46 protein-coding genes and 1 pseudogene are annotated in these 48,300 nt (G+C 63.6%); 31 read left to right on the top strand and 16 right to left on the bottom strand.

What is annotated here, in order from left to right:
* The coding region (locus tag F6X37_RS38090) for a transposase (RefSeq protein ID WP_222944990.1) at window positions 1-296 on the top strand (296 nt) is incomplete at its 5' end.
* Here the strand turns inward: F6X37_RS38090 and F6X37_RS38085 are convergent.
* The 7 genes from F6X37_RS38085 to F6X37_RS30595 form a co-directional block, all read right to left on the bottom strand.
* Window positions 278-511 carry an NYN domain-containing protein gene (locus tag F6X37_RS38085; protein ID WP_187613898.1) on the bottom strand — a complete coding sequence of 78 codons (234 nt, stop codon included), beginning with the start codon at window positions 509-511 and terminating at the stop codon, window positions 278-280. The two genes, F6X37_RS38090 and F6X37_RS38085, sit on opposite strands and share 19 nt — an antisense overlap.
* The gene (locus tag F6X37_RS30615; protein ID WP_187613901.1) at window positions 462-761 is read right to left on the bottom strand and encodes a hypothetical protein; all 300 of its coding nucleotides are present in this window, start codon (window positions 759-761) and stop codon (window positions 462-464) included. The genes F6X37_RS38085 and F6X37_RS30615 overlap by 50 nt, the downstream gene beginning before the upstream one ends.
* A gap of 337 nt (window positions 762-1,098) precedes the next feature.
* Entirely contained in the window at window positions 1,099-1,908 is an 810-nt protein-coding gene (locus F6X37_RS30610) for a hypothetical protein (protein ID WP_187613897.1), read from the bottom strand.
* Between the two features lie 7 nt (window positions 1,909-1,915).
* On the bottom strand, window positions 1,916-2,986 hold the full coding sequence (locus F6X37_RS30605) for a ComEC/Rec2 family competence protein (RefSeq protein WP_187613896.1): 1,071 nt from the start codon (window positions 2,984-2,986) through the stop codon (window positions 1,916-1,918).
* A gap of 222 nt (window positions 2,987-3,208) precedes the next feature.
* Complete coding sequence (locus tag F6X37_RS37275) at window positions 3,209-3,337, bottom strand: hypothetical protein (protein WP_262420088.1); 129 nt, start codon at window positions 3,335-3,337, stop codon at window positions 3,209-3,211.
* Between the two features lie 136 nt (window positions 3,338-3,473).
* Window positions 3,474-4,028, bottom strand: a complete 555-nt coding sequence (locus tag F6X37_RS30600; protein WP_187613895.1) for an ImmA/IrrE family metallo-endopeptidase — start codon at window positions 4,026-4,028, stop codon at window positions 3,474-3,476.
* A gap of 11 nt (window positions 4,029-4,039) precedes the next feature.
* A complete protein-coding gene (locus F6X37_RS30595; protein WP_187613894.1) occupies window positions 4,040-4,432 on the bottom strand; it encodes a helix-turn-helix domain-containing protein in 393 nt (130 codons plus the stop codon).
* Window positions 4,433-4,861: 429 nt separating this feature from the next.
* Here F6X37_RS30595 and F6X37_RS30590 point away from each other — a divergent pair, with 429 nt between their 5' ends.
* Complete coding sequence (locus tag F6X37_RS30590; RefSeq protein WP_187613893.1) at window positions 4,862-5,161, top strand: hypothetical protein; 300 nt, start codon at window positions 4,862-4,864, stop codon at window positions 5,159-5,161.
* Between the two features lie 30 nt (window positions 5,162-5,191).
* Here F6X37_RS30590 and F6X37_RS30585 read toward each other — a convergent pair whose 3' ends face one another.
* Window positions 5,192-7,324, bottom strand: a complete 2,133-nt coding sequence (locus F6X37_RS30585) for a tetratricopeptide repeat protein (protein ID WP_316252012.1) — start codon at window positions 7,322-7,324, stop codon at window positions 5,192-5,194.
* Between the two features lie 413 nt (window positions 7,325-7,737).
* Here F6X37_RS30585 and F6X37_RS30580 point away from each other — a divergent pair, with 413 nt between their 5' ends.
* From F6X37_RS30580 to rpsU, 6 genes are all read left to right on the top strand, one after another.
* A complete protein-coding gene (locus F6X37_RS30580) occupies window positions 7,738-9,120 on the top strand; it encodes a flagellin (RefSeq protein WP_187613891.1) in 1,383 nt (460 codons plus the stop codon).
* Window positions 9,121-9,268: 148 nt separating this feature from the next.
* Complete coding sequence (gene fliD / locus F6X37_RS30575) at window positions 9,269-10,897, top strand: flagellar filament capping protein FliD (protein WP_187613890.1); 1,629 nt, start codon at window positions 9,269-9,271, stop codon at window positions 10,895-10,897.
* A gap of 19 nt (window positions 10,898-10,916) precedes the next feature.
* Window positions 10,917-11,216, top strand: coding sequence for a flagellar protein FliT (locus F6X37_RS30570; RefSeq protein WP_184051749.1), 300 nt, complete (start codon window positions 10,917-10,919; stop codon window positions 11,214-11,216).
* 211 nt (window positions 11,217-11,427) lie between these two features.
* Window positions 11,428-14,871 carry a tetratricopeptide repeat protein gene (locus F6X37_RS30565; protein WP_187613889.1) on the top strand — a complete coding sequence of 1,148 codons (3,444 nt, stop codon included), beginning with the start codon at window positions 11,428-11,430 and terminating at the stop codon, window positions 14,869-14,871.
* A 442-nt stretch (window positions 14,872-15,313) separates the two neighbouring features.
* The gene (locus tag F6X37_RS30560) at window positions 15,314-16,255 is read left to right on the top strand and encodes an aldo/keto reductase (protein ID WP_187613888.1); all 942 of its coding nucleotides are present in this window, start codon (window positions 15,314-15,316) and stop codon (window positions 16,253-16,255) included.
* 418 nt (window positions 16,256-16,673) lie between these two features.
* Window positions 16,674-16,886 carry a 30S ribosomal protein S21 gene (gene rpsU / locus F6X37_RS30555; protein ID WP_006050883.1) on the top strand — a complete coding sequence of 71 codons (213 nt, stop codon included), beginning with the start codon at window positions 16,674-16,676 and terminating at the stop codon, window positions 16,884-16,886.
* A 100-nt stretch (window positions 16,887-16,986) separates the two neighbouring features.
* Here the strand turns inward: rpsU and F6X37_RS30550 are convergent.
* Together F6X37_RS30550 and F6X37_RS30545 are read right to left on the bottom strand one after the other, a co-directional pair.
* Window positions 16,987-17,336 (bottom strand): annotated as a pseudogene (locus F6X37_RS30550) (hypothetical protein).
* Window positions 17,337-17,498: 162 nt separating this feature from the next.
* A complete protein-coding gene (locus F6X37_RS30545; RefSeq protein ID WP_187613887.1) occupies window positions 17,499-18,095 on the bottom strand; it encodes a DNA-3-methyladenine glycosylase I in 597 nt (198 codons plus the stop codon).
* Between the two features lie 140 nt (window positions 18,096-18,235).
* Between F6X37_RS30545 and F6X37_RS30540 the strand changes: the two genes are divergently transcribed.
* Window positions 18,236-19,126: a BadF/BadG/BcrA/BcrD ATPase family protein gene (locus tag F6X37_RS30540; protein ID WP_187613886.1), complete on the top strand. Its 891-nt coding sequence runs from the start codon at window positions 18,236-18,238 to the stop codon at window positions 19,124-19,126.
* Window positions 19,127-19,173: 47 nt separating this feature from the next.
* The gene (locus F6X37_RS30535) at window positions 19,174-19,995 is read left to right on the top strand and encodes a Cof-type HAD-IIB family hydrolase (RefSeq protein ID WP_090802464.1); all 822 of its coding nucleotides are present in this window, start codon (window positions 19,174-19,176) and stop codon (window positions 19,993-19,995) included.
* Window positions 19,996-20,096: 101 nt separating this feature from the next.
* Here F6X37_RS30535 and F6X37_RS30530 read toward each other — a convergent pair whose 3' ends face one another.
* From F6X37_RS30530 to aqpZ, 3 genes are all read right to left on the bottom strand, one after another.
* Window positions 20,097-20,390 (bottom strand): PXPV repeat protein, encoded by a 294-nt coding sequence (locus F6X37_RS30530; protein ID WP_018418797.1) that lies wholly within the window; start codon window positions 20,388-20,390, stop codon window positions 20,097-20,099.
* Between the two features lie 287 nt (window positions 20,391-20,677).
* Window positions 20,678-21,445, bottom strand: coding sequence for a histidine phosphatase family protein (locus tag F6X37_RS30525; RefSeq protein WP_184035016.1), 768 nt, complete (start codon window positions 21,443-21,445; stop codon window positions 20,678-20,680).
* A gap of 173 nt (window positions 21,446-21,618) precedes the next feature.
* Entirely contained in the window at window positions 21,619-22,359 is a 741-nt protein-coding gene (gene aqpZ, locus F6X37_RS30520) for an aquaporin Z (protein WP_187613885.1), read from the bottom strand.
* A gap of 287 nt (window positions 22,360-22,646) precedes the next feature.
* On the opposite strand from aqpZ, the gene F6X37_RS30515 reads away from it, so the two are divergent.
* Complete coding sequence (locus F6X37_RS30515; protein ID WP_013090908.1) at window positions 22,647-22,949, top strand: H-NS family nucleoid-associated regulatory protein; 303 nt, start codon at window positions 22,647-22,649, stop codon at window positions 22,947-22,949.
* Between the two features lie 299 nt (window positions 22,950-23,248).
* On the opposite strand, the gene F6X37_RS30510 is transcribed toward F6X37_RS30515, so the two are convergent.
* Window positions 23,249-24,313, bottom strand: a complete 1,065-nt coding sequence (locus tag F6X37_RS30510) for a glycosyltransferase family 4 protein (RefSeq protein ID WP_090802471.1) — start codon at window positions 24,311-24,313, stop codon at window positions 23,249-23,251.
* A 798-nt stretch (window positions 24,314-25,111) separates the two neighbouring features.
* On the opposite strand from F6X37_RS30510, the gene flhD reads away from it, so the two are divergent.
* The 20 genes from flhD to F6X37_RS30410 all read left to right on the top strand — a co-directional run bounded on the left by flhD (window position 25,112) and on the right by F6X37_RS30410 (window position 47,278).
* A complete protein-coding gene (gene flhD / locus F6X37_RS30505) occupies window positions 25,112-25,432 on the top strand; it encodes a flagellar transcriptional regulator FlhD (protein WP_090802472.1) in 321 nt (106 codons plus the stop codon).
* Complete coding sequence (gene flhC, locus F6X37_RS30500) at window positions 25,432-26,082, top strand: flagellar transcriptional regulator FlhC (protein WP_187613884.1); 651 nt, start codon at window positions 25,432-25,434, stop codon at window positions 26,080-26,082. Before flhD ends, flhC begins: the two co-directional genes overlap by 1 nt.
* A gap of 136 nt (window positions 26,083-26,218) precedes the next feature.
* On the top strand, window positions 26,219-27,079 hold the full coding sequence (motA, locus tag F6X37_RS30495; RefSeq protein WP_090802475.1) for a flagellar motor stator protein MotA: 861 nt from the start codon (window positions 26,219-26,221) through the stop codon (window positions 27,077-27,079).
* 22 nt (window positions 27,080-27,101) lie between these two features.
* Complete coding sequence (motB, locus tag F6X37_RS30490) at window positions 27,102-28,112, top strand: flagellar motor protein MotB (protein WP_090802477.1); 1,011 nt, start codon at window positions 27,102-27,104, stop codon at window positions 28,110-28,112.
* 83 nt (window positions 28,113-28,195) lie between these two features.
* Window positions 28,196-28,573, top strand: coding sequence for a response regulator (locus tag F6X37_RS30485; RefSeq protein ID WP_027199211.1), 378 nt, complete (start codon window positions 28,196-28,198; stop codon window positions 28,571-28,573).
* A 96-nt stretch (window positions 28,574-28,669) separates the two neighbouring features.
* Window positions 28,670-31,030, top strand: a complete 2,361-nt coding sequence (gene cheA, locus F6X37_RS30480) for a chemotaxis protein CheA (RefSeq protein ID WP_187613883.1) — start codon at window positions 28,670-28,672, stop codon at window positions 31,028-31,030.
* Window positions 31,031-31,108: 78 nt separating this feature from the next.
* Complete coding sequence (locus F6X37_RS30475) at window positions 31,109-31,642, top strand: chemotaxis protein CheW (protein ID WP_090802480.1); 534 nt, start codon at window positions 31,109-31,111, stop codon at window positions 31,640-31,642.
* Window positions 31,643-31,681: 39 nt separating this feature from the next.
* Window positions 31,682-33,478 carry a methyl-accepting chemotaxis protein gene (locus F6X37_RS30470; protein ID WP_187613882.1) on the top strand — a complete coding sequence of 599 codons (1,797 nt, stop codon included), beginning with the start codon at window positions 31,682-31,684 and terminating at the stop codon, window positions 33,476-33,478.
* Window positions 33,479-33,682: 204 nt separating this feature from the next.
* Window positions 33,683-34,645, top strand: coding sequence for a CheR family methyltransferase (locus F6X37_RS30465; RefSeq protein WP_187613881.1), 963 nt, complete (start codon window positions 33,683-33,685; stop codon window positions 34,643-34,645).
* Complete coding sequence (cheD, locus tag F6X37_RS30460; protein ID WP_018418784.1) at window positions 34,642-35,361, top strand: chemoreceptor glutamine deamidase CheD; 720 nt, start codon at window positions 34,642-34,644, stop codon at window positions 35,359-35,361. The genes F6X37_RS30465 and cheD overlap by 4 nt, the downstream gene beginning before the upstream one ends.
* A gap of 5 nt (window positions 35,362-35,366) precedes the next feature.
* The gene (locus tag F6X37_RS30455) at window positions 35,367-36,455 is read left to right on the top strand and encodes a chemotaxis response regulator protein-glutamate methylesterase (RefSeq protein WP_187613900.1); all 1,089 of its coding nucleotides are present in this window, start codon (window positions 35,367-35,369) and stop codon (window positions 36,453-36,455) included.
* 61 nt (window positions 36,456-36,516) lie between these two features.
* Window positions 36,517-36,912, top strand: coding sequence for a chemotaxis response regulator CheY (gene cheY / locus F6X37_RS30450; protein WP_018418782.1), 396 nt, complete (start codon window positions 36,517-36,519; stop codon window positions 36,910-36,912).
* 1 nt (window position 36,913) lies between these two features.
* Window positions 36,914-37,624, top strand: coding sequence for a protein phosphatase CheZ (gene cheZ / locus F6X37_RS30445; protein ID WP_187613880.1), 711 nt, complete (start codon window positions 36,914-36,916; stop codon window positions 37,622-37,624).
* A 336-nt stretch (window positions 37,625-37,960) separates the two neighbouring features.
* On the top strand, window positions 37,961-38,506 hold the full coding sequence (locus F6X37_RS30440) for a DUF2844 domain-containing protein (RefSeq protein ID WP_184065972.1): 546 nt from the start codon (window positions 37,961-37,963) through the stop codon (window positions 38,504-38,506).
* Window positions 38,507-38,520: 14 nt separating this feature from the next.
* Window positions 38,521-39,843: a DUF3443 domain-containing protein gene (locus tag F6X37_RS30435; RefSeq protein WP_187613879.1), complete on the top strand. Its 1,323-nt coding sequence runs from the start codon at window positions 38,521-38,523 to the stop codon at window positions 39,841-39,843.
* A gap of 175 nt (window positions 39,844-40,018) precedes the next feature.
* Window positions 40,019-41,254, top strand: a complete 1,236-nt coding sequence (flhB, locus tag F6X37_RS30430) for a flagellar biosynthesis protein FlhB (RefSeq protein WP_187613878.1) — start codon at window positions 40,019-40,021, stop codon at window positions 41,252-41,254.
* Window positions 41,251-43,353, top strand: a complete 2,103-nt coding sequence (flhA, locus tag F6X37_RS30425) for a flagellar biosynthesis protein FlhA (RefSeq protein WP_184065964.1) — start codon at window positions 41,251-41,253, stop codon at window positions 43,351-43,353. The genes flhB and flhA overlap by 4 nt, the downstream gene beginning before the upstream one ends.
* A 246-nt stretch (window positions 43,354-43,599) precedes the next feature.
* Window positions 43,600-45,651: a flagellar biosynthesis protein FlhF gene (gene flhF, locus F6X37_RS30420; protein WP_187613877.1), complete on the top strand. Its 2,052-nt coding sequence runs from the start codon at window positions 43,600-43,602 to the stop codon at window positions 45,649-45,651.
* A complete protein-coding gene (locus F6X37_RS30415; protein WP_187613876.1) occupies window positions 45,644-46,513 on the top strand; it encodes a MinD/ParA family protein in 870 nt (289 codons plus the stop codon). The genes flhF and F6X37_RS30415 overlap by 8 nt, the downstream gene beginning before the upstream one ends.
* Window positions 46,514-46,543: 30 nt before the next feature.
* Window positions 46,544-47,278, top strand: a complete 735-nt coding sequence (locus tag F6X37_RS30410; protein ID WP_090802497.1) for an RNA polymerase sigma factor FliA — start codon at window positions 46,544-46,546, stop codon at window positions 47,276-47,278.
* Between the two features lie 93 nt (window positions 47,279-47,371).
* On the opposite strand, the gene F6X37_RS30405 is transcribed toward F6X37_RS30410, so the two are convergent.
* Complete coding sequence (locus F6X37_RS30405; protein WP_187613875.1) at window positions 47,372-47,782, bottom strand: type II toxin-antitoxin system HicB family antitoxin; 411 nt, start codon at window positions 47,780-47,782, stop codon at window positions 47,372-47,374.
* Window positions 47,779-47,961 (bottom strand): type II toxin-antitoxin system HicA family toxin, encoded by a 183-nt coding sequence (locus F6X37_RS30400; protein ID WP_013090886.1) that lies wholly within the window; start codon window positions 47,959-47,961, stop codon window positions 47,779-47,781. The genes F6X37_RS30405 and F6X37_RS30400 overlap by 4 nt, the downstream gene beginning before the upstream one ends.
* Between the last annotated feature and the right edge of the window lie 339 nt (window positions 47,962-48,300).

The raw sequence follows: 48,300 nt of genomic DNA, 5'->3' as shown, positions 1-48,300 counted from the left end.
TTGAGCAGATCGCGCGGAAAAGCGCGCCCGGTCTGACGACGGTAGTGGTGCTCGACAACGCCTCGATCCATCACAACATCGATCAGGAAACAATCGACCGATGGTTTCTCGAACATCGCATGGTGCTGTTCTATCTGCCGCCCTACAGCCCTGAACTGAATCTCATCGAAATCCTCTGGAAGCACGCCAAGTATCACTGGCGCCGCTTCGTCACCTGGACCAAGGAAACCATCGATGCCGAGGTCAAAAAACTGCTCGACGGATTCGGCTCAGATTTTCAAATCAGATTTTCGTGAACACTTACTGCCTCAATAAGCGGTACGAAGTCACCGTCGCCAGATACCAAAACTGCGATGTCGTAGTGCTTCCTAGATGCGTGCAACAACATATCCGTGCAAAGCGTGATATCGACCCCTTTGCTTCTCTGTTCTTTGGATGGCTTCTTGAAAACTCGTGGTGCCTCAAGGCCAAGATCCTTCAAGCTTTCTTGAATTTTGGATGCGCAGATCATCTCCTGTAACAGAGGTGTAGAAATACTTCCTCATCACAGTCGGCATTCCCGTCGTGAGATTGCCCCATGCCTTCCGCCAAACGAAAACATCCTGTTCGTACTGGACGTCTGGGTGAGAAGCGATGCCATTGGCCTTCAGCATGCACCCGTACCGGATGGCGAAATTCTCACCGTCGACGAAGACCATTGCGCGCGGCAGATTGAACGTATTCTGGATGAGCAAATTGGGAAGCGGAGCGCTTGCTGCCATAGGTTTTCTCCTCTTGGCCTTCCAGTCGACACCGTAGATACCCCACGATCCCATTATAGTGAGCTGGAGGGACACCACCAGCGTCGCCTGGTGGCTGACCTCGGCCCGACAACGGGCGGAGGGGGCGTAACTTGAGTGGCGTGTTGCCTCGCTTCCAGCGGAGGTCGACTCGAACCGCTGAAAACGCAGTCCCCTCCCCGCCTGCGACCTTTGCTTAAGTGGGCAGTTTTTGTGCACCCAGAGCTCGCGCGCTCCGGGTCCTGCGACAACGGTTTCCGGGTATTTTCGAGCTCGCGATTATGATGCGTATTGTTGTGTGCTGTGGCAGCTCGCTCACTCACTGCTTGGGTTGGTTCTCCGCTGGCTTCGCAGGCACCCTTGCTCGTGACCGCTGCGCCTTTATACCAGTGCCTGATTCAAACAGCCTTTCGGCGTACGCGTATCCGATGCGTTTGAGGTGCGCCTCAGAGAAGTACGCCCAGGAAATAAGCATGACCGCAGCGGTAAAGAGAGTAATACCACCTGAGGTGCCAGGGGATAGAAGTTTGGCGACTTGGAAGTGGAAGGGCGAGAATTGGACAACCTGACTTTGTACGAGCCCAAACACGATGCCCGCGAAACTGGTAGCTAGGCCCAGTGGTTTCATAGCCAGCATATTCCTATGAAAGCCATACGCAATGTTTTCTTTTAGCAGCAGCGTGTGCTCCTTGCCGCGGGTAAGTTCTCGCAAATGCCGCGTGACCCCGTTATAGACTTGATCGGCTGCGGCAGGATTTCTTGTCTCATCTTCGGCAGAAGGGAGTTCGACCCCGAGCTTTGCGGCAATCGCCGCGCGATAGCGCGTCTTGCTGTAGCTGTCGAGAAACGTATCGCGGTGCCGCAAGATAATAGTGGTTGGCATACCTCCCCATTGAGCCAGCATCTTCTCCTCAAGCCTTTTTCCTAATCCGCGCGCCACGCTCGCGAGGCCATATATTGCGCCGCAACTTGTTACTAAGGTCAGCATTGCCGTTAGGAGGGGATTGCGAGGGCCAAGTATCCATAGCAGTGGTACAAGCAACGGGAGCGCTGTTAGCAGGCCCGGAAAAACACGGGCCGTGCGCTGATACGGATCTCGCAGGTATTCGACCAACACATCAAGTGCCATTGCGTGGTCACTCCTCCAGTTCAGTCGGATACATAGTTTGAGGAAGCCAATTCCACCCCGGCCGCGTATAGCTACTCGTGAGGCAAATAGAGCTACCTTCCGTAGCACCAAACCATGCACCACGGTGAATCATGGCTCGCACTACCGCTTTTCTCGGGTGATGCTCGTCTGCTTTGGCCGAACTGCACACGGCCCGCCAAGTCGTTTGTGCCGGTGAACCCGACAATCGCGGTCCAAGCCAGCGGTCGAGCACTTCGGTGTTCACATTGTGTCTGCCGCCGTGGTGCGGAACCTGAAAATCGTGGATTCCAGGGAGCTGGAGGCCGACGTAGGGCGCGTAGTTCGCCGCTTCAGTCAATGCCTCTCGTCCAGCGTCTCCCGTCAGCAGAACGCGTCTCCTATCCAACAGCGCGTATTGCACGACGCTCATCTCGTTCTCGTTGCTTGTTCCCTCTTCGGGAAACACCTCGAAGCCCCAAGCGCCTTTGATGAAGTTGGTGACTGATTTCGCTGCTTTGAAAAGGCCATTGAGGATGCCGGCGAGTGCGACTTCTTGGACGGCTTCTGGAGTCTTGTTCGAAGTAACTACGAGGTCCAAATATCTTGAAAGGGACGGTGCGAGCACATGGAACGGTCCTATTTGAGCACCTTGGAGAGGTTCTCGAATTGGAATACCCTTTTCGACCGCAAGCTCTTCTAGCGCTGCTGTAGCAGCATATGCGGAGCGCAGCTTGTTTCTGAGTGCATCAACGGAGTTGTAGGTCCCGAATTTAGGAAGCAAAAGGTCTGCATATATCCATGGACGGTTGATCCACAGAGTCCCGACCGAAAATTCCTCCAGTATTTTCCGAAGTCCGTTAGCGTGATCTTGGTCAGGATGGGTCAGGACCACGTGATCGACGTGCGCTACGCCGTAGTGTTCTTTGATGTGCGCGACCAATTGATCGCCGGTGTCGAGATATCCGCCATCAATGACGTGCACGCCAGTGGTTCCATTGATCGTGTAGCGGATTGCGATTGCGTCGCCGCTTTTGTCCGTTTCAACGGCCAAAAAGTCCAGTTCGTAGCTATCAGCCATGACGCCCCTTTCTCCGTAGAGTGGTTCGTTTGCAGTTGCAACGCGGTGCAGCGCGCATAATCAGGCAAACCTTTGCCACAGGCGCGTCGTTCGAGCGTCGCTCAAGTGTGTAGCGCGGAGTTGCTGCAAGTGGCGCAAACCGTGTGCGCAACCCCGCGACTTCAACGTTTTATCCAGCGGACAGAACGGTTAGCACGGTCCGCGGTTTGTCGACATCATCACCTAGCGTTTTCGACGCACCTTGATCGGCCACGCGGCTTTGCCATACTTTCTGGCATCGAGCAACGCACCCGACTTGGTGCGGCGGAAACGGCGGAAAATGATGACGTATTCGTCATCTTTCGGCGTCATTTCACACCTCAATCGAGGTGCCGGGATCAACAACTTGTGCTTGCAAGCGTATTATTTTTTACCTACACTTCGCTCGCAGCTCGTAACTGCACAAGAACGGTCCGACCGGCAGTTCCGGAACGTTTTTAGATATGACTTATATGGTCCCTCTATGGGGCCATTTTTTTGCTGTGGCCCACTGAATTTCCGCCACCTTGCTCGATACGCAAAAATGCGCAGCAAGTTCGGCCGGGATACGGAATTGCGACGCAACCCGGATGTCGGCCAGAAACTCCCGGGCAAAGCTATTTGCCTGCCACTCGCTGTCGCAGTACACCTTTGCGCCGGTCGACTTTCGGGGGAAAGACATTCCTTCACCCCTGTGAAGAAGAAGGTGGCCGAGTTCGTGGGCCGCAGTGAACCGGTCTCGACCACTTCCAGAGCACGCGCCAACGTACACGTCTGTTCGTAAGACGATTTTGTTCGTCGAGTGAACCGTCATGCCATCGGCATGCATTCTGAAGTACTGGACCATTTCGTCGGCGTCCATCACTTCGAACGAGAAAGTCTCGTCCACGGCCGGTAACACGCTTTCCAACACCTGCATAATGGGCACTTGTCGGCCCCTCATATCCAAGGCATCGAGCATTCGATGTGCAACGCTTCGAATGAATTCGGTGCTCCGTGGCTGGACGAGATATCCACGTTCCATACTCCATCCTCCTAGTCCTTAAGTAAGATGCGAAGGATGCTCTCCCGCTGATTGTCGTCGAGTGAGTCGAATTTCCGTGCGAACGCTGCCACGAGGGTTTGATCGGCCTCCCTCTGAGGCGTGATACGAAACTCGCTGATGCTATTTTCAGCAAATTGCCGCAGGCGATCAGCCGTCAAGCTCGATAGCTGATATACCTTCACAATGTCATCGACGAGTTGCATCGGAACCGGCTTACGTCCAGTTTCAACAGCAGACAGGAATGAGGGCGATTTATTCACCTTTTCACTCATGTCGAGCATCTTTTCACCCCGCTCGATCCTTATTTTTCTAATTTCCTTACCAAAATCCGTCAAGTTCGCCATCATTGCCTCCGGGTCAGGGGTTGGATTGGGTTGCTGCATCTCACGCGCAACATACCGGTCTCTTCGTACTAACGTCCTAAAACCTTGTAGGCAAAAATCTTTTTACCCGTAGGTGCAATGATAGTTCGTATGGGGAAAATTGCAAGACCCATAGGTGATATGGTGGCGGGGCGAGGGGCGATGTGGTGGCGCGCTGTGCAGCTAAATTGCAGCTTGGACGCCGTACGTTGGCACGGATTGAAGTGGTTTAGCCTTGGTTTTGCAGTTTTCGAGTTGCGCAAGGCATTGATTTATAAAGGATCGTGATACGGGAGTAAAACTGCCGAAGGCAGGGGTTGCTGGTTCGATCCCAGCCGGGCGCACCAGGATTAGTCATGAAGCCGGGTTCGCAGAAAACCCGATAAAACAAGGCCCTTTGGCGAAAGCCTGGGGCCTTTAGTTTTTTGTCGTGGCGTCAGAACCAACGTCTTGCGCTCCAACATGGCGTGCTTCCAGCATCAGTTGCCGGTCTCATCACGCCCCAGCAACGCCGACGACCGGAAAACTTTCTGCGCGAACCCGGAAGCCGCTTCAAGCCACCCTGAAAGCCGAGGCCTGCTGAACCAGTTGACCGGCATGGTCGTGCAACGAACTGGCCGCCGCCGCGTTCCGCTGCGTCATCTGGCCCATCTGCGACACCGCCTGGTTCGCCTGCTCGATGCCTTGGTGCTGCTCGTGCTCTGCGCGCCTATGATCGCTGCCGTGGTGTTGCGCAGCATGTGTGACTAGCCTCACTTCAGCGCAAGCGCAGCGTTGATGTCACGCCCCGAACCACGCAGCGCATGCCTGTCGCACGCGCTCCGCGACTGCGGGCCACGGTTCATCCAGCCCTCGCCTGAACAGGCGAACCGTATTGGGATACCACGGCGAGTCGTCACGGCCGTGCATCCACCGCCAGTCCACGTCGCGTGCCGGCAAGAGCACCCAGCATGGTTTGCCGAGCGAGGCTGCCAGATGTGCTGTCGAAGTGTCCACACAGATCAGCAGATCGAGTTGCGAGATGACCGCAGCCGTGTCGGTGAAGTCTTCGAGATCCGCGCCGAGAGGCAGGATCGGGAGGCTCGCAGGGAATGACAGCGCTTCGTCTTCCCCCGCGCCCTTTTGCAGGCTCACGAACTTCACGCCCGGCAGGCTCCAGAGCGGCGCCAGTGTGTTGAGCAACGGTAGCGAACGGTGCACGTCGTTGTGGTGTTTCGGGTTGCCCTTCCAGACGAGACCCACCCGGTGTCCCGCGCCCAGCACGGCAAGGCGCGCGCGCCAATGCTCGACGCGCGACGGGGCCAGGGTGATGCACAGGGGAGGCGGAATCGTGTCGAGCGTCGTGCCCAGATACAGCGGTGCGCTGAGGGCGCTGATCCAGCAATCGAAATCGCCGGCGCGCGCCGAGGCTTCGTCATGACTGAGCACCGTGTCGACTCCATCGACATCGGCGAACAGGCGTTGTAGCGGTGCCATACAGGCAAACGCGACGTGCGCGGCGCCCTGAGCCTTCAACAGGCGCAGATAACGCCCGAACTGCAGCATGTCGCCGAGTCCATCCTCCTGCCAAACGAGGAGTGATTTGCCGCCGAGCGGCTCGCCTCGCCAGCGCGGACACCTCAGCATCGACTGCGTGGCGTGATGCGCGAACCCAGCCATCTCGTAGCGGCATTCGTAGAGGAGAAAGCCTTCTTCGAAGCGGCCCATGCCGATGAGCAGCGTGGCGAGACGGAACTTCGCGTCGCCGTAGTCGGGGCGCAGCGCGAGCGCGCGGCGGTAGGCGGCTTCGGCTTGCTCCGGGTCGCCGAGCTCTTTCACGATGCTGCCGATGTTGAAGTGTGTTTCGGCGATGTCGGCGCGCAACGTGAGCGCGTGGCGAAACGCCGCGAGTGCCTCGGGCAGGCGCGCTTGCGCAAGCAGCGTGCAACCCAGGTTATTGGCTGCTTCGACGCGGTTCGGCGCGAGCCGAAGCGCCTCGCGATACGCGCATTCGGCATCGACCAGTTTGTCCAGTGCGTGCAGGACGCAGCCGAGGTTGTAGTGCGCCTCGGCGAAGGCGGGGCGCAACGCGAGCGTCTGCCGGTAGGCGCTCTCCGCCTCGGGCAGGCGCTTGAGTTCGGTGAGCACACAGCCGAGATTGTTGAGCGCGTCCGCGTAGGCGGGGCGGATCTGAAGCGCGAGGCGGCAAGCCAGCTCGGCTTCCCGGAGCCGGCCGAGCGCCCTGTAAAGCGCCCCCAGGTTGTTCAGTGCCTCGGGATATTGCGGGTGCGCGAGCAGCGCCTGCCGATACGCTTCTTCAGCCTCTTCGATCCGGCCGCGATCGCGCAACAGATTGCCGAGGTTGTTGTTCGCCTTGGCAAATTGCGGATTCACGGCGAGCGCTGTGCGATAGGCCGCCTCCGCTTCGTCGAGGCGGCGCTGTTCATGAAGCACGATGCCGAGGTTGTAGTTCGCGTCGACGTGGTCCGGGCGAAGTGCGAGCGCCACCCGGTACGCGGCCTGGGCCGCGTCGTGTCGTCCGAGACGGTGCAGCACGATCCCGCGATTGCTGTGGACATCGGCGTCATCGGGGCGTATCGCGGCAAGCCGCCCGTAAACCGCTTCCGCTTCGGCAAGCTGATTGAGGGTCGCGAGCATCGCTCCGAGCCCCAGATACGCGTCGGCGAAATCCGGCTTCGCTTGAATGCAGCGCAACCATAGAGCTTGCGCCTGCGCGGGCTGGCCCACACCCGTGGCGCACATGGCCGCGAGGTTGAGCGCATCGGCGTGCTCCGCGTCCTCCGGCGTGGCCTTCGCGCCGACGAGCGGTGCAAGCAGCGCCAGTGCGTCGGCGAACTGCCCGGTGGCGCCGAGGGCAGTGGCTTCGCTCAGAATGTGCTGGCGCGTGGGGACAAGTGGGCTCGTAGCGGTCACGGTCGTCGTAGAGGGGCTGTGGATTCGCAGCTTAAGGCATGCGCACGCGCGGTGGCGGCCCGAATTGAGCTGGCAGCTCGGTTCAATTCGACCGATGACGTGCTGCGCGGGCTTTGTCTTTCGAAGCCGTAAGGCCGGGTGCAGATCAAGGGCGATCGGATGCTCAATCAGCATTGCGACGCGAAGTGGCTTCGACGCCTGCGAGCCTTAAGCCGCCGAAGGACGAAGCCTGCCGTCCCCCATCTTGAAAAGCGCCTCCCCACTGCACGCGGGCGAGGCAAGGGCGTCAGCCCAGAGGGTCGCATCAACAAGGCAGCTAAAGTTTTTCCAGGCGGGGTCGTAATCACAAACAAGGCGGCAGGCCAACGAACCGCTGCCGTTACTGGGCCGATAGCCCCATTAGGAGAATCTCAATGCTCGGAATCAACACCAACACCAACTCGCTCGTCGCGCAACAAAACCTGACCGGCTCGGGTAGCGCACTGTCGCAAGCGATCACGCGCCTGTCGTCGGGCAAGCGCATCAACAGCGCAGCAGACGACGCAGCAGGTCTTGCGATCTCGAACATCATGCAGACCCAGATCAACGGTCTGAACCAGGGTGTGTCGAACTCGAACGATGGTACGTCGATGGTGCAAACGGCATCGTCGGGTCTGTCGTCGCTGACTTCGTCGCTTCAGCGTATCCGCCAGCTTGCTACGCAAGCAGCTAACGGTTCGATGACCGACAACGACCGTGCTGCACTTCAACAGGAAGTGAACCAGCAAGTCTCGGAAATCAACCGTATCGCGTCGCAAACGACGTACAACGGCATGAACGTCCTCGACGGCTCGTTGGGCAACGTGTCGTTCCAGGTCGGCGCAAACGTCGGTCAGTCGATCTCGCTGAATCTCTCGCAGTCGATGTCCGCCGCTTCGATTGGCGGCGGCGTTCCGGCAGCGGGCAACACGCTCGGCTCGTTCTCGGTCTCGCTGGATAACGCGGGCGCTGCTGCGGCGGCTCCGGGCATCACGTCGATCACGGCTTCGTGGGATACCACCAAGAACGCGGTTTCGTACACGGATCAAAACGGTAACGCTATCACCGACGCATCCACGATTTCCTACTACACGGCAACTACGGCGGGCACGATCCCGGCTGCAGCGGGCGATGCTTCGGATACGCTCGCGGTTGCTGCCAACGCCAACGCTACTATCACGCAGATCAACGTGATTGCCGACGGTAAGGGCGGCTTCACGCTCACGGACCAGAACGGTCAGGCCTTGAATGTCGCTGCTGCTACCACCATCTTCCAGAGCGCAGCTACTGCTCCTGCTACGGACGCCAACGGCAATACCACGCTGACTGGCGAAACCGGTGCGCAGATGGTGACCGACATCGAAGCGATCACGGACGCTGGCGTCACGGCTGACGCGAATGTCGTGGCTGCGGACAAGGTTACAGCCGCAGTGGGCACGACCATCGACAAGCTGAGCCAGTCGAACACGGTTTCGCAGATCGACATCTCGACCAAGGACGGCGCTTCGGCAGCAATGCTGACCATCGACAACGCGCTGAGCGCTGTCAACAACCTGCAAGCAACGCTCGGCGCGGCACAAAACCGCTTCAGCGCAATCGGCACGACGCAGCAAGCTCAGTCGACCGACCTGTCGACCGCACAATCGTCGATCCAGGACGCCGACTTCGCACAAGAAACGGCTAACCTGAGCAAAGCACAGGTTCTGCAACAAGCCGGTATCTCGGTGCTGGCACAAGCGAACTCGCAGCCGCAGCAGATCCTGAAGCTCCTCCAGTAAGGCGCTTCCCGCTGCAGGCAGCCGGCGCGCGGCTCGATGCGCGCCGGACGCAAACCCGTCGGGAGGCTCGCCTCCCGATTGTCTTTTCCCGCGTTACCCCGCTTGTTAAATCGCTTTAACCGGCATTGCCGACGCACGGAGCCTCCTCATGTCCACCGTAACCGGATCGACCTCCACCGTAACCGGATCCACCACCAGCGCGATCGCGAGTGCAGTCGCCACCACGACAGCCGACGCCAACGCCACGGTGCAGGCAGCCGCCCAGTCGATCATTAGCGGCTCGACCAATTCGTCGATGGACACAAGTTCGCTCGTTACCGCGCTCGTCAACTCGAAGTCTGCCGGCCAGGCCGCGACCATCGCTGCCGAGCAGACTGCGGACAACACGCTGATCTCGGCCTACGGCACGCTCTCCGCGGCACTGTCCGCGTTGCAGGCCGCCGCCGAGCCGCTCAGCGACGGTGCGACGCTCAACTCGTTCTCGTCCACCTTGAGCGGCAGCGGCGTTACCGCCACGGCCAGCACGGGCGCGGTGGCAGGTTCGTACTCGCTCAATGTGGCGCAGGTCGCCACGTCGCAAGTGCTCACCTCGGCGGGCTACAGCTCGACCCAAAACCTGGCTTCCGGCGCGGCCACGATGGCCCTGACGGTCAACGGCAAGACCAGCACGATTTCCCTGAATAGCTCGAACAGCACGATTGCCGGCATTGCATCGGCGATCAATTCGGCCAACGACAATCCCGGCGTGGTCGCGACCGTCGTGACCGGCGCGGACGGCGCGCATCTCGTGCTGCAATCGACTTCGACCGGCGCGTCGAGCGGCATCAGCATCGCGATCAACGATTCGAGCTCGACCGACGGCCTGAACAAGCTCGCGGTGACGACCACCAACGGCAAGGCGATCTCCAGCGCGAGCGACCTCACCGCTCAAGTTTTGGATAGCAGTGGCAACCCGGTTCTCGATAGCAACGGCAACCCGGAGACCTACAACCCCAGCCAGTCAACCATTACCGGCACAGGCTGGACCCAGACGCAGGCCGCCCAGGATGCGTACTTCACGCTCGGCGGCGTGGGCGTAACCAGCTCCTCGAACTCCGTGACGACGGCCGTGTCCGGCGTGACGCTGAACCTCACGGCAGCGGCGGTCGGCACCACGCAGACGCTCACGATCGCGCAGAACACCAGCGCGGAGTCCTCGGCGATCAACAATTTCGTCAGCCTCTACAACACGCTCGTCACGACGATGGGGGCGCTGACGGCGTACAACGCGAACTCGACGTCGCAGGGCGTGCTAATCGGCGATTCCACGTTGAGCACGATCCAGAACCAGCTCGCCAAGATCGTGAGCGGCGGCGTGGGCACCGGCACCTCGCAGACGACGCTTGCCGCGATCGGCATTACGCTCCAGGCGGACGGCACGCTGTCGGTGGACGACACGACGCTCAGCAATGCGTTGCAGAACAACCAGTCGGTTGTAGCCTCGCTGTTCAATTCGACCAACGGCATCGCCGCGCAACTGGACGACAGCATCACAAACTACACCTCGTCCGGCGGCATCATTCAAAACCGTACGGACGCGATCAACGCCGACCTGACTAGCCTCTCGAACCAGCAGACGACGCTTACAGCGTGGCAGGCTCAGCTCACCAGTATGTATACCGCGCAGTTCACAGCGCTCAACACACTGATGGCAACGATGAACAACAACTCGCAATACCTCACGCAACTGTTCGGTGGCACCAACAGCGCAGGCGCGCTCGCCACGAACAAGAGCTGAGCGCGACGAGGAGCGAGCCATGCAGAACGTCGCCCCGATCGAGCGCATCTGGCAGATAACGAAAGACCTCGAACTGGCGGTCGCTGTTGGCGAGTGGGAGCGGGCCGCGCAGCTCGCGGACGAGCGCTCGCCCCTCCTGACGGCGCTCGGCGCGCCCCAGCCGCAGGAGGTCATCGTGCGGCTCAAGGAGATCCACGAGATAGACAGCCGCATCGTCGAGGCCGCGCAGGCCGCGCAGCAGGTGCTGGGCGCCGAGTATCAGGCGAGCATGCAAGCGAGCCGCAACGCCGGGCAGTATTTGAGCATGGCGCGGTACTGAAGCAGGAGCAACGGTTCATTGCGTCCTTCGCGGCGCAAGCGCGTACCCTGGCCCGCCTTGCGCGGGCTTTTTCTTTTCCGTTTCTTTGCCCTGAGAGTTCATCGAAGGCAAATTGGCGGCCGTTTTGGCGCTAGCTCGGACGATCGGCGTAATTGGCCGCCGCCCATAATTCGAACGTTCCGAGTTCTTGACGCGTACGCGCGCCTTCGTCATGACCGCCTTCCTCTCTCCGGGCTGCACCGCCACACCTGCTGCCAAATTGCAGCAGAATCACGACATCGCGCTCACCATGCAGAGCGCGATCGAACATCATCGCCAGCAGGAATATGACGAGGCGGCCGCGCGCTATGCCTCCGTCCTGGAGGCCGCGAGCGATCACCCCGACGCGCACTACCACCTCGGCGTGCTGCTCATGCAAACGGGGCGGCCCTCCGAAGCAGTGCCGCATTTCGAGGCGGCGCTTGGGCAGATGCCGAAAAATGGGCAGATCTGGGTCTACTACATCAACGCCCTCGTCGCCAGCCAGCAGACCGAGGCGGCGCGCGTCGTGCTTGACCTCGCGCGGCATCAAGGCCTGCCCGAGGCGGCCGTCCAGATGCTGCACGCGCGCATCAATGGGGAAGAAGCGCCGCTCCCGGCCACGCCGGAGCCCGAGGCTGCGACCGCTCCCGCTCCCCAGGCTGATGCGAGCGGGAGCGACTCGCGCCCCCCTGCGGCATCCGATACGGACGAGCGCGTGAAGCTCGATACGCGCCGCGCAAGCCTCAAGGAGATGCGCCAGCTCCAGCATCTCTTCAACAGTGGGAAATTCGAAGCGGCGCTGAATGTGTCCCGCCGCCTGACGCATCAATATCCGTCGCATGGCGAATGCTGGTACGAACTTGGGCGTGTCCTGCAACGCACGGGCCGCTACAACGAGTCCGTCGAGGCAGCCGAGCACGCCGCCCGCCTGCTGCCCAACTTGATTGCCGCCCGGACGATGCTGACTGACGGGCTGATTACCACCCGCCAGTATCAGCAAGCCGAAGCGCATTGCCGGCAGGCGCTGGAAAAATATCCCGAAAGCGCCGCGCTACATCGCAACCTGGGTACCGCCTTAGAGGAGATGGGCCGGTACGCCGAGGGGATCGTCCATCTCCGCCGTGCCGTGGAACTGGCGCCGAACGACGCCCTCGAGTGCGACGCGCTTGCCCTCTCGCTACTCAAGCATGGTCTGTACGACGAAGCCGAAACCGCCTTCCGCCGTGCGCTCGAACTGGCACCGATGCAGGCGATAACCCACAGCAACCTGCTGTTCAACCTGATGCACAAGCCGGACCTCGATGCGCTCAGCGCATTCGCGGAGTTCCGCGAGTTTGCAGCGCGCCACGAAGCGCCGCTGCGTGCGCGTCGGCCCCGGCACACCAATGACCGCGATCCGTCGCGGCGCCTGCGAGTCGGTTTTGTTTCCGGCGATCTGCTCGGTCACCCGGTTGCGTATTTCTTCCTGTCGGTGCTAGAGCATCTGGCGCTCGATTCGAGTCTGTCACTGCACATCTATTCGAACTACGCGGTGACCGACGGCTTCACCGAGCAGATTCGTGCGCATGCGCAGACGTGGAGCGAAATCTTCGGCATGAGCGACGACGCAGTCGTGCAGAAGATCCGCGACGACGGCATCGATATCCTCATCGACCTGTCCGGCCATACCGGCCGCAACCGGCTCGTGGCCTTCGCGCACAAGCCGGCGCCGGTCCAGGCGAGCTGGATCGGCAATCCGGCCACGACGGGCCTGGATGCCGTCGACTATTACCTGTCGGACCGTTTTGTCACGCCGCTCGAACAATTCGAGCGCCAGTTCTCGGAAAAGCTCGTGTTCCTGCCGGCGCTCGCGCCGTTCAAGCCGCACCCGCAAGCGCCGGACGTCAACGAGTTACCTGCCCTGAAAAAAGGCTTCATCACGTTCGGCAGCTTCAGCCGCATCGTCAAGATCGGGCCTGAAGTCGTGGCGCTCTGGGCACGCGTGCTGCGCGAGATACCGGATTCGCGCATGGTCATCGGCGCGATTACGGCACGGGAGCAGATGGACAAGCTGACCGGGCTGTTCGCGAGCGAAGGGATCGACTTGAGCCGTATCAGTTTTCTGCAGCGCGGGAATGTCTCGACTTACCTGCAGCAGCACAATCTGATCGACGTCTGTCTCGACACGTTGCCCTTCGGCAATTCGACCACGACCATGCAAGCGTTGTGGATGGGCGTGCCCACCATGACCCTGCCCGGCGTTTCGATGGCGAGCCGCGGCAGCACAGGGTGGCTCTCGCACCTCGGGCTCGACTCAGCCTTCGTTGCGCAGGACAAGGACGACTTCGTGCGCAAGTGCGCCGCGCTGGCCGCCGACCCCGAAGCGCTCGCGGTAGTGCGCGGCGAGCTGCGCGAGTACTGCAGACAGTCGGTCCTGATCGACGCCGGCGCGATCTCCAACGCCGCCTCGCGCGCGTTTCGCACCATGTGGCAGCGGTGGTGCGACGGACTGGAGCCTGAGCATTTCGAGGTTCTGGCCCATGTCAGCAATGCGCACACCGCCGGGGACAGCCCAGCAGGCCTGTCGCCCGAGCAGCGCGCCGCGCTGGCCGGTGAATTCGTCGATACGCTCACGCTCCTGCTCGACAAGCAGCAGTTTGCCGAGGCCGAAGCTGTAGCCCGCCAGTTCACCACGCTCTTGCCAGAAATCGGCAAGGCATGGCACATGCTGGCGACGTCGCTACGGCAGCAAGGGAAATCCTTTGAGGCACTGGAGCCTTTGCGCAAGGCCAATACCCTGCTGCCGAACGACAGGAACATCCGCCAGGAACTGAGCCGAGTCTCACAATACGTGAGCGATCTTGAGCGCATCGCGCCGGTCAACCGGGCTAAGCCAGCGAGCGAGCTGGCAGCGCTCAGGGCGGATAGCCGGCAATACCGGCATCCAGTCGGCGCCCTGATCGCCAACGTGCCGGTTCTGATCCCGACCTTTAACAACGTCACCTATCTGCGCCGGATGGTGTCGCAGCTCCAAGGCAGAGGATTGCGCAATCTCATCGTCGTGGACAACGCATCGAGCGCCCCCGGTATGCTCGACTACCTCGCCAGCATCCAGGATACGGTGAGCGTCGCACGGCTCGACCACAATGTCGGGCCGCGCGCGTTCACGCTTTCAGACGTCATCTATCACCGGCTGCCGGACATTTTCTGCATTACCGATCCCGATCTCGAACTGAATCCCGAGTTGCCCGATACTTTCCTGTTCGACCTGATAGACGCCACGGAAGCTTTGAAAATCGGCAAGGCCGGCTTTGCTCTCGACATCTCGCAACCCGCGCTGATGGACGAGAAAGCACTCTCCATCATGCAGTCGGACGGCGTGAAGAACTATGGGCTGATCGACTGGGAAGCACGCTTCTGGCAACAGCAGATCGCGGCGAGCGCCAACGGTGACCCGATCTTTCGCGCGCCGATCGATACGACCTTTGCGGTCTACAACAAGCGGTACTTCCGCCGCGAAACTCATCTGGCTGCGGTGCGTTTCGGTGGACGGTACACGTGCAGGCATCTGCCCTGGTACAAGGACAACGGACTGGATGCTGCGGAGGATCAGTACTACCGCGAACACCAGGCATGGTCGACGTTCCTGAAGTGACCATTGCGCCTGGTCGGTCAACTAAAGCTTTGTTGCGGGCACGTGGGGTAGAGCGATAGTTCAGGCGACAGACTATCGGCGGGCGTCACGCTGAACGCGTCGCCGTCCTTCGGGCGTACTCGAGATCGGGACGCTCAAGACGGAGCCGGCCACAATTACCGAGACGTCTGTGTACGTGCCGGTCGTTTGCGTCGTCGTATTGGCCGAGTTGTCCTGACCCTATAGATCATCGCGCCGGTGGTTGTTCTGAATAAACTTGAGACGCGCGCAAACTATTGCGCCATCTTTTGCGCCACGCATCGACCGCGTTCAAGCGCGAGGCGTGCGGCGTAGCCTTCGTGCCCGGGGCTGCAACGTAGTGCGAGGCGGCGTATGCTCAACGGTCCCGGGTTTGCCCGGCCATTTCCCGCATTGCGTTCGCCCACTCATACCTGGAGCCATCATGGAACTACGCAGGATCGGCACTTCCTCGTTGCAAGTCGCCCCGCTCATGTTCGGCGGCAACGTATTCGGCTGGACGGCCGATGAAGCCACCTCTTTCTCGATCCTCGACGCGTTCGTTGAAGCCGGACTCAATTTCATCGACACCGCCGATGTCTACTCGGCCTGGGTGCCCGGCAACCAGGGCGGCGAGTCGGAGACGATCCTCGGCAAGTGGTTCCATCAGAGCGGCAAGCGCGAGCGGATCGTGCTTGCGACCAAGGTGTCGAAGCATCCGCAGCGCAAGGGGCTATCGGCCGCAAATATCCAGGCGGCGGTCGAAGACTCGCTGCGCCGCCTGCAAACCGATTACATCGACGTCTATTTCTCCCACGACGACGACACCGCGACGCCGCTCGCCGAAACGCTCGGTGCGTATCAGAAGCTGATCGAGGCGGGCAAGGTGCGCGTGATCGGCGCGTCTAACTATAGTGGCGCGCGCGTCGAGGAAGCGCTCGCGGTATCGCGCGAGCACGGGCTGCCCGGGTATCAGTTGCTGCAGCCCGAATACAACCTGTACGACCGCGCGCAATACGAGAGCGACAGCGAGCCGGTGGCTCTCGCGAATCATCTCGGCGTGGTCGTGTATTACAGCCTCGCGAGCGGGTTCCTGTCAGGCAAATACCGCAGCGAGGCCGATCTGGCCGGCAAGGCGCGCGGGAGCCGGGTCGAAAAATACCTGAACGGGCGCGGCTTGCGGATTCTCGGCGCGCTCGACCGCGTCGCGCAACGGCACGGCAGCACGCCGGCCGCGATCGCGCTTGCGTGGCTGATCGCGCGCCCGAGTGTTACGGCCCCTATTGCGAGCGCAACCTCGGTCCAGCAGTTGAAGAGCCTGGTCGCGGCCGTCCAGCTGTCCCTCGCCGCCGACGATATTCGTGAGCTGGACGAAGCGAGCGCCTGATAAGGCGAACACCTCGGCCGCCAACGCGGGGGCGATCCGCGCCAGGGAATAGCCTGGCGCAATCGGTAAACCCCTGGTAGGAGGGAGCGTTTCCTGATATGATCGGGAGTGAATTGAGATCTTTGCCTGTTTCGTCAGTGTTCTTGGTTGATGAAAGGTTGGCAAAACGGCAACAGACGCGGCTTTTGCATTACGTCTGTCCGCGTTCCGCGGTGAACTCCCCACCTCTCTTTTCCGGCCTCCGTGGCCGCTTTGCCTCTCGCTTCATTCGTGGTTTGGCCGGGGTTGTTTATCAGCCTCGCGTTTGCCTGTTACTGGCCATGAATCGGAGCGACCGGAGGGCCGGCGCGTGAGTGGTGACCTGAGCGGTTACCGCCATGCAATTAAACCCGTATCTAGTGATTGAGTTAGGAATTACATGACGACGATTCTTCTGAAGGAAAACGAGCCGTTCGAAGTGGCAATTCGCCGCTTTCGTCGCGCAATCGAAAAGAATGGCCTGATCGCTGAACTGCGTGAACGCCAGTCGTACGAAAAGCCGACCACGGCTCGCAAGCGCAAGAAGGCAGCAGCTGTTAAGCGCCTGCACAAGCGTCTGCGCAGCCAGATGCTGCCGAAAAAGCTGCACTAAGCACGCTTTTTACATACGCCGAACGGCGGTGTGAGCTTCGAAAGAAGCCACATCGCCGTTTTGCTTTTGTGGCGTCGGATTTTGCCCCTGCGTGCAGCCGTTACGCCGCGCTCCTCAGCCGCTCGGCCGACAGCCTGAACTCGCGCGCGATCGAGCCCAGCCGGTCGTGCCACTCCCATGTGCCGAACACGTCGTGGACGTTTTGCAGGCAACTGAGCAAAGCGATGGTCACCGGGTCGTATACGTTGATGCGGGCGCGAAGCAGCGCTTTTTTCAGCGCGGCCAAGCCGACATCCATGTAAGCGGGAGGTTGCCGACCGGGCAGCCGCCGCAATAGCCGCGGTAGGCGCCGCCGCCCCTCGGTAGCAATGCAGCGCGTTTCTATACGAACAGATGCGTGACGGACTGATCGTAGATGTCCTGGTGGGTCAGGAAGCTAAGTGTTTTCATGGTTGGTCTCCCGCGTCCGAGGCGGTAGTTATTTGTTGTTGAGCGCGCATCGCGTGAGCGCATGGCGACGAGTATCCGCCGTGCGTCGTCCGACGAAGGGCCGACTACGAGCATGAAAGGGCGCCAATTCACGCGTTTGCGCCTCCCGCGGACGCCGTGGCCTCACCTCGCCTTCCGACCACGCCCCTTCTTGCCCAGCGACACGCATCGCTCACGACACATGCAGGTCGTCTCATGATCGTTGACCATGCCGACCGCCTGCATGAATGCATAGCAGATCGTCGAACCGACAAATTTGCAGCCGTAGCGCTTGAGCGCCTTGCTTAGCGCGTCCGATACTTCCGTCGACGCAGGTGCATGCTTATACGAAGCCCATTCGTTCTGAATCGGCGTGTCGTCGACGAATGACCACACGAAGTTCGCGAGCGAGCCATGTTCGGCCTGAATCTGCTGCACAGCGCGCGCGTTCAGGATGGCCGCCTCGATTTTGCCGCGATGTCGCACGATGCTTTCATCGGCGACGAGCGCATCCACGCGCTTCGGCGTGAAGGCCGCGACCTTGTCGATGTCGAAGTCGGCGAATGCACGACGGTAGCCGATGCGCTTGTTGAGGATCGTCGACCATGACAAACCGGCCTGCGCGCCTTCGAGCACGAGCATCTCGAACAGGTGCTGGTCGTCGCGCGAGGGCACACCCCATTCGGTGTCGTGGTACTGTGCGAGCGCTTCGCTCGATACCCAGTTGCATCGTTGTGTCACTGTCGTGCCCCCGCGTGGTCATGTCGTTCGCCAGCATAGCGGAAGCGGTGTACGCCGCAAGCTGGCCAATCGGCTAATTGCGCGATTCAAACTGACCTGCCACGCTAAGCGTTATTCACCCACGGAACTGATTCGATTCGATGAACCACGACTTCTTTCCGATCGGCGTCGACGGCGGCGGCACCGGCACGCGCGTCGTGCTCGGCGACGCGCAGGGCCGTGAACTGGCGCAAGCGGCAAGCGGCCCATCGGGCCTTGGGCTCGGCATCCCGCGCGCATGGCAGTCCATTCAGGCCGCCTGCGGCGAAGCGTTCCAGCGAGCCGGAGTCGCGCTGGACTGGTCGCGTTGCGTGCTCGGTTGCGGACTGGCGGGCGTCAACAATCGCGACTGGCTCGCCGAGTTTCACCAGCAGGCACCGCGGCTCGCCGGACTGGCCGTCGAAACCGACGCCTACACGACCCTGCTCGGCGCGCACGACGGCGCGCCCGGCGTGATCGTCGCACTCGGCACCGGCAGCGTCGCGGCTTCGCTCGCGAGCGACGGCGAATTCCGCATGGCCAGCGGCTACGGCTTTCCATCGGGCGACGAAGCGAGCGGCGCGTGGCTCGGTCTCCGGCTGATCGTGCACGCGCAACAGGCGCTGGATGGCCGCGTTGCCGTCGACGATCTCACGCAAGCGCTGCTAGCGCATACCGGCGCGCGGGATCGCGACAGTCTCGTCGTGTGGCTGTGCACGGCCAATCAGACTGCCTACGCGCGGCTCGCGCCGATCGCGATCGAACACCGCGCACATCCGTTCGCGGCGCGGCTGCTCGGCGAGGCCGGCGTCGAAGTCGGCAAGATGATCGCCGCGCTGGACGCGACGGGCGCGCTGCCGGTCGCGTTATGCGGAGGCCTCGGTACGCCGTTGCGCGAGTACGTGCCGCAGGCGTATCAGGCGCGCCTGCGCGAGCCGCGGGCGGATTCGGCGCATGGCGGCTTGCAACTGGCGCGGCGCGAGGCGCAGCGGCTGGCTCGGGGAGACCTGTAAAATACCCGCTTTGCCGCTGCCTCGACGGTTCAGCCGCCGGACTCACCATGTATAAAGTCATCGCCACGGATCTCGACGGCACACTGCTCAATGCCGATCACCAGGTAGACCCGTTCACGGTCGCCACGGTGCGCAAGCTCGAAAGCGACGGGCTGCAGTTCGTGATCGCCACCGGACGGCATTACTGCGACGTCGCGGGCATCCGCGATCTGCTCGGCATCAATCCGTATCTGATCACGTCGAACGGCGCGCGCATTCACGCGCCTGGCAACACGGTGATCCACGCCGACGATTTGCCGCCGGCGATCGTCCAGCGTCTCGTGCAGCCCGAAATTGTCGGCGCGCATGGTCGAGTGATCGTCAGTCTGTTTGCAGACGAGGCGTGGCTCATCGACCGCGACGCGCCCCATCTGCTGGAATTTCACCAGGATTCCGGCTTCACGTACGAAGTGACCGACCTGCCGAAGCACGATGGCGTCGACATTGCCAAGGCGCTGTATATCGGCGACCCCGCCGATCTCGCGCAGGTGGCCGCCAATCTGGAACGCGACTTCGGCGAGCGACTGTACGTGACGTATTCATTGCCGGATTGTCTCGAAGTGATGACCGCGAATGTGTCGAAGGGGCGCGCCCTGCAGATCGTGCTCGAGCGTCTCGGTGTCGACGCGTCGCACTGCGTCGCGTTCGGCGACAACATGAACGATATCGATCTGCTCGAGACGGCCGGCCATCCATTCATGATGAACAACGCCAATCCCGATCTGATCACCCGTCTGCCGCATGTGCCGCGCATCGGCAACAATTTCGAGGCGGGCGTTGCGCATCATCTGCGCAAACTGTTTGCGCTCAACGACGAACTGGCATCTTGAACCGTTGTCACTGCGATTGAAAGCGGCCCGCATCCACTCGCGTGGATGCGGGCCGCAACAGTTGCTCCCGAAGCGCGCAGCGTGCGCTCCGCTTGCGCTCGTCAATCCCGCCAGCCGCGGTGCTCGCCTCGATTGTCATGACCCCAGCGACGGTTGTCGTGACCCCAGCCGCGATCATCGCGGTGATAGTCGCGGTAGTAGTCACCACGCGGGTAGCGATGATCCCAGCCGCCGTAGTACACCGGCTCCGGCGCCGCGTAGACGCGCGCGGGCGCTGCATAAACCGGGGCGCCGAGCGATAGGCCGACGCTCAGATCCGTATGCGCCTGCGCGACACCGCATGCGCCCGCCGCGAGTCCGGCAGCAACCAGCAAGTGAGTGACGATGCGTTTCATGTTGGTCTCTCCTGTGAGGCGACGTAGGTTTGTCGCGCAGGACCAATGTACGCACTCGAGGCGGGCTGGACTGCGACCAGATGTTACGGACTGCAAGCATCGTCGAAGTGATCGAAGCTAGAAAAAACGCTCGCGCGGACGTTGCGCGCAAACACCTTCCTTCGCTTGCAGCCGCGCCGCACGGGGCTTTGCGGCGGATCAATTCAAGCCGGCAAGCGGCTGGTCGCGCACGCTCGCCGCTTGCCGCGCCGGCGCACGTAAACACGGCTTACATCTGTATTGCTCAATTAATCCGCCGCGGGCGCCGAAGCGGCCGAAGTTGCGGAAGAGGCCGCCCCTGCCGAAGATGCCGACACTCCCGGCAAGGCCGCGCAAGGGCAATCGGTTGCCCGCCCGTCGAGCCCTTCGCGATCGTGTTTGAAGCTCGCGCGCGGCGTGCCGTTCTGCCAGTCGAGTCGGACGATGTAAATGCTGTCGAAGTCGTCGCTTTGCCATTTCGGCACGTCGGCCGCGCGACCGCCATGCGTGCTCAACATCTGCCGCAACAGCTTCTCGATCAGCTTGTGCTCCCAGGCAACGACGATCAGCTTGCCGCGATTGGCCGGGTCGACGAGCGCGTTGCCGAGCTGGTCGATCTGCGCAAAACCGTACGGTGTTTGGACCGGCATCTGGAATTGAATCGCGGTCGGTTCGATCGTCGCGAGCGGGCGCACGTAATAGTACGGATGACCGCCGTCGTCTTTTTGCTGGCCGGGGTCGGGCGCGTAGATCGCATCGGGTTTGCCGAATTTGGCGGCGATCACGGCCGGCAACGCGAGCGCGCGGTTGAGCCCCTGGCAGTCTAGCTGGCCGTACCCCTGCGCGGGTTTCTCGCCGTGTCGAACGAATACGAGGGTTTCGATATTGCCGCCCGCCGCGGCAACGACGGGGGCCGCGGTCGCAACGACGGTCGCCGTGTTCGTCGCCGCGGACGCGGCCGGCAACGCCATCGTGCTCGCGCACAGGCCGCCGAGCGACAGTGCGACGCCATGCAGGAATCCGCGGAAACGGTTCATCGAAAGCACCTGTGCGAGGCTGGGAAGTCGCCCGATTCTAGCAGCGGTGCCCACTGGCACGCGGCCGGCGCGGCATTCATATCGCATTGGCGAGCGCCATGAATAATGGGCGCCGAGGCGCCCATTCATGCCGACTACGCGACGATCGCGAGACCGGCGCGTCGAACTGGCCGTCAGTCGAGCGCCAGCTTGCGCGCCTCGCTGCTGCGATCCTCGGCGATCAGCGGATAGACGACACCTGCGATCACCGCACCGATGATCGGCGCAACCCAGAACAGCCACAGCTGATCGATCGCCACGCCGCCGACGAATAGCGCCGGGCCCGTCGAGCGCGCCGGATTGACCGACGTGTTGGTGACAGGAATCGAGACCAGATGGATCAGCGTCAGGCACAGGCCGATCGCGATGGGCGCGAAGCCGGCCGGCGCGCGGCGGTCGGTCGCGCCGAGAATCACGAACAGGAAGAAGCCAGTCATGACCACTTCGCAAATGAAGGCAGCGGCGAGCGAGTAGTGACCCGGCGATTGCTCGCCGTAACCGTTCGTCGCGAAGCCGCTCGCGACCAGGTCGAAGCCAGGCTTGCCCGACGCGATCAGCGACAGCACGAATGCGCCGAGCACCGCGCCGACCACCTGCGCGACGACATAGGGCAGAAGATCGCGCACCGGAAATCGGCCGGCGACGGCCAGTCCGACGCTCACTGCCGGATTCAGGTGGCAGCCCGAAATGTGGCCGATCGCAAAAGCCATCGTCAACACGGTCAGGCCGAAGGCCAGCGACACGCCGACGAAGCCGATGCCCAATCCGTGAAACGGTCCGGCGAAGTTGGCGGCGAGGACCGCGCTGCCGCAGCCTCCGAGCACGAGCCAGAAGGTGCCGAGCAATTCGGCAACGAGGCGCTTTGACAACTGCATGTTTGGTGATCCTAAAAAGAATGGGTACTTCAGAAGCACGCGTCGAAAAGGGCGAGTACGTACCTTGAGCGCGCAATTCTAGGCAGACAGCGCCAAATCGTGTGTCAAAGATTGTCAAACCGCACAGAATTTATAAACTATTGCGAGATAAAGCGCGGGTTTTACAATTCACACTCTTTAATAATTATCAGAGGAAAATTCGCTAAACCGGTATTAGTCGCCATTGCGAATTTTTATAATTGCAGCTAGTCTGCGGTCGAATGAGTTCTAGAAAAAGGGAGAACCGAATGTCTCAATATGCAGACCTCAAGGCGCAGATTGCCAAATTGCAGGCACAGGCAGAAGAAGCGCGACGCACGGAAATCGACAATGTCGTCGCCGACATCCGCCAAAAGATCGCCGAATACGGTCTGACCGCGCAGGATCTCGGTTTCGCGGTCGCCGCCAAGCGCGGCCGCCCGCCGAAGAAGACGCCGCTGCCGGCGAAATATCAGGACCCGAAGTCGGGCAATACATGGAGCGGGCGCGGCAAGCCGCCCAAATGGATCGTCGGCAAGAATCGCGAGCGATTTCTGATTGGCTCGGCGTGACGCTCGCCCGACCTGATGTGAGACGAGGTGAAGGCGGTCTGAAGGTTTCTTTGCTGTTTGGCTTATTCGCCGCTCGCAAATCCACCGTGGAAGCGCAACCATCCCTGTATTAAAAAAGCCGCCCATACAGGGCGGCTTTTTCGCGTCCGGCAGCCAAAAGACTTCGTTTTTCGCTCGCGCAAACGATTCCGATGCCGGACTCGCCGCTATTGCGGCGTTATAAGCGAAGGTTCACAGCGCCGCTTCAATGCGGGCCGAAAACGGCCAGCCGTAAAAGCGCTGGCCGTTTTCAGGCGCGCCTAGCCGACCGCGACCTGGCGCAATACCGGGCGCCGCGACGTTTCAATCAAGGCGGAATAGCCGTCGATATAGTTCTGCGCCATCGTTTTCGAACTGAAGCGGCGTTCGAACTGGGCGCGGATTTCGATGCGCGACAGCTCGTCGAGACGCTGCAGAGCCGCTACCGCGCCTTGCACGTCCTCGACGATATAGCCGGTCACGCCGTGGTCGATCACCTCAGGCACGGAGCCGCGGTTGAACGCGATAACCGGCGTGCCGCAGGCCATCGACTCGATCATCACGAGGCCGAACGGCTCGGACCAGTCGATCGGGAACAGCAGCGCCTTCGCGCCCGACAGAAACTCGGGTTTCTGCGCCTCGTTGATCTCGCCGACGAACTCGACATGCGCCATCGACAGCAGCGGCTCGATCTCGCGCTTGAAGTACTCCATGTCGACCTTGTCCACCTTGGCGGCGATCTTCAGCGGCAGACCGCTTTGCGCGGCGATCCTGATAGCTGTATCGACGCGTTTTTCCGGGCAGATGCGGCCGAGGAACGCGAGATATTCGGGCTTCTTGTGCGGCTGCGGCGTCAGCAACTGGTCCGGCAGACCGTGATAGATCGTGTTGAGCCAGTTGGCCTGCTGCAGCGGCAGACGCTGCGAATCCGAAATCGACACGACCGGCACATGCGAGAACGCGTCGAACACCGGCTGTAATTCCGGCAGGTCGAGACGACCGTGCAGCGTGGTCACGAACGGCGTGTCCATCGTCGTGAACAGGGGGAACGGCAGGTAGTCGAGATGAAAATGCAGCACGTCGAACTCGTGCGCGATCTTGCGGACCTTTTCCATCATCAGCACGTGCGGCGCCAATGCATCGCGAATCGTCGGATCGAGGCGCAGCGCGCGCGGCCAGCATGCCTCGAGATTGGCGGACGTGACCGAGTCGCCGCTCGCGAACAGCGTGACGTCATGGCCGAGCTCGACCAGCGCTTCGGTCAGATACGACACGACACGTTCGGTGCCGCCATAGAGTTTCGGTGGGACAGCTTCGTAGAGCGGCGCGACTTGTGCGATTCGCATGCGTTTTCTCCTGTGTCGATCAGAGTTAGCGCTGTGGCGCCGACCCGGATCTCATGCGGATTTTTGATACTTACCGGGGCTTCGCACGACGGCTGAATGGCGCGTGGTACGTCTGCCTGACCGGACGGTTGGGCGCGGTTTGCCCCGCCCGAGGGTGCTCCGAAATAGCTATCGGGTAATCCCTTAGCCTTCATTATCGGGATCGACCGCGGTAATTCGAGTTATTTTTCAAACGCTTAATGTTGTTACAGCGCGAAACATCGACCGTTACAGCTGCCGCGCAAGGTCGAGCCGCAAAAAAGGTCCCCATAATCGGGAAGCTGATTCCACCGATTCAATCAAGCTCGACAGGCGAAATGCACCGTAGCAAGCGGCGGACCCGAGGGTCGGATGAGCCCGGAAAGATCTCTTACCGAGCCGGATTGCAGCGGGTGAAAACGTCTTATAATTCTTTTCCACCGTTTTACGGTGCGGCGGTGAAGTTCTGAAAACTCACCATCCGGTACACGCCGCAGCCGTATAAATTCCCAGCGCGCATCGTCGGTCCCGCCCCGCGCATCAATTCGGCCCAATTCGTGTCTCGCCGCAACCCGGGTTGTAGGAATAATTCCTACACAAATGACGGATTAATCCGTCACCCAGCTGGGGTGTCTCTCCGATTTTCGGCTGTGCCCCCTTTCGACACAATGCTTGCAAGACCAGAGACGAGCGGATTCGCGCGGATTCAGCGCGCGCGTTCGAGCAAACGTTTCCGCAAAAAATCGGCCTGACCAGCCGGGCATACGAACGGGGGAAATCATGAGCACGACAAGCCATATGCTCAGTGAGATCAGGGAAGTCAATCTTTCCTATCTGCTGCTCGCCCAGCGTCTGCTGCGCGAAGACAAGCCGATGGGCATGTTCCGCATGGGTATTTCGGACCAGCTAGCCGACGTGCTCGCCAATCTGTCGTTGGCGCAGACCGTCAAGCTCGCGGCGTCCAACCAGATGCTGTGCCGCTTCCGCTTCGACGATCACGCGGTGCTGTCCGCCCTCGCGGACAAGGACAAGTCCAGCGCGATGGCGCAGGCTCATTCGGCGATCCTGATGGCGAGCCAGCCGGTCGAGCAGATCGGCTGATGGCCAGTAAGAGCGTCGTACTCGAAGTCCGGGAAATCACCCTCGCGATCGAGCTGATCGAACTGGGCGCGCGTCTGCAATTGCTGGAGGCGGAAACCAGCCTGTCGCGCGACCGGCTCGTCAAGCTGTACAAGGAATTGAAAGGGGTGTCGCCGCCCAAGGGCATGCTGCCGTTTTCGACCGACTGGTTCATGACCTGGCAGCCGAACTTTCATTCGTCGCTGTTCTACAACATCTACCGTTTCATGGCCGGTCACGGCGGCTGTCGCGCGATCGAATCGATCGTGAAGAGCTACCGGCTGTATCTCGAGCACGTGCAGTTGCACGACGACGAGCCGGTGCTCAGTCTCACGCGCGCCTGGACGCTGGTGCGCTTCTTCGACTCGGGCATGCTGCAGATGAGCGCCTGCCGCCGCTGCGGCGGCCACTTCGTCGCGCACGCGCACGATCCGCAGCACGGGTTCGTGTGCGGGCTGTGTCAGCCGCCGTCGCGCGCGGGCAAGACGAAGAAGGCGGCGCAAACGCGGGCCGAGCGGCAAATCGCCGTCGCCGGAGTGCCGGCCGAGGTGCCGCAAGTGACCGACGCGCGAGCTCACGAGGCCCGCTGCCCCGCCCCCACGCTCGATACCGTCGTTACCGCCGAAGTCTGAGCAGCACGCGTTGAGGCAGCGCAAGCCTCTGGTTTACACCGGACTCGAGCGCCGTCTTTTTCCCCAAAGTTTTCCGCCTCGGTGCCGTAAACCTGACTAACGACGGTAACCGTCGCTTTTTTGTGAGGGCTCGGCAGTGCTGATTTTCGTGGGAACACTCGTGACGCTGTTGTCCGTTTTCGGCGGTTACGCGCTCGAAGGCGGCCATCTCGGCGCGCTGCTGCAACCCGTCGAGGTGCTGATGATCGTCGGCGCCGGAGTCGGCGCATTCATTCTCGGTAACGGGATGAAGACGATCCGGGCGACCCTGCGCGTCATTCCGACCCTGTTCAAGGGCGCGAAGTACAACAAGGACGTCTACATGGAGCTGATGGGGCTCCTGTACGTGCTGCTCGCGAAAGCGCGCAAGGAAGGCACGCTGACGCTCGAAGCCGACATCGACGATCCGTCGAAGAGCCCGATCTTCACGCAGTACCCGAAGATCCTCGCCGACAAGCACATCATCGAGTTCCTGACCGACTACCTGCGGCTGATGGTCGGCGGCAACATGAATGCGTTCGAGATCGAAAGCCTGATGGACGAGGAGATCGAGACGCACCACCAGGAAGGCGAGGCGCCCGCGCACGCGCTGACCAAGGTCGGCGACGCGATGCCGGCGTTCGGTATCGTCGCCGCGGTGATGGGCGTCGTGCACACGATGGCCTCGGCCGACAAGCCGCCCGCGGTGCTCGGTGAAATGATCGCGCAGGCGCTCGTCGGCACGTTCCTCGGCATTCTGCTTTCGTACGGGCTGATCGGGCCGCTCGCCAGCGTCGCCGAGCAGCGCGTGACCGAGTCGACCAAGATGTTCCAGTGCATCAAGGTGACGATCCTCGCGAGCCTGAACGGCTACGCGCCGGCGATCGCGGTCGAGTTCGGCCGCAAGGTGCTGTTCTCGACCGAGCGCCCGTCGTTCGCCGAGCTCGAAGAGCACGTGCGCCGCGTCAAGGCGAAATAAGCAGGCGACGGGAACCGAACCGATGAGCAGCAAGGACAAAGACCGCGCAATCGTCGTCAAGCGCAGCGCGCCGAAAAAGTCCGGTCATCACGGCGGCGCGTGGAAGCTCGCGTACGCGGACTTCATGACCGCGATGATGGCGTTCTTCCTGCTGATGTGGCTGCTGAGTTCGGCCTCCACCGTGCAGCTGAAAGGTATCGCCGACTACTTCAACCAGCCGTTGAAGATCACGCTGTGGGGCGGCGATCGCAGCGCCGAAGACTCGAGCATCCTGAAGGGCGGCGGTCGCGACATCTCGACCGACGCGCAGGGCGTGACCCGCTCGACCGACGGCAGCAGCAGCCGCGCCGAGCGCACCGCGTCGCACAACGACGACGACTCCGTGAAGCAGCTGACGGGCGCGCTCGAACGCCAGGAACAGGTGCGTCTGCACGACCTGCAGGTCAAGCTGATGGCCGCGATCGAGGCGAACCCGGTGCTGCGCCAGTTCAAGCAGCAGATCCGCATCGACTCGACGCTGACCGGCCTGCGCATCGAGATCGTCGACTCGCAGAAGCGGCCGATGTTCGCGACCGCACGCGACGTCGTCGAGCCGTACATGCGCGACATCCTGCGCGAGATCGGCCACACGCTGAACGACGTGCCGAACCGCATCATCGTGCAGGGCCATACCGACGCCGTGCCGTACGCGGGCGGTGAGAAGGGCTATAGCAACTGGGAGCTGTCGGCCGACCGCGCCAACGCGTCGCGGCGCGAGCTGGTCGCGGGCGGCATGGACGAAGCGAAGGTGATGCGCGTGCTCGGTCTCGCGTCGACGCAGAATCTGAACAAGGCGGACCCGCTCGATCCGGAAAACCGTCGCATCAGCATCATCGTATTGAACAGAAAGTCCGAGGAGGCGCTCGATCACGACGACTCCACGACGACGACCCTGTCGGACGACGCAGCCGGCTCGAAGCCGCTGCTGCAAAGACTTGCGCAGCCGGTGACGGCTGCACCGAAGTTGCCGGCGGCGGCGCCACCGGCCCAGTAACAGACCGCGGCCGCCGGGCCGCGGCCCGCGCCCGACCGGCGCGCACCGCCCGGCGGCCCAGTGTTAAGCGCAGCGAGGTTTTCATGATCAGGCACATCCTGGCAATCGACGATTCGGCATCGATGCGGCAGATCCTCGCCGCGACGCTGACGGGCGCCGGCTATGAAGTCACGCTCGCGGCGGACGGCAACGAAGGGCTCGAAAACGCGCTCGCGATGGCGTTCGATCTCGTGTTGACCGACCAGCACATGCCCGGCAAGACCGGTCTCGATCTGATCACCGCGCTGCGCGGAAATCCGGCCTATCAGGCGACGCCCATCCTCGTCCTCACGACGGAATCGGGCGAACCCTTCAAAGAGGCGGCGCGCGCGGCGGGCGCGACCGGCTGGATCGAAAAGCCGCTCGACCCGGACATGCTGACCGAGCTGGTGGCGGCGCTGGCCGACCCGGACCCGGCTTGATTCGCGTCATCAACACCTTTAGACACAGTACAGATAGCTCTCGACGCGCCTCTACGGCGACTCACGCAAGACAGGCACTCTCGCGGTGAACCAGGCATGACACTCGACATCACACAGTTCTATCAGACGTTCTTCGACGAAGCGGACGAACTGCTCGCGCAGATGGAGCAATTGCTGCTCAATCTCGACGTGGCCCACCCGGACCCCGAAGACCTCGCGGCGATCTTTCGCGCCGCGCATTCGATCAAGGGCGGCGCGGCGACGTTCGGTTTCACCGCGCTCACCGAGACCACGCACATTCTCGAGTCGCTGCTCGATCGCGCGCGCAACAACGAGCTGGTGCTGCGCAAGGACATGATCGACACGTTCCTCGAAACCAAGGACGTGCTGTCCGGCCAGCTCGCCGACTATCGCGCGAGCGCCGAGCCCGATGCGGCGGTGGCCCGCGCGATCTGCGCGAAGCTGGAGCAGCTGCACGCGGAAAGCCGCATGGGCGGCGCGCCGGCAGCGGCGGCGAGCGCCGAAACCGCGCCGGCCGTGAGCGCCCCCGCGCCCGCAGCAGCGCAGGCGACGGCAACCCAAACAACAACACAAGCAACCGCGGTACAGCAGCAAGGCGGCACCCCGCCCGAGCACGTCGTCGAACAGGCGGTGCAGGCGGCGGGCGAATGGATCGACGGCGAACCGGCACAGACCGGACAAGCCGCGGGCACGGCCGACAGCGCCGGCCCACATCTGAAAATTACGCTACGGGGCGTGGGAGAGAAAGACCAGGAACTGCTCACCGAAGAGCTGGGCAACCTGGGCAACATCGTCGGGCAGGTCAAGAGCGGCAGCGATCTGACGCTGTGGCTCTCGAGCGACGTATCTGCCGACGACATCATCGCCGTGTGCTGCTTCGTGATCGACGAAAGTCAGATCACGATCGGCCGTGGCACCGCGCCGGCGGACGACGCGCAGCAGGGCGAACCTGGAACGCCCGACGCTGCCGCTCCGACACCGGCGCAATCCGCGCAGGTCGCGCCCGCCGCTCCCGCGGCGCAAGCGCAGGCGCAGCCGGTCCTTCACACGGAGCCCGCGGCATCATCGACCCCAGCGGCCCTCACCGCTGCGCCCGCAAGCGCACCCGCTCAGGCGGACAGCATCGAGCCGCCGCCAGCGGCACCCGCGGCGGCTCAGGCGGCGGCCAAACCGGCTTCGGCCGCGTCCGCCGATCAGGACCGCAAGGCGGCCCGTCCGGCCGCCGCGGCGGCCGGCGGCGAAGGCAGCTCGATTCGCGTCGGCGTCGAGAAGGTCGATCAGCTGATCAATCTGGTCGGCGAGCTGGTGATCACGCAGGCGATGCTCGCGGAGACCACCAGCACGTTCGATCCGGCGCTGCACGACCGGCTCTTCAACGGCATGGCGCAACTCGAGCGCAACGCGCGCGATCTGCAGGAAGCGGTGATGTCGATCCGCATGATGCCGATGGATTACGTGTTCAGCCGCTTCCCGCGTCTGGTGCGCGATCTCGCGGCGAAACTCGGCAAGGAGGTCGAACTCGTCACCTTCGGTCAGGCGACCGAACTCGACAAGAGCCTCATCGAACGGATCATCGACCCGTTGACGCACCTCGTGCGCAACAGTCTCGACCACGGCATCGAAACCGTCGAGGCGCGGCGCGCGGCGGGCAAGGATTCGACCGGTCAGCTGGTGCTGTCGGCGGCGCACCACGGCGGCAACATCGTCATCGAGGTCAGCGACGACGGCGCGGGCCTGCGCCGCGACAAGATTCTCGCGAAGGCGGCCAAGCAGGGCATGCAGGTCAGCGACACGATGAGCGACGAGGAAGTCTGGAACCTGATCTTCCTGCCGGGCTTCTCGACCGCCGAGCAGGTCACCGACGTGTCCGGCCGCGGCGTCGGCATGGACGTGGTGAAGCGCAACATCCAGTCGATGGGCGGTCACGTCGAGATCACGTCGCACGCGGGCAAGGGCAGCACCACGCGGATCGTGCTGCCGCTCACGCTCGCGATCCTCGACGGCATGTCGGTGAAGGTCGGCAACGAGATCTTCATCCTGCCGCTGAACTTCGTGATGGAGTCGCTGCAACCGCGAGCCGAAGACATTTACACGGTCGCCAACGGCGAGCGCGTGGTGCGCGTGCGCGGCGAATACCTGCCGCTCGTCGCGCTGCACGAGGTGTTCAACGTGTCGGATGCGAAGCAGGAGCCGACCCAGGGCATCGTCACGATCATGCAGACCGAGGGACGGCGCTTCGCGATGCTGATCGATGAACTCGTCGGCCAGCAGCAGGTGGTCGTGAAGAATCTGGAAACGAACTACCGCAAGGTGCACGGCATTTCCGCGGCGACCATTCTGGGCGACGGCAGCGTCGCGCTGATCGTGGACGTCGCGGCGCTGAACCGCGAATCGCGTCATGCGCATGGGCATGCGCAGGCGATGAGCCTCGCCTAACGCACGCAGCAAACGCGGCACTGACAGACATCGCAACACAACTTCAACTCAATTCATCCCAACCGTTTGGGGGCTAACGTGGCAGAAGTCCAATCCATCAATTCGAGCGTCGCAAACGCGAGCGGTACGAATGGCCGCCGCGACGCGCAGGCGGACGCCGGCGGCCAGGAATTCCTCGTCTTCACGCTCGGCGCGGAAGAGTACGGCATCGACATCCTGAAGGTGCAGGAAATCCGCGGCTACGACAACGTGACGCGCATCGCCAACGCGCCCGAGTTCATCAAGGGCGTGATCAACCTGCGCGGCATCATCGTGCCGATCGTCGACATGCGGATCAAGTTCCATCTCGGCCGCGTCGAGTACGACCATCAGACCGTCGTGATCATCCTGAACGTCGCGCATCGCGTGGTCGGCATGGTCGTGGACGGCGTGTCGGACGTGCTGACGCTCGCGGTCGATCAGATCATGCCGGCACCGGAATTCGGCGCGACGCTGACGACCGAATACCTGACCGGTCTCGGCACGGTCGACGGCCGCATGCTGATCCTGATGGACATCGAGAAGCTGATGACCAGCTCCGAGATGTCGCTGACCGAAACGCTCGGCGTCTGAGCGCAGGCAGTAACGGAACCCGGCACAAGGAGCATCAAAATGCTGAGCAGGTGGTCGATCCGCACGTCGCTGACGATGGTGGGGATTCTTCTGGCGGCGCTGACCGTAGTAGTCGGCGCGCTCGGGCTGACCGCGCTGAATCGCGCGAGCGGCTCGCTCGATCGCATCGCACGCGGCGAACTGGTCGCGATTCATGCGCTCGACGATGCGTCGGCGTATTTGTTGCGTTCGCGCATCGCGATCGATCGCTTCAACACGCTGACGGCCGCCGGTAACGCGGACGAGGCGAAGAAGGCGCTCGATCGCGCGCAGGAGCTGCTCGGCAAGAGCAAGCAGAGCTGGCAGGCGTATCTCGACGCGCCGAAGCACCGCGTCGAGCAGGCCTTGCTCGACGATGTGCTCGCGAAGCATACGACGGTGATGCACGACGGCGTCGACGTCGAATTCGCCGCGTTGAACGCGAACAATCTCGACGCGTATCACGCGGTCGCGGACACGAAGATCAGCCCGATGTTCATCGCCTACGACGCGGCCGCCGCCGCGGTGATCCAGGCGTTGCGGCAGAGCGTGGCCGATCAGGAAACGAGCGCGCAGTCGAGCGCGTCGCTGATGATCATGCTGATCGGCGTGACCACGGTGTTCGCGCTGCTGGTGGTGGTCGGCATCCGTTTCGCGCTGCGCGGGCTCATCGTGCAGCCCCTGAACGACGCGACCGCCTGTTTCGAGCGGATCGCCGGGGGCGACCTGTCCACCCCCGTCGAGGTGTTCAGCAACAATGAAATCGGCCGCCTGTTCGCGGGCATCAAGCGGATGCAGGAAAGCCTCGCGACGATGGTGCGCGCGGTCCGCAGCGGCACCGAATCGATCGACACCGGCGCGCGCGAAATCGCGATGGGCAACACCGATCTGTCGCAGCGCACCGAGCAGCAAGCGGCGTCGCTGCAGGAAACCGCATCGAGCATGGATCAGTTGACCGGCACCGTGCGGCAGAACACCGAGAACGCGCGCCAGGCGAGCCAGCTCGCCGTCAACGCGTCGGACATCGCGACGCGCGGCGGCGACGTGGTGAGCCAGGTCGTCACGACGATGCAGCAAATCGCGACCAGTTCGAACAAGGTCGTCGACATCATCGGCGTGATCGAGGGCATCGCGTTCCAGACGAACATCCTCGCGCTGAACGCGGCGGTCGAAGCTGCGCGCGCCGGCGAACAGGGCCGCGGATTCGCGGTCGTCGCGGGCGAAGTGCGCAGCCTCGCGCAGCGCAGCGCGAGCGCCGCGAAGGAAATCAAGGAGCTGATCGGCGATTCGGCCGACAAGGTCAGAAGCGGCTCCGAGCTGGTCGGCCGCGCGGGCACGACGATGGACGAAATCGTGCAGGCGGTGCGTCGCGTGACCGACATCATGGGCGAGATCAGCGCGGCGTCGGAAGAGCAGTCGGGCGGCATCGAGCAGGTCAACCGCGCGGTCGTGCAGATGGATTCGGTCACGCAGCAGAACGCGGCGCTGGTCGAACAGGCGGCGGCCGCGGCGGCGTCGCTCGAAGATCAGACGCGGCAGTTGCAGGCGGTGCTGGGTGGCTGGAAGGTAACCGGCACACCGGCGCGTCAGAGCGCCCCGGCGACGCGTGCGCAGACGCCCGCGCGGCTCGCCAGGGCTGCACCGCAAGCGGCGAGCGCGGCGACTCCGACGCAGCACGACGCGGCCGCACGCGTCGAACCGGTATTGAAGCCCCGGCCGGCCGCAGCCGCGGCTCGCGTCACGACCGACACGCCCACGCGCGCCGCTCCGCCGGGCACGGCGAAGGCGAGTTCGGACGCGGACTGGGAAACATTTTAGGCAACGGCAGAGTGACATGTGGTCAACCGGCATCGCGCCCGCGGATGGGCGAAGCATCGAAGCACGCGCAGCACGCGTGTCGCGAGCCGGCCATATGTCGATGGTACTCGCGGGAGGGCGCGACCCCGCGACGACAATTCCTACCTCCCAGGCAGTCCGGCTGGGCGGCGAGCGTGATGGCTCATATCGCAGACAGGAATTTTCATGATGGCAACGCGCGCAACACAACGCCCCGCGCGGGCAGCACCTGACCGCACAGAGCCGGCCAGGTCCGTCGAGACGGGCCGCGATTTCGAATTTACGGCGGCGGATTTCGCCCGCATCCGCGAGCTGATTCATCGCGGGGCGGGCATCTCGCTGTCGGACCACAAGCGCGACATGGCGTATAGCCGCCTCGCGCGCCGCTTGCGGGCGCGCGGCATCGATACGTTCCGGCAGTATCTCGATCTGCTCGAAGCGGAAAACGATCCGGCCGAGTGGGAAGCGTTCACCAATGCCCTGACCACCAACCTCACGGCGTTTTTCCGCGAAGCCCATCACTTTCCGATCCTCGCCGAGTTCGTGCCGCGCCGTGCGCAACCGGTGTCCGTGTGGTGCTCGGCGGCATCGACGGGCGAGGAGCCGTACTCGATCGCGATGACGCTGATCGAGGCGCTCGGTGACAGCGGCGCGCGCCAGGCGTCGGTGCTCGCGACCGACATCGACACCCAGGTGCTCGCGAAGGCCGAGGCCGGCGTCTACCAGTTCGACCAGGTCAAGCACCTGTCGCCCGAGCGGTTGAAGCGCTTCTTCCTGAAGGGCACGGGCGCGCATGCGGGGATGGTCAAGGTGCGTCCCGACGTGCGCGCGCTCGTGCGCTTCGAGCAACTGAACCTGACCAATCGCGATTACCAGTTGCGCACGCAGTTCGACGCGATCTTCTGCCGCAACGTGATGATCTATTTCGACAAGCCGACGCAGGCGCAGGTGCTGTCGCGCTTCGAGCCGCTGATGAAACCGGGCGGCCTGTTGTTCGCCGGCCATTCGGAAAACTTCACGTACGTGACGCAAGCGTTCCGGCTGCGCGGCCAGACCGTCTACGAACTGACGCGTGACGCGGGCGGCGCGCGCGCGCCGTCGCGCGCCAACGCGCATGACGCGCATCAATCGAGCGGGGTGGCCGCATGAGCAGCACGCTGCCGATCGCTTCGAACCTGTACTACGACAACCACTTCCAGCGCCCCGGCGTGAAGCTGTTGCCCAACGAGTTCTATACGACGAGCGAAGACATGGTGCTCGTGACCGTGCTCGGCTCGTGCGTCGCGGCCTGCATCCAGGACCGCACCGCGGGCATCGGCGGCATGAATCACTTCATGCTGCCCGACGACGGCGCCGACGTCGCGCAGGCCGCGTCGGACTCGATGCGCTACGGCGCGTACGCGATGGAAGTGCTGATCAACGAACTGATCAAGGCGGGCGGGCGGCGCGAGCGCTTCGAGGCCAAGGTGTTCGGCGGCGGCGCGGTGCTCGCGGGCATGACCACGATGAACATCGGCGATCGCAACTCCGAGTTCGTGCGCCGCTATCTGGCCACCGAAAAGATCCGCATCGTCGCCGAGGACCTGCAGGGCTCGCACCCGCGCAAGGTCGCGTTCATGCCGCGCACCGGTCAGGTGATGGTGAAGAAATTGCGCTTGCAACAGGAAGCGGGCGTCGCCGAGCGCGAGCAGGCGCTCGTGCGGCAAAGCGCCGAAGCACGCGCGGAGCGGCTCGCCGCCGCGCGCAAGCGGGTCGAGCTGTTCGCGAAGCCGGCCGCCGCCGCCGCGCGGCCGAGAATCGAACTGTTCGGCGCGAGCCCGCGCCCGACTCATTCCAACAACGCCAGAACCACAGAGGAGGCGTGAGCGCTGTGCAAAAGATCAAGGTATTGTGCGTCGACGATTCGGCGCTGATCCGCAGCCTGATGACCGAAATCATCAATAGCCAGCCGGACATGACGGTGGTCGCGACGGCACCCGATCCGCTCGTCGCGCGCGAACTCATCAAGCAGCACAACCCGGACGTGTTGACGCTCGACGTCGAAATGCCGCGCATGGACGGCCTCGACTTTCTCGAGAAGCTGATGCGTCTGCGGCCGATGCCGGTCGTGATGGTGTCGTCGCTGACCGAGCGCGGCAACGAAATCACGCTGCGCGCGCTCGAACTCGGCGCGGTCGATTTCGTGACCAAGCCGAAGGTCGGCATTCGCGACGGCATGCTCGACTACGCGGAAAAGCTCGCCGACAAGGTTCGCGCAGCAGCCCGCGCGCGCGTGCGCCAGGCAGCGCCCGCGCAGCATGCGGCCACCCAGGCCGCGCAGGCGCCGGCCGGCGCCGCGCCGCTCTTCAACAACCCGCTGCTGAGTACCGAGAAGCTGGTTATCGTCGGCGCCTCGACGGGCGGCACCGAAGCGATCCGCGAAGTGCTGGTGCCGCTGCCGCCCGACGCGCCCGCGGTGCTGATCGCGCAGCACATGCCGCCGGGCTTTACGAAATCTTTCGCGCAACGCCTCAATGGTTTGTGCCGGATTACCGTTAAAGAAGCAGAGCACGGCGAGCGTGTGCTGCCGGGGCACGCGTACATCGCGCCCGGCCATGCGCATCTGTTGCTCGCGAGGAGCGGTGCGAACTATATTGCGCATCTGTCCGACGACCCGCCGGTGAACCGGCATCGTCCGTCGGTCGATGTGCTGTTCCGTTCGGCCGCGCAGCATGCGGGCAAGAACGCCGTTGGCGTGATCCTGACCGGCATGGGGCGCGACGGCGCGGCCGGGCTGCTGGAGATGAAAAAGGCCGGTGCCTACACGCTGGCGCAGGACGAGGCGAGTTGCATCGTGTTCGGCATGCCGCGCGAGGCGATCGCGCTCGGCGCGGCCGACGAAATCGCCGCGCTGCCGGACATGAGCCGGCGCGTGATGGCGCGTTTGTCGTCGATGGGTGACCGCGTTCAGCGGGTATGATGCGTGCCGGATGGAATGACGCGGCCGAGCGCCGCAACATGGATCAAGCAAAGGGAAAGAAATGGACAAGGGAATGAAGATTCTGGTGGTTGACGATTTTCCGACGATGCGCCGGATCGTCCGCAACCTGCTGAAGGAACTGGGCTACTCGAACGTCGACGAGGCGGAAGACGGCGCGGCCGGTCTCGCGCGTCTGCGCAGCGGCAGCTACGAGTTCGTGATCTCCGACTGGAACATGCCGAACCTCGACGGTCTCGCGATGCTGAAGGAAATCCGCGCCGACGCGAGCCTCGCGCACCTGCCGGTGTTGATGGTGACGGCCGAGTCGAAGAAGGAAAACATCATCGCGGCGGCGCAGGCCGGCGCGAGCGGTTACGTCGTCAAGCCGTTCACGGCCGCGACGCTCGACGAGAAGCTCAACAAGATCCTCGAGAAGATGGCGAAAGCCGGGAGCTGATGTGACGCCGCCGACCCAAACGCCTGGCGCCGAAGCGGACAACGACAGCGGCGACTTCGCGTCGGACCGCATCCTTGCCCGCATCGGACAACTGACGCGCACGCTGCGCGATTCGATGCGCGAACTCGGGCTCGACAAGCACGTCGAGCGCGCGGCCGAAGCCGTGCCCGATGCGCGCGATCGTCTGAAGTACATCGCCGACATGACCGAGCAGGCCGCCGAGCGCGTGCTGTCGGCGATCGACATCGCGAAGCCGATCCAGGAGCAGTTGCAGAAAGACGCGGGCACGCTCGACGCGCGCTGGGAGCAGTGGTACGCGGCGCCGATCGAGCGCGAGGAAGTGCGCGCGCTGATGAACGACACGCGCATCTTCCTGCGCGGCGTGCCCGACGCGACCGGCGCGACCAACTCGCAGCTGATGGAGATCATGCTCGCGCAGGACTTCCAGGATCTGACCGGCCAGGTGATCAAGAAGATCACCGACGTCGTCTATCTGATCGAGCAGCAACTGCTCGGCGTGCTGGTCGAGAACATCGCGCTCGAGCGGCGCGAGCAGTTCGCGGCGAACGCCGCAGCTCTCAAGGCGGAGGTGTCGTCGACGGGCAGCCCGGAGCATCTGCTCAACGGTCCGCAGATCAATCCGGAAGGCAAGACGGATGTGGTGCAGGATCAATCGCAGGTCGACGATCTGCTCGCGAGCCTCGGTTTCTGAGCAAGTGACTCGGCCCGGCAAGCGCGCCGGGCTGGTGGTTTCTCCGCGATTTGCGCCAAACACGCATTCAATGAGTACCGGCTACCCATCTTCCGTACGTTTTGCTGCTAGTAATAGTCGGTAAGTCGCGCGCGTGGGCGCGCCTTGCGCCGGCTGAAAGAATCCGCAGGCATACTACGAGGTCAAAGCGGTACGGCACCCGGCCCGCGCAACGCCGGGCAGTCGCCGGTGAGGCCATCCCTCAGCGTTGCGGCCGCGGCGGTGCCGTATCATCTGCCTATAGGCGGCCGCTTCGCGCAGTCGGCGAAGCGTGCCGCGGCTCGGGAGGAGCTTCTCATGTGGAGTCGTATTGGTCGCGCCGGAGTCACGGCGCTCGTATTGCCATGTTCGTTACTGGCCCTGACGGCCGCGCAATCCGCCCATGCGGCGCTGGGCAGCGCGCCGCTTACCCCCCCGTCCGACGCGTCGGTGTCCTCCCGCGTGGTGCAGCCCGCCAGCGGCACATCGCAAAGTGTCATGCGTTCTGAATCGAGCGCGGCGTCTTCCACATCTTCCACACCCGCTTCCTACACGGTACGCGAGACCACGTTCGGCAACGGCACCGTGGTGCGCGAATACCTGAGCACGAGTGGCGCGGTATTCGGCATTTCGTGGCATGGTCCGCAAATGCCCGATCTCAGTGATCTGCTCGGCAGTTATTTCCCTCAGTACGTGGCCGGCGTGAAGGCCGTGCGGGCCGCGCGCGGCAACGCGCGGGGGCCGGTCGCCGTCGACGAGAGCGGGCTGGTGGTGCGTTCGGGCGGCCACATGGGCGCGTTCAGCGGCGTCGCGTGGCTGCCCTCCGCGCTGCCGGCCGGCGTCAGCGGTTCCGACATCCAGTAACGGCGAGGACCACGATGCGAACCATGCTCACGACCGCGAACATCAAAAGCTGGATGCAGGCCGCGCTTGCCGTGCTGCTCACGGCGACGCTCGTCGCCTGCGGCGGAGGCGGAGGCGGCGGTAGCGACAACAACTCCAGTTCCAACAATGGCGGCAACACCTCGAACGGACTGAACGGCGGTTCGCTGCCGGCCAGCCCGACCCAGCAGCCGATCTCCGCGAACGCGTCGAACACGGTGCCGATCACGGTCGGCCGGGGCGTGGCCGGTGTCATCAACATCCCGACCGTCAGCGTGAGGATCTGCGCGCCAGGCTCGACCAGCAACTGTCAGACCATCGACAATATCCAGGTCGACACCGGCTCGTTCGGCCTGCGCGTGGTCAGTTCAGTGCTCAATTCGACGCTGCTCGGCGCGCTGCCGGTCAGTACGATCGGCAGCAACGGCGCGCAGCTCGCCGAGTGCGCGACCTTCGCGGACGGTTACACGTGGGGCTCGGTGCGTACCGCGATCGTGACGCTCGGCGGCGAAACGACGACCGGCAGCATCCCGCTGCAGATCATCGGCGACAAGGCCGCGAGCACGGTACCAAGCGGCTGCGGCAGCGGCCCGGCCGAAAACACGGCCGCCGATCTGGGCGCGAACGGCATCCTCGGCATCGGCACCGCGCCGACCGATTGCGGCGCAACCTGCGCGAACACGACGACCGCGGCGACCTACAGCAACTACTTCGCCTGTCCGAACGGCACGTCGTGCACGCGCACCGCGGTGCCGATTCCGCAACAGATCGCCAATCCGGTCGCGAACTTCCCGCTCGACAACAACGGCGTGATCGTACAGATGGCACCGGTGTCGAACACCGGGCAGGCGTCGGCGACCGGCACGCTGGTGTTCGGCATCGGCACGCAGGGGAACAACCCGCTTGCCGCTGCGCAGGTGTTCACGACCGACCCATACGGCGACCTCAACAACAGCACCTTCAACGGCACGACCGTCCAGGCGTTCCTCGATTCCGGCTCGAACGCCTATTTCTTCGGCGATAGCACGCTCACGCTGTGCGGCAGCCAGTTCGCGGGCTTCTATTGCCCGTCGTCGGCGCAGACCCGCACGGTCACGCTGGTCGGGTCGAACAACGTATCGGCGGTCGCGAGCATCGGCATCGTGAACGCGCAGACGCTGTTCGCCAACGGCGGCAACTACGCGTTCAACACGCTCGCCGGCCAGATCGGCGGCAATGCCAGCTTCGACCTCGGTCTGCCGTTCTTCTTCGGCCGCTACGTGTACTACCACCTCGATCAGACCGCGAGCGGCGGTCCCTCCCCCTTCGTCGGCTACTGAAGCCGCACGTCGATTCAATGCCGGACGGCGCGCGTGACAGACGCGCGAGCCGTCCGCTCATCCGTCGAAATACCCCCGTTTCTCCGCCCTTATCCGCCGATCGGCGCTTGCGTCGAGCAGGAATAATCGCTGTCACTGGAAAGAGGCGCCGTGCCTCGGCCGACTGGAGAGCTTTGTGGCAGAGGACAGCGACCTCGAAAAAACCGAATCCGCCACCCCTCGGCGCCTGCAGAAGGCGCGCGAGGAGGGGCAGATCGTGCGTTCGCGGGAGCTGTCGACCTTCGCGCTGCTCGCAGCCGGGTTCTACGGCGTATGGGGCATGTCGGGCAGCATCGGCGAGCATTTGCAGAACATGCTGCGTGCGTCGCTCACCTTCAACCACGCGAGCGCGTTCGACACCAGCCGCATGCTGATCGGCGCGGGCTCAGCGGGTCGCGAAGGACTCTACGCGCTCGTGCCGATACTCGGCGTCACCGGACTTGCCGCGCTGCTCGCACCGATGGCGCTGGGCGGCTGGCAACTGTCCGCGAAAGGGTTCGAGCCCAAGTTCAACCGGCTGAACCCGATCGAGGGCCTCGGCCGCATGTTTTCGATCAACGGACCGATCCAGCTCGGCATGTCGCTCGCGAAGACGCTGGTGGTGGGGTTGATCGGCGGCACGGCGATCTGGAATCGCCACGAGCAATTCCTCGCGCTCGCGACGCAGCCGCTCAATCTCGCGCTCGCCAACTCCGTGCATCTGATCGCGGTGTGCTGCGGCATGACGGTGGCCGGCATGTTTGCGGTGGCCGCGCTCGACGTGCCGTACCAGCTGTGGTCGTTCCACAAGAAGCTGCGCATGACGAAGGAAGAAGTGAAGCGTGAGCATCGCGAGAGCGAAGGCGATCCGCACATCAAGGGCAAGATTCGCCAGCAGCAGCGCGCGATCGCGCGGCGCCGCATGATGGCGCAAGTGCCGAAGGCCGACGTGGTCGTGACCAACCCGACCCACTTCGCGGTCGCGCTGCAGTACACGGACGGCGAGATGCGCGCGCCGAAGGTGGTCGCGAAGGGCGTGAACCTCGTGGCGGCGCGGATTCGCGAGATCGCCACCGAAAACAACGTGCCGCTGCTCGAAGCGCCGCCGCTCGCGCGTGCGCTCTATCACAACGTCGATCTGAATCGTGAGATTCCGGGGCCGCTCTATGGCGCGGTCGCGGAAGTGCTCGCGTGGGTCTATCAGCTGCGCCGCTTCAAGGCCGAAGGCGGCGACCTGCCGGTCGCGCCGACCGAACTCGACGTGCCGCCCGAACTGGACAAGGGCGGCGTATCGGACGAGGACGCCGCCGAGGAAGCCGCCAACACGCTGAACCCGGCCGACGACAACGCCAACGACGCCACTAGCGACGACAACAACGGAGCCTCCGCATGAACGCTCGCGCCGGTTTCCTCGCCCGACGCCCGGATGCGCTGAGCAGCACCAACCTGCGCGCCCTCGCCGGGCCGGTGCTGATCTGCATGATCCTCGGCATGATGATTCTGCCGTTGCCGCCGTTCCTGCTGGATCTGCTGTTCACGTTCAACATCGCGCTGTCGGTGATGGTGCTGCTCGTCAGCATGTACACGATGAAGCCGCTCGACTTCGCCGCGTTCCCGAGCGTGCTGCTGTTCTCGACGCTGCTGCGGCTGTCGCTGAACGTCGCCTCGACGCGGGTCGTGCTGCTCGAAGGCCATACCGGTCCCGATGCGGCCGGTCAGGTGATCGAGTCGTTCGGCCACTTCCTCGTGGGCGGCAACTTCGCGGTTGGTATCGTCGTGTTCGTGATCCTGATGGTGATCAACTTCATGGTGATCACGAAGGGCGCGGGGCGGATCGCCGAAGTGTCCGCGCGCTTCACGCTCGACGCGATGCCCGGCAAGCAGATGGCGATCGACGCCGATCTGAACGCCGGCCTCATCAACGAAGAGCAGGCTCGCACGCGGCGCAAGGAGATCTCTCAGGAAGCCGAGTTCTACGGCTCGATGGACGGTGCGAGCAAGTTCGTGCGAGGCGATGCGGTCGCCGGCCTCCTGATCATGGTGATCAACATCATCGGCGGGCTGATCGTCGGGATGGTCCAGCACGACATGAGTTTTGCCGCGGCGGGCAAGAACTACACGCTGCTGACGATCGGCGACGGCCTCGTCGCGCAGATTCCGTCGCTGGTGATTTCGACGGCGGCCGGCGTGATCGTCTCGCGCGTCGCGACCAACGAGGACATCGGTACGCAGCTGACCGGCCAGCTGTTCACGAACCCGCGCGTGCTGATGATCACCGGCTGCATTCTCGTGCTGATGGGCCTGATCCCGGGCATGCCGCACTTCGCGTTCCTGATTCTCGGCGGCGGCCTGATCCAGCTCGGCCGCACGATGAAGAAGCGCACCGAGGAGCGCAAGAACGCACCGGCGCTCGTCGACGTCGCGCCGGCCGCGCTGGCGCCGGTCGAAAACGCCGAGGCGAGCTGGGACGACGTGACGATGATCGACACGCTCGGCCTCGAAGTCGGCTACCGGCTGATTCCGCTCGTCGACAAGAACTCGGACGGCGAACTGCTCAAGCGGATCAAGAGCATCCGCAAGAAGTTCGCGCAGGAAATCGGCTTCTTGCCGCCGGTCATTCATATCCGCGACAACCTCGAATTGCGGCCGAACGGCTATCGGATCGCGTTGAAGGGCGTCGAGGTCGGCTCGGGCGAGGCGTATCCGGGCCAATGGCTCGCGATCAACCCGGGCCAGGTATCGGCCGCGCTGCCGGGCACGCCGACCCAGGACCCGGCGTTCGGCCTGCCCGCCATCTGGATCGACACGAATCTGCGCGAACAGGCGCAGGTATACGGCTACACGGTCGTCGATTCGAGCACGGTGGTCGCGACGCACCTGAATCACCTCGTCGTCACGCACGCGTCGGAGCTGCTCGGCCGCCGCGAGGTGCAGTCGCTGGTCGAGCGGATGCAGAAGGACACGGCGTCGCTCGTCGACGATCTGGTGCCGAAGATGCTGCCGCTCACCACGCTGCAAAAGGTGCTGCAGAACCTGCTCGAAGAAGGCGTGCCGATTCGCGACATGCGCACGATCCTCGAAGCGCTCGCCGAACACGCGACCAAGCTCACCGACCCGCACGACCTCACCGCCGCGGTGCGGCTCGCGCTGGGCCGCGCGATCACGCAGCAGTGGTTCCCCGGGACCGCCGACATGCAGGTGATGGGCCTCGACGCGAACCTCGAACGGGTGCTGTCGCAGGCGCTATCGACCGGACCGAACCCGGGCCTCGAACCGGGCCTCGCGAACACGCTGCTCACCGAAACGCAGAAAGCGATGACGCGTCAGCAGAACCTTGGCCTCGCTCCGGTGCTGCTGGTGCAGCACGCACTGCGGCCGATGCTCGCGCGCTTCCTGCGCCGCAGCCTGCCGCAGCTGAAGGTGCTCTCGTATGCGGAAGTGCCCGATACGCGCAACGTCAAGGTGGTCAATCTGATCGGCGCGCACGGCTGACGAAGGTCGCTCGCCCGCGGCTGTCGATACAACGAACCGGCGCTCCAATGGGGCGCCGGTTTGCGTTTGCACGGCTCCCCCAGGCTCGTCGAACGATGCGTCTGCCGTGTGTCCATCGCGCGAATTACCCACCTTTAACGGTCTTTATCCATCGATCGTCGCCCGACGCCTTTCGCAATAATTGATCGCAATGGGAAACGGTGTATTGCCGGTCCGTCAGTCCGTATACCTCATCGGGGGTCCAGCTTGAACATTCGTAAATTTGTCGGTGCTACCAGTCGCGATGCGTTGCGTCTCGTTCGCGAAGCACTTGGCCCCGATGCGGTCGTGCTGTCGAATCGCACGATGGACGACGGCAGCGTCGAAATCGTCGCGCTCGCCGATAGCGACCTCGCCGCGATCACGCCGAAAGCGCGCGAAGGCGCGCAGGCCGCGGCGCTCGGCACGGGCTCAGGTGCGGCATCGACGCTGGCCCCGCGCGGCTTGTTCGCGGCGCCGACGAATCCGTACGCGAGCGCAATGCCGGACGTGTTTTCGTCGGTGTTCGGCGCGAGCCCGGAAGCGGGTGGTGAAGCGACGCCGGCGATCGAGCCGGCGAATGCGGCTGCGGATTTCATGGCCGGCTCGGTGAACAGGACGGCGCTCAATTCGGCGCTCAATTCGGCGCTCAGCCAGGCGCTCAGCATGTCCGCGAATCAAGCAGCGTCGGCCGCCGCGTTGCCCGGCAATTCGCCAATCGGCCCGGCGATGCCGGGCGCGAGCGGCGCGTCCGCGGCCATCGCGACAGGCCCCGCGCCCGCCGTGAGCCAGTCGGCGTCCAGCGCGGCCACATCGTTCAACGCACCGGCCACGCCCGCCGCTGCCGCCGCGCCTTCCGGCGCGAGCGCCCGCGCCGCGGCCGCGCGCCTGTCGAAAGACATCCGCGCGGATGTGCTGAAAGCTGCCGGCGTGCCGGTACCGCCGGCTATCGCATCGAACGAAGCCGCCGCGCCGCGCACGATGGCCGAGTCGAATCCGTGGCTCATCGATCACGCGCGCCGCCTCGCGGCCGAGCAGCAGCAACAGAGCGGCCAATACAGCGCGCGTCCCGCCGCGATGACGCCCGCCGTCGCGACCGCCAAAGGCCTCGGCAGCGCAGTCGACGCGCGGCCGGCCGCCGTGCCGCCGGTGATCGACACGCCCGACTGGGCGCGCGAAGCCGCCGAAGCCGCTGCGCGCCGCGCCGCTCAGAAGATCGCGCCCGTGCCGTCACCTACTGACGAAAGCCGCACGCCGTCCGCCGTCGCCGAAGCGATCAAGGGGCGCATGGAGCAGGTCGTCAAGGACACCGTGATGAACGAGCTGTCGTCGATGCGCGACATGATGGAAGAGCACTTCGCGGGTCTGCTGTGGGGCGATCGACAGCGGCGCAGTCCCGCACGCGCAGCGCTCACCAAGCACCTGTTCGCCGCCGGCTTTTCCGCGCAGCTCGTGCAGATGCTGGTCGACAACCTGCCCGAAGAGGTCGACACGATGGACGGCGGCATGGACTGGGTGCGCTCGGTGCTCGAGTCGAACCTGCCGGTGATGGAGGACGAAGACGCGCTGATGGAGCGCGGCGGCGTATTCGCGCTGATGGGGCCGACCGGCGTCGGCAAGACGACGACCACCGCGAAGCTCGCAGCGCGCTGCGTGATGCGCTTCGGCGCGAGCAAGGTGGCGCTGCTGACGACCGACAGCTACCGCATCGGCGGTCATGAACAGCTGCGCATCTTCGGCAAGATTCTCGGCGTTTCGGTGCATGCGGTGAAGGACAGCGCCGATCTGCAGCTCGCGCTCTCGGAGTTGCGCAACAAGCACATCGTGCTGATCGACACGATCGGTATGAGCCAGCGCGACCGGCTCGTGTCCGACCAGATCGCGATGCTAAGCCGCGCCGGCCAGCCGGTGCAGCGTCTGTTGCTGCTCAACGCGACGAGCCACGGCGACACGTTGAACGAAGTCGTGCAGGCGTATCAGCGCGCGCCGGACCAGCAGCCGCTCGCCGGCTGCATTCTGACCAAGCTCGACGAAGCGACCAACCTCGGCGGCGTGCTCGATACGGTGATCCGCTACAAGCTGCCGGTGCATTACGTATCGACCGGACAGAAGGTGCCGGAGAACCTTTACGTCGCGACGAAGAAATTCCTGATCAAGAGCACCTTCTGCATTCCGCGCGACAGCTCGCCGTTCGTGCCGCACGACGACGACATCCCCGCTTTGCTGTCCTCGCTGTCCGCGCGTTCGACGGCCGAGCTGCACGAGGTTCGCTTTGGATAAGTTCGTTTCGGATCAAGCCGAAGGGTTGCGGCGGCTGCTCGGGCGCGGCGGCGCGCGCGTGATCGCGTTGGCGGGTGCGTCGTCGGGCGTCGGTAATACGACCGTGGCGGTCAACCTCGCCGCGGCGCTCGCACAGCAGGGCAAGGACGTGCTGGTGATCGACGAATGCGTCGGTGAGAAATCGGTGAGCGCGATGCTTGGCGGCTTGCGCGGCGCGGGCAACTTCGCGGCGGTGATGCGCGGCGAGAGCCCGGTCGATTTCGCCGCCGCGCGTCACGCGCTCGGTTTTTCGGTGCTGTCCGCCTCGCGCAACAACCGCGAGGGGCATACGGAGGCCGAACTCGGTGTGCTGCTCGGAGGCTCGGCCGATATCGTGCTGATCGACGCGCAACTCGACGACGAAGGGCATCTGTCGCCGCTCGCCAAGCAGGCACATGACGTGATGATCGTCGCGCGCATGTCGGGCGAGGCGATCACCGAGGCCTATGCGTGCATCAAGCGTTTGCATTACGCGCACGCGATCGCGCAGTTGCGCGTGCTCGCGAATCACGTCCAAAGCGCCGACGACGCGCAAGCCGCGTTCGCGAATCTCGCCGGCGTGGCCGGCCGTTACCTGACCGTCGCGTTGGAAAACGCCGGCTGCATTGCGGCCGACGTGCGCATCGCCCGGGCACTCGAGCTGTCGCGCTGCGTGGTCGACGCGTTTCCGTCGACACCGGCCGCGCGCGACTTCCGCCATCTCGCCGCCGAATTGCAGTACTGGCCGATGCGGCCAGCGATGTCGTCGCAAACGCCCTGGCGGGCGCCTGCGACAGTTACAGCGGCGCACCACGCCGACCAACCGTCCGCGCATCACGCTTGAAAGGCGTGCACGAAGGACAAGGGGAGCACGATGTACAACGCTCAGGGAAAGATTTCTCAGGCCGAAGTTTTGACGAAGTACGCACCGCTCGTGCGTCGACTCGGCTTGCAGCTTGTCGCGAAAATGCCGGCGAGCGTCGATCTCGACGACCTGATCCAGGCCGGCATGATCGGTTTGCTGGATGCCGCCGGCCGCTACAAGGAAGACCAGGGCGCGCAGTTCGAGACCTATGCCAGCCAGCGGATTCGCGGCGCGATGCTCGACGAGTTGCGCAGCAACGACTGGCTGCCGCGCAGCCTGCGCCGCACGTCGCGCGAAGTGGAATCCGCGGTGCACAAGGTGGAGCAGAACCTCGGCCGCTCGGCGAGCGAGGCGGAGGTCGCCGAGCACCTGCAAATGCCGCTCGACGAATATCAGTCGATGCTGCAGGACCTGCATGGCAGCCAGCTGATCTACTACGAAGACTTCGACCGCTCCGCCGACGACGAACCTTTTCTGGACCGCTACTGCGTCGATCATTCCGATCCGCTCTCGGCGCTGCTCGACGACAGCCTGCGCTCGGCGCTCATCGAAGCGATCGACCGCTTGCCGGAGCGCGAGAAGCTGCTGATGTCGCTCTACTACGAGCGCGGCATGAATCTGCGCGAGATCGGCGCGGTGATGGAAGTCAGCGAATCGCGCGTGTGCCAGTTGCATAGCCAGGCCGTGGCACGCCTGCGCGCCCGACTGCGCGAAATGGCCTGGGCGAACGCCGAAGCGAACTGACGCCACCGCGGCGCCGCACGCCGTTTTTCAAGCGCCGCCTTCAGATGCGGCGGTGCGCCGATGCCGATGCGCGCCTGTGCCGCCTGCCGTTGCTCAGGCGTTCGCCATCTCATGCTCGGCGGCGAGCGCGAGAAACGCCGAGCGCGACATACCGCGCGCCTGCGCATACGCGTCGATCTCCTGCACCAGCACCTCGGGCAGCGAGATGTTGATGCGAACCGCCTTCTTCAACGCCGGAATATTGCGCGTCGTCACGAAACCCCATGTGAACCCCGCGAACTCGGGATTGCGCCGATGCTCGCCTAGCGTGAGAGGCTCGGGCAGCGGCAGCCCTTCGTCGAGCAAGGTTTCGAGATGCGATTCGATTGCCTGTTTCGCGTTCACATACGCTTGTTCGAGCGTGTCGCCCGCGGAGTAGCAGCCTGGAATATCGGGCACCACGACGCCGAACGCGTGCGTGTTGTCTCCGGGTTCGATGGCGATCGGAAAGATCAGATGCTTCATTTGAGCCCCGCCTGTTTCAGAATGCTGTTCAGGGTGCCGGCCGGCAAATCTTTTTTCGGATGCGGGACGGTCACGAGCCCCCGTTTTCCCGCGTGCCTGAAATGATGGTGACTGCCCGCTATGCGGACGAGCTGCCAGCCATTCGCTTGAATCAATTTGACGACCTCGGCACTGTTCATACATCATACCCTCCATTATACACACGACTACACAAACCAACGGGCAAACAAGCTTCCGCCCGTCGAATTGCGGCCGCGTCGAAGCCGCGGCGTTGGCGAAAGCTCGAACGAAGTCACCATTTCAACGTGACGAGGTGGCCTAGCGCCAGCTAGCCGAACGGCTAACGCAGCGCGGAACGGACAGGGAAGTGGGCGGAAAAGCGGCGGCGGAAATCGGGATAGGGGCAGGCCTCACGGCCCGCCCCCTCCCACACCACCCGGCATGCGGGTCCGCACCGGGCGGTTGGAACAGTTGAGGTCCCCACGTGAGTTACCTCACGCAAAGCCTGGCCTCGCTTG

The organism is Paraburkholderia sp. 31.1, assembly GCF_014397645.1.
In the GTDB taxonomy this organism is placed as follows: Bacteria; Pseudomonadota; Gammaproteobacteria; order Burkholderiales; family Burkholderiaceae; genus Paraburkholderia; species Paraburkholderia tuberum.
This window is presented reverse-complemented; position numbering and strand designations above follow the sequence as displayed.

What these genes read in the sequence shown, in the direction of transcription:
- F6X37_RS38085 (WP_187613898.1), bottom strand. Translation starts at nt 511, where the DNA reads ATGATCTGCGCATCCAAAATTCAAGAAAGCTTGAAGGATCTTGGCCTT.
- F6X37_RS30615 (WP_187613901.1), bottom strand. Translation starts at nt 761, where the DNA reads ATGGCAGCAAGCGCTCCGCTTCCCAATTTGCTCATCCAGAATACGTTC.
- F6X37_RS30610 (WP_187613897.1), bottom strand. Translation starts at nt 1,908, where the DNA reads ATGGCACTTGATGTGTTGGTCGAATACCTGCGAGATCCGTATCAGCGC.
- F6X37_RS30605 (WP_187613896.1), bottom strand. Translation starts at nt 2,986, where the DNA reads ATGGCTGATAGCTACGAACTGGACTTTTTGGCCGTTGAAACGGACAAA.
- F6X37_RS37275 (WP_262420088.1), bottom strand. Translation starts at nt 3,337, where the DNA reads ATGACGCCGAAAGATGACGAATACGTCATCATTTTCCGCCGTTTCCGC.
- F6X37_RS30600 (WP_187613895.1), bottom strand. Translation starts at nt 4,028, where the DNA reads ATGGAACGTGGATATCTCGTCCAGCCACGGAGCACCGAATTCATTCGA.
- F6X37_RS30595 (WP_187613894.1), bottom strand. Translation starts at nt 4,432, where the DNA reads ATGCAGCAACCCAATCCAACCCCTGACCCGGAGGCAATGATGGCGAAC.
- F6X37_RS30580 (WP_187613891.1), top strand. Translation starts at nt 7,738, where the DNA reads ATGCTCGGAATCAACACCAACACCAACTCGCTCGTCGCGCAACAAAAC.
- fliD (WP_187613890.1), top strand. Translation starts at nt 9,269, where the DNA reads ATGTCCACCGTAACCGGATCGACCTCCACCGTAACCGGATCCACCACC.
- F6X37_RS30570 (WP_184051749.1), top strand. Translation starts at nt 10,917, where the DNA reads ATGCAGAACGTCGCCCCGATCGAGCGCATCTGGCAGATAACGAAAGAC.
- F6X37_RS30565 (WP_187613889.1), top strand. Translation starts at nt 11,428, where the DNA reads ATGACCGCCTTCCTCTCTCCGGGCTGCACCGCCACACCTGCTGCCAAA.
- F6X37_RS30560 (WP_187613888.1), top strand. Translation starts at nt 15,314, where the DNA reads ATGGAACTACGCAGGATCGGCACTTCCTCGTTGCAAGTCGCCCCGCTC.
- rpsU (WP_006050883.1), top strand. Translation starts at nt 16,674, where the DNA reads ATGACGACGATTCTTCTGAAGGAAAACGAGCCGTTCGAAGTGGCAATT.
- F6X37_RS30540 (WP_187613886.1), top strand. Translation starts at nt 18,236, where the DNA reads ATGAACCACGACTTCTTTCCGATCGGCGTCGACGGCGGCGGCACCGGC.
- F6X37_RS30535 (WP_090802464.1), top strand. Translation starts at nt 19,174, where the DNA reads ATGTATAAAGTCATCGCCACGGATCTCGACGGCACACTGCTCAATGCC.
- F6X37_RS30530 (WP_018418797.1), bottom strand. Translation starts at nt 20,390, where the DNA reads ATGAAACGCATCGTCACTCACTTGCTGGTTGCTGCCGGACTCGCGGCG.
- F6X37_RS30525 (WP_184035016.1), bottom strand. Translation starts at nt 21,445, where the DNA reads ATGAACCGTTTCCGCGGATTCCTGCATGGCGTCGCACTGTCGCTCGGC.
- aqpZ (WP_187613885.1), bottom strand. Translation starts at nt 22,359, where the DNA reads ATGCAGTTGTCAAAGCGCCTCGTTGCCGAATTGCTCGGCACCTTCTGG.
- F6X37_RS30515 (WP_013090908.1), top strand. Translation starts at nt 22,647, where the DNA reads ATGTCTCAATATGCAGACCTCAAGGCGCAGATTGCCAAATTGCAGGCA.
- F6X37_RS30510 (WP_090802471.1), bottom strand. Translation starts at nt 24,313, where the DNA reads ATGCGAATCGCACAAGTCGCGCCGCTCTACGAAGCTGTCCCACCGAAA.
- flhD (WP_090802472.1), top strand. Translation starts at nt 25,112, where the DNA reads ATGAGCACGACAAGCCATATGCTCAGTGAGATCAGGGAAGTCAATCTT.
- flhC (WP_187613884.1), top strand. Translation starts at nt 25,432, where the DNA reads ATGGCCAGTAAGAGCGTCGTACTCGAAGTCCGGGAAATCACCCTCGCG.
- motB (WP_090802477.1), top strand. Translation starts at nt 27,102, where the DNA reads ATGAGCAGCAAGGACAAAGACCGCGCAATCGTCGTCAAGCGCAGCGCG.
- F6X37_RS30485 (WP_027199211.1), top strand. Translation starts at nt 28,196, where the DNA reads ATGATCAGGCACATCCTGGCAATCGACGATTCGGCATCGATGCGGCAG.
- cheA (WP_187613883.1), top strand. Translation starts at nt 28,670, where the DNA reads ATGACACTCGACATCACACAGTTCTATCAGACGTTCTTCGACGAAGCG.
- F6X37_RS30470 (WP_187613882.1), top strand. Translation starts at nt 31,682, where the DNA reads ATGCTGAGCAGGTGGTCGATCCGCACGTCGCTGACGATGGTGGGGATT.
- F6X37_RS30465 (WP_187613881.1), top strand. Translation starts at nt 33,683, where the DNA reads ATGATGGCAACGCGCGCAACACAACGCCCCGCGCGGGCAGCACCTGAC.
- cheD (WP_018418784.1), top strand. Translation starts at nt 34,642, where the DNA reads ATGAGCAGCACGCTGCCGATCGCTTCGAACCTGTACTACGACAACCAC.
- cheY (WP_018418782.1), top strand. Translation starts at nt 36,517, where the DNA reads ATGGACAAGGGAATGAAGATTCTGGTGGTTGACGATTTTCCGACGATG.
- F6X37_RS30440 (WP_184065972.1), top strand. Translation starts at nt 37,961, where the DNA reads ATGTGGAGTCGTATTGGTCGCGCCGGAGTCACGGCGCTCGTATTGCCA.
- F6X37_RS30435 (WP_187613879.1), top strand. Translation starts at nt 38,521, where the DNA reads ATGCGAACCATGCTCACGACCGCGAACATCAAAAGCTGGATGCAGGCC.
- flhA (WP_184065964.1), top strand. Translation starts at nt 41,251, where the DNA reads ATGAACGCTCGCGCCGGTTTCCTCGCCCGACGCCCGGATGCGCTGAGC.
- F6X37_RS30410 (WP_090802497.1), top strand. Translation starts at nt 46,544, where the DNA reads ATGTACAACGCTCAGGGAAAGATTTCTCAGGCCGAAGTTTTGACGAAG.
- F6X37_RS30405 (WP_187613875.1), bottom strand. Translation starts at nt 47,782, where the DNA reads ATGAAGCATCTGATCTTTCCGATCGCCATCGAACCCGGAGACAACACG.
- F6X37_RS30400 (WP_013090886.1), bottom strand. Translation starts at nt 47,961, where the DNA reads ATGAACAGTGCCGAGGTCGTCAAATTGATTCAAGCGAATGGCTGGCAG.